The 57,671-nt window shown below is 39.1% G+C and carries 51 protein-coding genes (1 of these 51 running past the window's edge); 38 read left to right on the plus strand and 13 right to left on the minus strand.

From position 1 onward, the window contains the following. Positions 1–573 precede the first annotated feature (573 nt). Positions 574–1,497, plus strand: a complete 924-nt coding sequence (gene glsB / locus DC53_RS06385) for a glutaminase B (RefSeq protein WP_002961081.1) — start codon at positions 574–576, stop codon at positions 1,495–1,497. 37 nt (positions 1,498–1,534) lie between these two features. Here the strand turns inward: glsB and DC53_RS06380 are convergent, their stop codons facing one another. Next, the gene (locus DC53_RS06380) at positions 1,535–2,839 is read right to left on the minus strand and encodes an inosine/guanosine kinase (protein ID WP_033016283.1); all 1,305 of its coding nucleotides are present in this window, start codon (positions 2,837–2,839) and stop codon (positions 1,535–1,537) included. 178 nt (positions 2,840–3,017) lie between these two features. Here DC53_RS06380 and tadA point away from each other — a divergent pair, with 178 nt between their 5' ends. Further along, positions 3,018–3,524: a tRNA adenosine(34) deaminase TadA gene (tadA, locus tag DC53_RS06375; RefSeq protein ID WP_033030871.1), complete on the plus strand. Its 507-nt coding sequence runs from the start codon at positions 3,018–3,020 to the stop codon at positions 3,522–3,524. Here the strand turns inward: tadA and DC53_RS22185 are convergent. Together DC53_RS22185 and mltF are read right to left on the minus strand one after the other, a co-directional pair. Beyond that, positions 3,521–3,688, minus strand: coding sequence for a hypothetical protein (locus DC53_RS22185; protein ID WP_007378795.1), 168 nt, complete (start codon positions 3,686–3,688; stop codon positions 3,521–3,523). The two genes, tadA and DC53_RS22185, sit on opposite strands and share 4 nt — an antisense overlap. A 163-nt stretch (positions 3,689–3,851) precedes the next feature. Further along, on the minus strand, positions 3,852–5,354 hold the full coding sequence (mltF, locus tag DC53_RS06370) for a membrane-bound lytic murein transglycosylase MltF (RefSeq protein ID WP_033030873.1): 1,503 nt from the start codon (positions 5,352–5,354) through the stop codon (positions 3,852–3,854). A gap of 211 nt (positions 5,355–5,565) precedes the next feature. Here mltF and purL point away from each other — a divergent pair, with 211 nt between their 5' ends. The 4 genes from purL (at position 5,566) to DC53_RS06350 (ending at position 12,724) form a co-directional block, all read left to right on the plus strand. Beyond that, positions 5,566–9,456: a phosphoribosylformylglycinamidine synthase gene (gene purL, locus DC53_RS06365; protein WP_033030875.1), complete on the plus strand. Its 3,891-nt coding sequence runs from the start codon at positions 5,566–5,568 to the stop codon at positions 9,454–9,456. A gap of 276 nt (positions 9,457–9,732) precedes the next feature. Further along, a complete protein-coding gene (locus tag DC53_RS06360; protein ID WP_033030877.1) occupies positions 9,733–12,183 on the plus strand; it encodes an intermembrane phospholipid transport YdbH family protein in 2,451 nt (816 codons plus the stop codon). A 2-nt stretch (positions 12,184–12,185) separates the two neighbouring features. Next, entirely contained in the window at positions 12,186–12,383 is a 198-nt protein-coding gene (locus DC53_RS06355; protein WP_007378800.1) for a YnbE family lipoprotein, read from the plus strand. Positions 12,384–12,394: 11 nt separating this feature from the next. After that, positions 12,395–12,724: a YdbL family probable chaperone protein gene (locus DC53_RS06350; RefSeq protein WP_002961068.1), complete on the plus strand. Its 330-nt coding sequence runs from the start codon at positions 12,395–12,397 to the stop codon at positions 12,722–12,724. Positions 12,725–12,772: 48 nt separating this feature from the next. Here DC53_RS06350 and DC53_RS06345 read toward each other — a convergent pair whose 3' ends face one another. Further along, on the minus strand, positions 12,773–13,321 hold the full coding sequence (locus DC53_RS06345; protein ID WP_002961067.1) for a DUF1415 domain-containing protein: 549 nt from the start codon (positions 13,319–13,321) through the stop codon (positions 12,773–12,775). Beyond that, positions 13,318–14,601, minus strand: a complete 1,284-nt coding sequence (waaA, locus tag DC53_RS06340; protein ID WP_033030879.1) for a lipid IV(A) 3-deoxy-D-manno-octulosonic acid transferase — start codon at positions 14,599–14,601, stop codon at positions 13,318–13,320. Before waaA ends, DC53_RS06345 begins: the two co-directional genes overlap by 4 nt. Positions 14,602–14,782: 181 nt before the next feature. Between waaA and DC53_RS06335 the strand changes: the two genes are divergently transcribed. Further along, positions 14,783–15,373, plus strand: coding sequence for an SIS domain-containing protein (locus tag DC53_RS06335; RefSeq protein WP_002961065.1), 591 nt, complete (start codon positions 14,783–14,785; stop codon positions 15,371–15,373). Further along, complete coding sequence (gene hldE, locus DC53_RS06330; RefSeq protein ID WP_033030882.1) at positions 15,373–16,812, plus strand: bifunctional D-glycero-beta-D-manno-heptose-7-phosphate kinase/D-glycero-beta-D-manno-heptose 1-phosphate adenylyltransferase HldE; 1,440 nt, start codon at positions 15,373–15,375, stop codon at positions 16,810–16,812. Before DC53_RS06335 ends, hldE begins: the two co-directional genes overlap by 1 nt. A 263-nt stretch (positions 16,813–17,075) precedes the next feature. On the opposite strand, the gene DC53_RS06325 is transcribed toward hldE, so the two are convergent. Next, the gene (locus DC53_RS06325; protein WP_045984452.1) at positions 17,076–18,581 is read right to left on the minus strand and encodes a capsule assembly Wzi family protein; all 1,506 of its coding nucleotides are present in this window, start codon (positions 18,579–18,581) and stop codon (positions 17,076–17,078) included. A 211-nt stretch (positions 18,582–18,792) separates the two neighbouring features. On the opposite strand from DC53_RS06325, the gene DC53_RS06320 reads away from it, so the two are divergent. Together DC53_RS06320 and DC53_RS06315 are read left to right on the plus strand one after the other, a co-directional pair. Then, complete coding sequence (locus tag DC53_RS06320) at positions 18,793–19,863, plus strand: hypothetical protein (RefSeq protein ID WP_033030887.1); 1,071 nt, start codon at positions 18,793–18,795, stop codon at positions 19,861–19,863. Beyond that, entirely contained in the window at positions 19,863–20,948 is a 1,086-nt protein-coding gene (locus DC53_RS06315; protein WP_033030889.1) for a glycosyltransferase, read from the plus strand. Before DC53_RS06320 ends, DC53_RS06315 begins: the two co-directional genes overlap by 1 nt. A 16-nt stretch (positions 20,949–20,964) precedes the next feature. Here the strand turns inward: DC53_RS06315 and DC53_RS06310 are convergent, their stop codons facing one another. Then, a complete protein-coding gene (locus DC53_RS06310; RefSeq protein WP_033030891.1) occupies positions 20,965–21,693 on the minus strand; it encodes a 3-deoxy-D-manno-octulosonic acid kinase in 729 nt (242 codons plus the stop codon). A gap of 122 nt (positions 21,694–21,815) precedes the next feature. Between DC53_RS06310 and DC53_RS06305 the strand changes: the two genes are divergently transcribed. From DC53_RS06305 to glpG, 6 genes are all read left to right on the plus strand, one after another. Then, positions 21,816–22,874, plus strand: coding sequence for a glycosyltransferase family 9 protein (locus DC53_RS06305; RefSeq protein WP_033030894.1), 1,059 nt, complete (start codon positions 21,816–21,818; stop codon positions 22,872–22,874). Beyond that, positions 22,874–23,437, plus strand: coding sequence for a D-glycero-beta-D-manno-heptose 1,7-bisphosphate 7-phosphatase (gene gmhB, locus DC53_RS06300; RefSeq protein ID WP_033030896.1), 564 nt, complete (start codon positions 22,874–22,876; stop codon positions 23,435–23,437). Before DC53_RS06305 ends, gmhB begins: the two co-directional genes overlap by 1 nt. Positions 23,438–23,596: 159 nt before the next feature. Further along, on the plus strand, positions 23,597–24,790 hold the full coding sequence (locus DC53_RS06295) for a glycine C-acetyltransferase (RefSeq protein ID WP_033030898.1): 1,194 nt from the start codon (positions 23,597–23,599) through the stop codon (positions 24,788–24,790). Positions 24,791–24,840: 50 nt separating this feature from the next. Further along, positions 24,841–25,866, plus strand: coding sequence for an L-threonine 3-dehydrogenase (tdh, locus tag DC53_RS06290; RefSeq protein ID WP_024595694.1), 1,026 nt, complete (start codon positions 24,841–24,843; stop codon positions 25,864–25,866). A gap of 334 nt (positions 25,867–26,200) precedes the next feature. Further along, on the plus strand, positions 26,201–26,518 hold the full coding sequence (glpE, locus tag DC53_RS06285) for a thiosulfate sulfurtransferase GlpE (protein WP_010554397.1): 318 nt from the start codon (positions 26,201–26,203) through the stop codon (positions 26,516–26,518). Beyond that, positions 26,515–27,333 carry a rhomboid family intramembrane serine protease GlpG gene (gene glpG / locus DC53_RS06280; protein WP_033030900.1) on the plus strand — a complete coding sequence of 273 codons (819 nt, stop codon included), beginning with the start codon at positions 26,515–26,517 and terminating at the stop codon, positions 27,331–27,333. The genes glpE and glpG overlap by 4 nt, the downstream gene beginning before the upstream one ends. Before the next feature lie 3 nt (positions 27,334–27,336). Here the strand turns inward: glpG and DC53_RS06275 are convergent, their stop codons facing one another. Beyond that, positions 27,337–27,735 carry a flagellar basal body-associated protein FliL gene (locus DC53_RS06275; protein ID WP_007378947.1) on the minus strand — a complete coding sequence of 133 codons (399 nt, stop codon included), beginning with the start codon at positions 27,733–27,735 and terminating at the stop codon, positions 27,337–27,339. A gap of 206 nt (positions 27,736–27,941) precedes the next feature. Between DC53_RS06275 and DC53_RS22715 the strand changes: the two genes are divergently transcribed. The 11 genes from DC53_RS22715 (at position 27,942) to ubiA (ending at position 44,352) form a co-directional block, all read left to right on the plus strand. Then, complete coding sequence (locus tag DC53_RS22715; RefSeq protein ID WP_420892175.1) at positions 27,942–28,169, plus strand: transposase; 228 nt, start codon at positions 27,942–27,944, stop codon at positions 28,167–28,169. 1,205 nt (positions 28,170–29,374) lie between these two features. Next, the gene (locus DC53_RS06270) at positions 29,375–33,052 is read left to right on the plus strand and encodes a PKD domain-containing protein (protein WP_033030902.1); all 3,678 of its coding nucleotides are present in this window, start codon (positions 29,375–29,377) and stop codon (positions 33,050–33,052) included. A gap of 223 nt (positions 33,053–33,275) precedes the next feature. Further along, complete coding sequence (locus tag DC53_RS06265; protein ID WP_239462857.1) at positions 33,276–35,015, plus strand: Hint domain-containing protein; 1,740 nt, start codon at positions 33,276–33,278, stop codon at positions 35,013–35,015. A gap of 56 nt (positions 35,016–35,071) precedes the next feature. Beyond that, complete coding sequence (locus DC53_RS06260; protein ID WP_033030905.1) at positions 35,072–36,319, plus strand: hypothetical protein; 1,248 nt, start codon at positions 35,072–35,074, stop codon at positions 36,317–36,319. A 23-nt stretch (positions 36,320–36,342) separates the two neighbouring features. Continuing rightward, positions 36,343–37,170, plus strand: coding sequence for a GEVED domain-containing protein (locus tag DC53_RS06255; protein ID WP_239462856.1), 828 nt, complete (start codon positions 36,343–36,345; stop codon positions 37,168–37,170). 11 nt (positions 37,171–37,181) lie between these two features. Beyond that, on the plus strand, positions 37,182–38,690 hold the full coding sequence (locus DC53_RS06250) for a hypothetical protein (protein ID WP_008134907.1): 1,509 nt from the start codon (positions 37,182–37,184) through the stop codon (positions 38,688–38,690). A gap of 124 nt (positions 38,691–38,814) precedes the next feature. Next, positions 38,815–39,951: a hypothetical protein gene (locus DC53_RS06245; protein ID WP_033030909.1), complete on the plus strand. Its 1,137-nt coding sequence runs from the start codon at positions 38,815–38,817 to the stop codon at positions 39,949–39,951. 294 nt (positions 39,952–40,245) lie between these two features. After that, positions 40,246–42,414: a PKD domain-containing protein gene (locus DC53_RS06240; protein ID WP_033030911.1), complete on the plus strand. Its 2,169-nt coding sequence runs from the start codon at positions 40,246–40,248 to the stop codon at positions 42,412–42,414. Between the two features lie 241 nt (positions 42,415–42,655). Then, a complete protein-coding gene (locus DC53_RS22960) occupies positions 42,656–42,760 on the plus strand; it encodes a transposase (protein ID WP_081824579.1) in 105 nt (34 codons plus the stop codon). A gap of 165 nt (positions 42,761–42,925) precedes the next feature. Beyond that, positions 42,926–43,477, plus strand: a complete 552-nt coding sequence (locus tag DC53_RS06235) for a chorismate--pyruvate lyase family protein (RefSeq protein WP_033030935.1) — start codon at positions 42,926–42,928, stop codon at positions 43,475–43,477. After that, positions 43,474–44,352, plus strand: coding sequence for a 4-hydroxybenzoate octaprenyltransferase (gene ubiA / locus DC53_RS06230; protein WP_007377866.1), 879 nt, complete (start codon positions 43,474–43,476; stop codon positions 44,350–44,352). Before DC53_RS06235 ends, ubiA begins: the two co-directional genes overlap by 4 nt. 12 nt (positions 44,353–44,364) lie before the next feature. On the opposite strand, the gene DC53_RS06225 is transcribed toward ubiA, so the two are convergent. The 3 genes from DC53_RS06225 to DC53_RS06215 all read right to left on the minus strand — a co-directional run bounded on the left by DC53_RS06225 (position 44,365) and on the right by DC53_RS06215 (position 46,772). Further along, a complete protein-coding gene (locus DC53_RS06225; RefSeq protein ID WP_007377865.1) occupies positions 44,365–44,985 on the minus strand; it encodes a 2OG-Fe(II) oxygenase in 621 nt (206 codons plus the stop codon). Between the two features lie 94 nt (positions 44,986–45,079). Continuing rightward, complete coding sequence (locus DC53_RS06220; protein WP_033030912.1) at positions 45,080–45,964, minus strand: LysR family transcriptional regulator; 885 nt, start codon at positions 45,962–45,964, stop codon at positions 45,080–45,082. A gap of 385 nt (positions 45,965–46,349) precedes the next feature. Next, positions 46,350–46,772 carry a DUF2721 domain-containing protein gene (locus tag DC53_RS06215; RefSeq protein ID WP_007377863.1) on the minus strand — a complete coding sequence of 141 codons (423 nt, stop codon included), beginning with the start codon at positions 46,770–46,772 and terminating at the stop codon, positions 46,350–46,352. 84 nt (positions 46,773–46,856) lie between these two features. Here DC53_RS06215 and DC53_RS06210 point away from each other — a divergent pair, with 84 nt between their 5' ends. From DC53_RS06210 to tsaD, 3 genes are read left to right on the plus strand one after another with little or no spacing between them, the layout of a single operon-like run. Then, complete coding sequence (locus DC53_RS06210) at positions 46,857–47,210, plus strand: putative signal transducing protein (protein WP_033030914.1); 354 nt, start codon at positions 46,857–46,859, stop codon at positions 47,208–47,210. Continuing rightward, positions 47,203–47,793, plus strand: coding sequence for a YjaG family protein (locus DC53_RS06205; protein ID WP_008134889.1), 591 nt, complete (start codon positions 47,203–47,205; stop codon positions 47,791–47,793). The genes DC53_RS06210 and DC53_RS06205 overlap by 8 nt, the downstream gene beginning before the upstream one ends. Positions 47,794–47,833: 40 nt before the next feature. Continuing rightward, on the plus strand, positions 47,834–48,847 hold the full coding sequence (gene tsaD, locus DC53_RS06200; RefSeq protein WP_033030917.1) for a tRNA (adenosine(37)-N6)-threonylcarbamoyltransferase complex transferase subunit TsaD: 1,014 nt from the start codon (positions 47,834–47,836) through the stop codon (positions 48,845–48,847). An 11-nt stretch (positions 48,848–48,858) separates the two neighbouring features. Here the strand turns inward: tsaD and plsY are convergent, their stop codons facing one another. Next, positions 48,859–49,470 (minus strand): glycerol-3-phosphate 1-O-acyltransferase PlsY, encoded by a 612-nt coding sequence (gene plsY, locus DC53_RS06195; protein ID WP_033030919.1) that lies wholly within the window; start codon positions 49,468–49,470, stop codon positions 48,859–48,861. A gap of 247 nt (positions 49,471–49,717) precedes the next feature. Here plsY and folB point away from each other — a divergent pair, with 247 nt between their 5' ends. From folB to trmB, 8 genes are all read left to right on the plus strand, one after another. Further along, the gene (gene folB / locus DC53_RS06190; RefSeq protein WP_033030921.1) at positions 49,718–50,077 is read left to right on the plus strand and encodes a dihydroneopterin aldolase; all 360 of its coding nucleotides are present in this window, start codon (positions 49,718–49,720) and stop codon (positions 50,075–50,077) included. Then, positions 50,078–50,566 carry a 2-amino-4-hydroxy-6-hydroxymethyldihydropteridine diphosphokinase gene (folK, locus tag DC53_RS06185; RefSeq protein WP_033030922.1) on the plus strand — a complete coding sequence of 163 codons (489 nt, stop codon included), beginning with the start codon at positions 50,078–50,080 and terminating at the stop codon, positions 50,564–50,566. Then, positions 50,563–51,363: an undecaprenyl-diphosphate phosphatase gene (locus tag DC53_RS06180; protein WP_033030924.1), complete on the plus strand. Its 801-nt coding sequence runs from the start codon at positions 50,563–50,565 to the stop codon at positions 51,361–51,363. Before folK ends, DC53_RS06180 begins: the two co-directional genes overlap by 4 nt. Before the next feature lie 179 nt (positions 51,364–51,542). Further along, complete coding sequence (mpl, locus tag DC53_RS06175; RefSeq protein WP_008134879.1) at positions 51,543–52,898, plus strand: UDP-N-acetylmuramate:L-alanyl-gamma-D-glutamyl-meso-diaminopimelate ligase; 1,356 nt, start codon at positions 51,543–51,545, stop codon at positions 52,896–52,898. Position 52,899: 1 nt separating this feature from the next. Continuing rightward, positions 52,900–53,520 (plus strand): flavin prenyltransferase UbiX, encoded by a 621-nt coding sequence (locus tag DC53_RS06170; RefSeq protein ID WP_033030926.1) that lies wholly within the window; start codon positions 52,900–52,902, stop codon positions 53,518–53,520. Further along, a complete protein-coding gene (locus DC53_RS06165) occupies positions 53,520–54,449 on the plus strand; it encodes an ABC transporter ATP-binding protein (protein ID WP_033030928.1) in 930 nt (309 codons plus the stop codon). The genes DC53_RS06170 and DC53_RS06165 overlap by 1 nt, the downstream gene beginning before the upstream one ends. Further along, positions 54,450–55,217, plus strand: coding sequence for an ABC transporter permease (locus DC53_RS06160; protein ID WP_007377852.1), 768 nt, complete (start codon positions 54,450–54,452; stop codon positions 55,215–55,217). Beyond that, positions 55,217–55,885: a tRNA (guanine(46)-N(7))-methyltransferase TrmB gene (gene trmB / locus DC53_RS06155; protein ID WP_007377851.1), complete on the plus strand. Its 669-nt coding sequence runs from the start codon at positions 55,217–55,219 to the stop codon at positions 55,883–55,885. The genes DC53_RS06160 and trmB overlap by 1 nt, the downstream gene beginning before the upstream one ends. A gap of 13 nt (positions 55,886–55,898) precedes the next feature. On the opposite strand, the gene DC53_RS06150 is transcribed toward trmB, so the two are convergent. Beyond that, positions 55,899–57,671, minus strand: the 3' portion of a protein-coding gene (locus DC53_RS06150; RefSeq protein ID WP_007377850.1) for a bifunctional diguanylate cyclase/phosphodiesterase. It continues 111 nt past the right edge of the window; the window shows 1,773 of its 1,884 coding nt (coding positions 112–1,884); its start codon lies beyond the right edge, outside the window; the stop codon is at positions 55,899–55,901.

The raw sequence follows: 57,671 nt of genomic DNA on the forward strand, positions 1-57,671 counted from the left end.
CTATGTGAAAGTAGGACATTACCAGGATTTAATTGAGAGAAACCCGTTACAGTAATGTGACGGGTTTTTTGCTTTTTGTAATTTTGTAAATAGTCCATGCCGAACTCAGTGGCGAAATAAAATAGTTCTAAGGCGAGCCGCGCAGAAGGACGTCCCGACACAAAGATAGTGTAGCATTTGCTATGTGCCTCTCCACCGCTGTGGCACTACGACATTACCAGGATTTAATTAAGAGAAACCCGTTACAGTAATGTGACGGGTTTTTTGCTTTTTTGAAATTTTGTAAATAGTCCATGCCGAACTCAGTGGCGAAATAAAATAGTTCTAAGGCGAGCCCCGCAGAAGGACGCCCCGACACAAAGATAGTGTAGCATTTGCTATGTGCCTCTCCACCGCTGTGGCACTACGACATTACCAATATTTAATTAAGAGAAACCCGTTACAGTAATGTGACGTTTTTTGCTTTTTTAAATTAAGAAAAACATCCCTCTTTAAATTCAACAACAAAACTAGTTGCGTCTATTCGCGCGTGCTAAAATCCAATTTTTATGAATGATGATATAGAGGTCTAGTTTGCCTACAGCTGATTACCAAAAGGTGCTTGATGAAATAGCACATGAAGTACGCCCTTTATTATCACAAGGAAAAGTAGCTGATTATATACCGGCCCTTGCAGAGGTCGATCCTGAGCAATTTTCTATCGCTATTTATACAACTGATGGTAAGACTGTATGTGCGGGGGATTGCTCTCAACGTTTTACCATTCAGTCTGTTTCAAAAGTTATGACACTTACTATGGCACTGCAACGTTATGGTGATGAACTTTGGCATCGAGTTGGAAAGGAGCCTTCAGGTACTGCCTTTAATTCGCTTACACAGCTTGAGTTTGAAAAAGGGATTCCTCGTAACCCTTTCATAAATGCAGGCGCAATTGTAACATGTGATGCGTTATACAGCCGCTTATCTGCACCAATGCACTCTATGCTCGAGACCTTTAGGTTGTTAGCTGGTAATAGAGGGATAGTGATTGATAAAAAAGTCGCTAATTCTGAGTATGAATTTAGGCATCGTAATGCTGCTATGGCACATTTAATGAAGTCGTTTGGTAATTTTGAAAATGAAGTCGATGATGTTTTATGGTCTTACTTTAACTTTTGTTCTATTGAGCTCAACTGTATTGAATTAGCCAAAGCTTATAATTTTTTAGCTAATAAAGGTGTTGATAATCGATCGGGCGATCGTGTTTTAAGTAGTCGTCAAAATAAGCAGCTAAATTCGCTTTTATTTACCAGTGGTTTATATGATGCTGCGGGGGATTTTGGTTACAGAGTAGGTATGCCAGGTAAGTCGGGAGTGTCAGGGACTATTTTAGCCGTGTTACCAAATAAGTTTACGGTAGCTGTTTATTCTCCAGGGCTTAATTCGTTTGGTAATTCGGTAGCAGGAATTGCGGCGCTGGAACTACTATCTAAAAAGCTCGATATTTCTATTTTTTAGGAAATCGAGAGGGAGCAATACTTGCTCCCACCGTTATTTACTGTTCCCAATAAACCTGTTCTAAGCAGTCTTCGCGTTCTGGTAAACCGCGAGATAAGCGAGGAGAGTGCTGAACTAACACTTCATAACTAGCTCGGTTAGCATATTTACTAATTTGCGATAGTGATGAGTAAGTAATAGCTTGTTGCTGATGCTTAGCAGAGTTTGCCACGTTAAGTTTATGATAAACATTTGCTGATAAGTCATGTAGTACAGCCGCTAAAGCACAATCGCCTGCACCATTGGTGTTTTTAATTGAGTCAGGTCCACCCATGAATGGGGCTGTATGGCTATATGCTCTGATAGGCTTATCACACTCGGTTTTACGCATAGCACGTGAAAATTCGTATCGATTAAAATCAGGTATTGCTCCTGGTAATAACGGGTATTCGGTTTCGCGCTTTAAATTTTCGTCAACGTAGCCGGCCATAAATAAACCTTTTTCGCCAGCGGTGCAAATTACCAAATCTACCCAATCAAGTGCTTTATCAGCAGCTAGGAGTGGGTCTTCAAAACCCGTAATAGCTAACCCTTCTTCTTCGTTCATAGCAAGAATATCAACATGCTTTTCAACAAAGTTTGCCCACCAGGTAGGGTCTTGCTCAATTAAGAACTTGGTACCGAGTGTAAGAACAACTGGCACACCTGCATCATTAGCGTATTTTACCGCTTGCATAGTCGCTTCAGTCATCGTTTCACTACCTTGCGTACGCATGAGGTAGGCACTGATCACTAATGCTGATGAATTTTCAATAAGGTTTTTATCGATAGATTCAGGACGTAAGTGATTCATTAGGCCCGCACTTATTGCAAAAGTACGCTCACCGGTTTCATCAATTAATGTAAAACAACGACCTATAGGCCCATCTACTGGTTGAAGATAGTTTAAATCTACGCGGCTTGAGGTGTTGCATAAAAAGCGGTAGGCGTAGCTACCTATTTTTATATTTTCGCTCATTACGCCTAATAAAACTGAGCGATCATCTGCAAGTACAGAGTAGTTGTGCATAGTGTTACCAATGGTCCCACCGGCAAACTCAAAATCAACCATATCGTTTAATTTTAAACGATCGTATAAGGCGTTTGTTATGTCGCTATCAATAACTTGCGACATACCTCTACGTAGTTGAAATTCGTCAAGGAAAGCTTGATCAACTTTTGCCTCTATATCAACAACGATCTGATCGATACCCGTAATATAACTACGTTGTAATCGCTCTGTTGCGTTAAGTTGATTGGTAAGTGGATCTTTGGCTTCCACTGGAAAATAATGTTTATGCCTGCGGCGTCCAGGAAATTTCATTTGCTACCCGTGTTGTGAGCTAAATAAAAAAAGCGTGAGATTATAGCGTAAATCAGCACGAGTGAGCCATTACAAACGGGTAAATATTGTTTTATTTTTGCAATAAAGTAATGAATGACGCACTTTAGAGTGCTAACTAGGTATAATCACAGCATAAAAAGTTATTTAAGTAGAAAGAATGAACGAGCCATTTGATGATTCCTACTGGATGGAGCAAGCGCTTTTGTATGCAAAGCAGGCAGAGTTGCTTGATGAAATCCCTGTAGGAGCGATTGTAGTAAAAGATAACCAGCTAATTTCAGTAGGGTACAACCGTTCAATAACCGATAACGACCCATCTGCCCATGCCGAAATGATCGCAGTACGAGAAGCAGGAAAAGTGCTTAACAACTATCGTTTAATAGATTGTACACTGTACGTAACATTAGAGCCTTGTTCTATGTGTGCAGGAATGTTGGTGCATAGCAGAATAAAGCGTTTAGTATTTGGTGCAGCCGACGAAAAAACAGGGTCTGCTGGTTCAATTATGAACTTATTACAAGAACCGAGGTTAAACCATCAAGTTGAAGTGTGTGGTGGTGTTTTAGCACAGCAGTGTGGCAATACTATTTCAGATTTTTTTAAACGTAGAAGAGCACAAATTAAAGCAACTAAAAAAGCTGCTCGTGATGCGACTAATCTTTAATTAGTCGCAGGGGATATTTCTGACTCTACCATTTGCTGCATAGCAAACATTCGGCGACGCCAGATAATCTTTTTGTGCAATTTGCGCAACATAACACGACGACGTGTGGCCGTTGAATAAATTACATTACGTTTTAATCTTTGTGTGCGTCTACGTTTTAGCATGTTTTCTCCTAATGCAAGAGTGAGAAAGGCACGAGGTATATCTTATAAATTAATGATATACAATTAACACACATTAGTGATCATTTGATGACAAGTAAACAGATATTTAATTTACTTAAATTTCGCTTATAGATATGGTCAAAAATAAACACCTAAATTAATCTTAGTTATTTTTTTCACTTGACTGCTCGGGCTCAATTATAGGTAGTTGCTTTTGTATTTGAGCTTCACTTGCCTCAATTTTTATCTCACTTGTTACGTTTAGCTTTGGCTCGATTACAGTGCTTAGCTCTACGATTGATTCAGGTTTTTCTGCAATAGCATTATTTTCATCTAGCCAAACAAGTGCATCGTAATAGCGACGAATATTATCAACATATTTAACCGCTACATCGCCACGCGCATAACCATAGCGGGTTTTACGGTAATAGCGCTTTTTAATTAACAGTGGTAAGCGTTTTTTTACATCAGCCCATTTATCAGGGCTTGCGCCTTGCTGTTCGGTAATTATACGTGCGTCATTAACGTGTCCCCAACCTACATTGTAGGCCGCTAATGCAAGCCATGTTCTATCGGGTTGCGGGATTCTGTCGGGAATACGCTTAATAAGCTTACTTAAATACTTACCGCCACCGCGAATGTTTTGCTCTGGCTCTAATCGGTTAGTAACACCCACTTGTTTTGCTGTACTGCGGGTTAACATCATAATACCGCGAACGCCTGTTGGCGATTTAGCGCGAGGATTCCACATAGATTCTTGATAACTAAGCGCTGCTAGTAAACGCCAATCAAGACTACCTGCATATTGTTCAAACCACGGTTGGTATGTTGGTAGAGTTTCTTTTATCGCTTCTATATAAGCTAGGGTATTTACATAGTTAAATTGGCGTACATGCCCAAAGTATTTTTCTTCGAGTACGTAAAGTTGATTACTTTGTTTTATATCACCAAAAAAAGGTACAAGTAGAGCATATAAAGAGTCGTCTTTAGATTTGTTGAGTATCCATGCGATTGGGTCGTTATGGGTAACTGAAAAGCCAATACTTAAATTAGGGTGATACCGACGAAACAGCGACAAGGTATGTGTATCGGCAAGGGTGTAATCTATCTCACCATCAATAACTGCTTGAAGTAACTCTTCTTCGTCAAACTCTTCGCTTTCGGTCCAAGTGAGTTCAGGATTGTTTTTTTTCATTTTTTGTAAAGTAAGCGAATGGCTACTTTTAGCTATAACGGTAAAGTTACCATCTAAATCATCAAAATCACGTGGGCGAACGCGCCCTTGTTTATAAACTAACTTTTGGCTAATTGTGCGATAAGTTGGGCCATAGCGATATTGCTCTGCACGGGTTTTATTGTAGGTAAGTCCTGAGGCAATTAAGTCTAAATCCCCCTTTTCAAGGCGTTCAAACATGTCAGATAAGTTAAAGAAAGGGACTATTTCAAGCTCTACACCTAAATAATCAGCAAAGGCTTGAGATAACTCATATTCAAAACCTTGCTCTCCTTGTACTGCTTGATAATAATTACTGGCACTCGCAAGCGTACCCACACGTATTTTGTTTTGCTCTTTTATTTGGGCGAGTTGAGTTGGCTGTTCTTGCATATCACATGCGCACAACAGCATAACTAAAGTAATGATTATTATTAGTTTTTCTTTGAACATTGAGTGCCCCTTAAACTCGCCAGCCACCGTTATAGCAAAACTAAGCCATCACGTCACTTTACCTTTTATTTTATTAACCAAAACAGACTATAAATACAGCTGAAAAGTTAATTTTATGAAAAGCGTAATTTTGAGTTAAATCTGAATGCTAATTGGACTATAATGCGTGCCTAAAATATCGTTCAATCCCTAACCCCGGATGAAATTATCTATGTTGATCCTTCGTGGTGCACCAGCACTTTCAGAGTTCAGAGTTAATAAAATTTTAGCGCGTTGCCAACAATCGCAACTTCCAATCACTAACGTATATGCCGAGTATACTCACTTTGCCGATTTAACATCGCCGTTGAGTAGCGCTGAGCAAACCAAGCTTGAAAAACTATTAACTTACGGTCCAACCATTGCTGAGCATACCCCAGCTGGCAAACTTGTACTTGTTACACCTCGCCCAGGTACCATCTCACCTTGGGCATCTAAGGCTACCGACATCGCCCACAACTGTGGTTTAAAGCAGGTTCACCGTGTTGAACGCGGTATTGCTTATTATGTTGAAGGTAATTTAAACGCAGAACAACTTGCACAAGTAATTGCGTTATTGCACGACCGCATGACTGAAGCCACACATAGTGAGCTTGAAGATGCTGCTCAGCTGTTTCGCAGTGATGCACCGCGCCAAATGTCGTCTGTTGATATTTTAGGTGGCGGACGCGAAGCATTAGCAATAGCCAATGTTGAGCAAGGTTTTGCCCTTGCTGATGACGAAATAGATTACTTGGTAGAAAACTTTATAAAGTTGGGACGTAACCCTAACGACATCGAATTGTTTATGTTTGCACAAGCAAACTCAGAGCATTGTCGCCATAAAATATTTAATGCTGACTGGACAATTGATGGAAAAGAGCAGCCAAAATCGCTGTTTAAAATGATTAAAAATACGTTTGAGTTAAATCCTGAAAATGTATTGTCGGCGTATAAAGATAACGCGGCAGTAATGAAAGGCTCAAAAGCGGGTCGCTTCTTCCCAAATGCGCAAGGTGAATATGCGTACCATCAAGAAGACATTGAAATACTAATGAAAGTTGAAACGCATAACCACCCAACAGCTATCGCGCCATTCTCTGGTGCGGCTACAGGCTCTGGTGGTGAGATTCGCGATGAAGGCGCAACGGGTCGTGGCTCTAAGCCAAAAGCAGGCTTAGTTGGCTTTACTGTATCAAATTTACGTATTCCAGGTTACGAGCAACCGTGGGAAAGCGATTTTGGTAAGCCGGGTCGTATTGTAAACGCACTTGATATAATGACAGAAGGTCCACTAGGTGGCGCTGCATTTAATAATGAGTTTGGTCGTCCTAACTTGTTAGGCTACTTCCGTACTTACGAAGAAAAAGTAACAAGCCATAACGGTGAAGAAGTACGTGGTTACCATAAACCAATTATGCTTGCCGGTGGTTTAGGTAATATTCGCTCTGATCATGTTCAAAAAGGTGATATTCCTGTAGGCGCTAAATTAATTGCGCTAGGCGGACCTGCAATGAACATAGGTTTAGGCGGTGGTGCTGCATCAAGTATGGCCTCTGGTCAGTCAAATGAAGATTTAGACTTTGCTTCAGTACAGCGCGAAAACCCAGAAATGGAACGTCGTTGCCAAGAAGTTATCGATAAATGTTGGCAGCTAGGTGATGAAAACCCAATTGCATTCATCCACGATGTAGGTGCTGGCGGTTTATCAAATGCGTTTCCTGAGCTTGTTAATGATGGCGGACGTGGTGGTAAGTTCCAATTACGTAGCATCCCTAACGATGAGCCAGGCATGGCACCACACGAAATTTGGTGTAATGAATCACAAGAGCGTTATGTACTCGCTGTTGGCGAAGAGGACTTTGACCGCTTTGAAGCAATTTGTAAGCGTGAACGTGCCCAGTACGCTGTTATTGGTGAAGCAACCGCTGAACCTCACTTAACGGTGTCAGACAGCCATTTTGAAAATAACCCTGTTGATTTGCCGCTGGACGTATTATTAGGTAAAGCACCTAAAATGCACCGCGATGTAACGTCAAAGCAAGTTGTTGGCAAAGCGCTTGATATCACATCAATAAATGCAGCAGATGCAGCGCAGCGCTTAATGCGTTTACCTACCATTGCAGAAAAAACATTCTTAATAACAATCGGCGATCGTTCAGTTACGGGTTTAGTAGCGCGCGATCAAATGGTCGGTCCTTGGCAAGTACCTGTTGCTAACTGTGCAGTAACTGCGGCAACGTATGATACTTACCACGGTGAAGCTATGTCACTCGGTGAGCGTACTCCGGCTGCATTACTTAATTACGGTGCATCTGCTCGTTTAGCTGTAGCTGAGTCGTTAACTAATATTGCTTGTGCAAATATTGGTAGCCTTGAAAACATTAAGTTATCGGCAAACTGGATGGCAGCAGCGGGTCACCCAGGTGAAGATGCTGGTTTATATGAAGCTGTTAAAGCCGTAGGCGAAGAGCTTTGTCCTGCGCTTGGTTTAACGATTCCTGTAGGTAAAGATTCTATGTCGATGAAAACGACATGGAAAGATGAAGGTGACTCACAAGAGAAGTCAGTAACATCGCCGCTTTCACTGGTTATAACTGCGTTTGGTCGTGTTGACGACGTACGTAAAACAGTAACACCACAACTGCGCACAGATAAAGGCGATACATCGCTTATATTAATTGATTTAGGTGCGGGCAAAAACCGCATGGGCGCATCAAGCCTTGCGCAAGTTTATAAGCAATTGGGTGATGTAACCCCTGATGTTGATAGCCCAGAGTTATTAAAAGGCTTTTATAACGCAATGCAAGCGCTTGTGGCTGATAGTAAGTTACTTGCTTATCATGACCGCTCAGACGGTGGTTTATTTACCACAGTAGCTGAAATGGCGTTTACGGGTCATACCGGTGTAACGGTTGATTTAGCAGCTTTAACAGGTTCAGACATTGAAGCGCTTTATAACGAAGAGCTAGGTGCCGTAATTCAAGTTGCAAATGCTGATTTAGATGCAGTGAATGCGGTGTTTGAACAACATGGTATAGCAGCAATTAGCCACAACATTGGCACGCTTAACAGTGACGATACGATTATATTTAACCGTGGCGAAAATACGGTACTTAATCATACGCGTACTGAGCTTCGTACTATTTGGGCTGAAACAACGTATCAAATGCAAGCACGCCGTGATAACCCTGAGTGCGCTAAGCAAGAGTTTGATGCTAAATTTGATGCAAAAGATCCAGGCTTAAACGTAAAACTTAACTTTGATTTAAATGAAGATATAGCTGCACCATACATTGCAACCGGTGCTAAACCGCAAATGGCTATTTTACGTGAGCAGGGTGTTAACTCTCATTTAGAAATGGCGGCAGCGTTTAATCGCGCAGGTTTTGCAGCCGTTGATGTGCACATGAGCGACATTTTAGAAGGTCGTTTAACACTAGAGCAATTTAAAGGTTTAGTGGCCTGTGGTGGTTTCTCATACGGTGACGTACTTGGTGCGGGTGAAGGTTGGGCTAAGTCTATTTTGTTTAACGACATGGCACGCGATCAGTTCCAAAACTTCTTCCACCGTGAAGATACTTTCAGCTTAGGTGTATGTAACGGTTGCCAAATGTTATCAACGTTAAAAGAGTTGATCCCTGGCACTGAACATTGGCCGCGCTTTGTAACTAATAAATCAGAGCGTTTTGAAGCACGCTTTAGTTTAGTAGAAATACAAGAGAATCCGTCTGTGTTCTTTAATGGAATGGCTGGCTCGCGTATGCCAATAGCAGTTTCTCATGGTGAAGGCCATGCTGAGTTTGCAAACGATGCAGCCACTAAAGCGGCGCTTGATAGCGGCACTGTAGCGGTTAAGTTTGTAGACAACTACGGTAGCCCTACAACGCAGTACCCAGCTAACCCTAATGGTTCTCCAGAAGGTATTACAGGTATTACGTCAATAGATGGTCGTGCCACTGTAATGATGCCGCATCCAGAACGTGTATTCAGAAGCGTTGCCAACTCTTGGCATCCTGATGAGTGGATCGAGGATAGCCCGTGGATGCGTATGTTCCGTAACGCACGTAAAAACGTAGGTTAATTATATTTACGTTTATACAAGTTAGATTCATAATCTTACTGTAAAATTAAAAAGGCTGCATTGTGCAGCCTTTTTTGATTATACCAATCTGCTTATATATGGGGTCTATTTAACGTTAAGAAAATTACGCTAGAACTAGGCAAAAGTTTTTATATCTATTGTTCTAAATAAAAAACTTTTAACGACGTTATAGTGCAATTTAATTCGTTAAATTGATCAAAGATTTATGCAGGTTGGTATTAGTATAGCTAAAAGCACAAAGCATTTAAGGATAGTATGTTTAAGCGAATTGGTTTAATTGTTGGAGCTGTATTACTAAGTACCTTGCTGCTTGGTTATGTATTTCGTTTACCTTTATTACAGTGGGTTATAGCGCCAGAGCTCGAAAAAGCGGGTGTAACATTAAACTGCCTTGATTTTTCAATCACGTCTAGCTTAAATATTCATGCTGATAGAGTGTGTTTAAATTATCAAAATCAACAATTACAACTTACTGGTATTACTGCAAATACAAAGCGTGTAGATATTGAAAATGCAGTGCTAACAGTTAATCCACTCCCTGAAAGTGATAATGCTAATCAGCTTGCTAAAAATCTCGATTTAGCACTTCCCTTAAATCGCCCATTAATCAATATTAAACAGCTTGTAGTAAAAAGTGATGAGCTCAATAAGCCACTTAAAATAAGCATATTAGAACCCGAACTAAATAAATTTAATGTCTCAGGTGATATAAACGCGAGTGCAATTTTGACTGCTAATAAAGTAAGTGGTCAGTTTGAAATTAATGACACTTTTTTAAAGCAAGTTATAAACACTAAAAATACATTAATAGCAGATTTTAACTTTAATACTCAGCAAGCATTTAGCTTTGATGGTATAGAACTTGAGTTAAATGGCGATATTAGATCCCAGTTTGCTCACACGTATGAGCAGTGCAAAGTTAACGTATTAACCACTGGTAAATTGGCGACGCGTTTTAATTTAAATAGCCAAGCGTTAATATTTAATACCGATTTGCTTAATAACAAAATTAATTTAACACCAAGCTGTACTGAGTTAATTCCACCAAGTGAATATGCAGGCTTTATTAGCAAACAAGTGCCTTTAAATTGGCAACTAAAACTCCCTCAATCAATTAGCTTAGAGGCTAGTGAGTTGAGTGTACCTGTAATTAATTTGGTAAGCGTGGGCGATAAGCAATTTGATATTTTAATAACAGATACAACACTAAATATTAAATCTCCACTTGAGTACCTACATACAACTTTATCAGCTCAAATAAATACACCCAATATAAATAATATTAGCGTTAATGCTCAGTTAGCTGGCACTGCAATTAAAGGCGATTACGTCGTTATGCTTGAAAGCTTGCCTGAGTTTGCACCTGCAACAGCGAATGGGCTTAGCCTTAGTGGTCACTTTAATATAAGTGAGTTTATAGACTCAAAACCAATTGGGCTTATAAACGCTAAATTAACGCTTAATAATGTAGATGCGTTTGATATAAGTGCAGTGCAATATCAAGGTGATTTAACAGCAAAAATGGATAAACAGTTAAACGCAGAGGTAGCGTTAACGCAGCAATTAAAAAGCGCAGAATATAAAGAATTTAAAGCAACGGATATAAGTAACACATTAACAGCAAATGCTAATTTAGGCGTAGGTGAGTTATTTGCTGATCTAACAGCAAAAACCAATATAAAGGCTGTTAATAGCCCTGACATAAAACTTAATAATATAAAAGTAGAGTCTACGGGCTTGCAAAGTCGTGCACTAAAAGCCACGCATCACGCGTTTATAAACGATGTTGAGTTAGTTATAAATCATCATATGTCGTCGCAAGCTCATCCGTTTGAAGTCATTATTCCTGAACAAAGTACGCTGCCGTTAAATGCATTTATTAGGCAATTTGAGCCACTTGCACAGCTAACTAAGGGCGAATTTAATGGCTATATTAGTGGCGATGTAAACTTACAAAGTGCATCGTTCAATATGGGGATTAGTCATGCAAGTGCACTGTATAACGATTACCTTGCGAGTGATTTAAACAGTGTATTTAGCGGGGAGTATAATTCAGGTGAGCTTAATGTAAAACCAACTACCTTTAATTTAAATGAATTTAGAGCAGGTGCTGTAGTTAAAGCGATTGAAGGTCAATGGCAAGTTAATAACAATACCGCGCTTATAAATGATGTAAAAGGAAGTGTGTTTGGTGGCGAGTTTTCATTAGATAGCTACACAGTAGGGAAGCCAAACCAAGTTGCTAATGTTAAGTTTGAAAATATTGATGCAAGCAAACTTGTTACACTCGACGATAAGTCGGGCATTGTATTAACGGGACGCTTGGCGGGGTCTTTACCTGTTCACTTTGATAGTGGAAAAATTGAAATTATTGACGGTAGCTTATTTAGCCAAGGAACAGGTAATTTAAAAATTACCAATAATGCCGCGTTTGATTCAGTAATGCAGCAACAGCAAGAGTTACAACCTGTGTTAGGGCTATTAACTAATTTAGATATTCAAAAACTTAATAGCAGTGTGGCACTAAAAAATGATGGTTGGTTAAAACTAGGGGTTAATTTGCAAGGCTATAATAAAGCAGAGCAGCAGCAGGTTAACTTTAATTATAACCACGAAGAAAACGTATTTACACTTTTACGCGCACTACGTTTAAGTGACGAAATTACACAAAAAGTTGAGCAACAATACTCACAAAAAGGAAACTAATAATGAGACAGTCGTTATTGATAAAAGTACTGCTCGCACTGAGTGCTATTAGTGCACTAAGTGCTTGCACGCATCGTGTTGAGGTGTCTGCTAAAGAGCCCATTACTATTAATTTAAATGTGAAGGTCGATCACGAAATTCGCGTAAAAGTAGATAAAGAACTCGACAATTTATTTAGTGACGACAGTGAGTTATTTTAAGGAGCTAGAACATGAATACGAAGAAAAAATTAAACATTATTACGTTAGTTAGTGCAGTATGTATGTCGTTCTCTGCGTGGGCTATTAGCCTTGATGACGCTAAAAACCAAGGTTTAGTAGGTGAAGATAGCTCTGGTTATTTAGGGCTTGTTGTACAAAACGCAGAAGCAAAAGCCGTTGTTGATGATATAAATGCAAAGCGTAAAGCGCAGTACTTAAAGTTGGCTAAAAAGAATAACTTGTCACTTTCACAAGTAGAAGCGCTTGCTGCTGCTAAAACAATTGAAAAAACCCAAAGTGGTCATTACGTTGAAGTAAATGGTAACTGGGTTAAAAAATAAGCGTTTGTTATTGTCTTGTTTTGCACAAACCAAAATAAAACCGAGCATTTAAGCGCTCGGTTTTTTACAGCCTTCAAGTAACTGCTGCCAAAAATCAATCCCCTTACGCCTTGCTAGATTTATATTATGCTCAGGAATAGATTCAGGCTCGTTATAACTATCAAGTGCTTCGCTCATACTTGCTTCGCGGATTAAGTGCAATGTAGGAAAGGGCGCTCTATTTGTGTAGTTTGCGGCATCGGTTTCATCGCTGTCGGCAAATACATAATCAGGATGAAAGTTAGCAATTTGATACTTCCCTTCAAAGCCTTGCGCGACTAAAAGTGCATTAGCTAAATCGACCAAGTCTAAAAAGTCTTCAAAGTCACTAAAGCCATTGTCAAACATGATAAGGGTTGTTTCGCGCTCTGGTTCACGGTCAAGCTCAACACATTGCTCAAGCATATCCATTACAGCATCATCCATACTCGTTGCTGAGCTTACTATGTAATGAATACAGTTATTTTCTACTTCTTTTCGAGCAAACGGGCAAAAGTTATATTTAACAATAACAGATGACACCCATTCACGGGTTTGGCTTATAGCTATGTTGGTCACGGTTTTGGCTCTAAATATTGATTAATAATGTTAAGTGTTTTTTGTATAGCACCTTGGTTTTTAGTTACGCATTGCGCAGCTTTAATACCTAAGGTTTGGCACGCTTTTGTGTTTTGGCTAAACGTTATAAGCTGCTTTGCGAGTTCGTCGTTACTATCAACCACTACAGCACCTTTGAGCTTTATTAGCTCGGGATAAACATGGTCAAAATTGTATGTGTGTGGACCTGTTATTACACCTACCGAAAACGCTGCTGATTCCAGTGGGTTATGCCCACCTCTGCGAATTAAGCTGCCACCAATAAAGCTCACATTTGCAGCGCCATATAAATACTGTAATTCACCAAGCGTATCAGCAAGAAGTACTTGCTCATTATTATAGTTATTTTGGCTACGACGGCTAAAGCTAAGTGGGCTTTGCGTTAAAAGCTCTGCCACTTTGTCAAATTGCTCTGGATGGCGCGGGGCAATTATAAGTAATGCGTTCGGTTGTTTTTTTAGTAACTCTTGATGGGCTGAAAGTACCAGCTCATGCTCAACAGGATGTGTTGAGCCTGCCACCCACGCAAAGCGTTCATTATTACTATAAAGCTGTTTAAGGTTGAGTACTTTAGCTAGTTGCTCTTCACTTGGTGTTATATCAAATTTTATTGAGCCTGTTACATGGCTTTTTGAAGTCTCAAGACCAAGCTCTATAAAACGTTTAGCATCTGTTTTATTGTGACTCGCAAGTACCGTAATTGAGCGCATAATAATATGCGTTAATTTAGCGACCTTTTGATAGCCCTGCTGCGACTTTTCAGAGAGTCTTGCATTGATGACAAGTACTGGTATGTTTTTTTTGTGGCTTATCGCCATTAAATTTGGCCATAGCTCGGTTTCTAAGATACATAATGCTTGTGGCTTTATACGCTTTAAAAATCGAGCCGTCGCAAACGGAAAATCGATTGGTAAATAGCTACACGCTACAGTATTTTTAAACTGGCTAAGTATTTGCTCTCTGCCTGTTGGAGTATTACAGGTTATAAGTATATTTAAGTTTGGATGCGCTTTTTGCAAAGCTTTAATAAGTGGCGTTGCGGCAAGTACCTCACCAACAGAAGCACAATGAAAAACTAAAGGTTTAGTTTTAACCGTAAATAAAGACTTACTGACAAACCCAAAGCGCTCTTTAAAGTGTGCACGATAGCCTTGGTTTTTTTTACCTCGTAAAATATAGAGATAAAATACAATCAGTGGGCTAATAATAATTAATGCGAATGAGTAAAAAATGCGTGCCATACTGATCTTTCTTAAAGGGAAGTGGCGTTAGTTTACCGTGAAATAGCCGTTTTCTAAACAGACTCGTTATAAAATATGGTCTGGGTTCAGTTATAACCCGATAAAATACACACAATTAAATAAAATTATGGAATAATGAATTTAATTTTTCCTGCCATTTCAGTTCCAAGAGGAATTTTTCATGTCAATTATCGATTCAGTGGCAACTAGCTACGTTGAAACATTAAACCGTCATCAGGCATTATTTGAAACGATGGAGGCTTATCATCAAGAATCTATGCAATTGTTAGAAGCATGCCATAGTGCATTACAAGCTGGTGGCAAGATTGTTTGGTTTGGTAACGGTGGTAGTGCAGCAGATGCACAGCATTTAGCAGCAGAATTTGTAGTGCGTTATAAATTAGAACGTGGTCCGCTTGCTTCAATGGCATTGACTACCGACACCTCTATTTTAACAGCGCACAGCAACGATTATCACTTTGATACGGTGTTTGAACGCCAAGTTCAAGCGTTATGTAAGCCAGAAGATTTAGTTATTGGTTTAACTACATCAGGTACTAGTAACAATATTAATTTAGCATTAGAGGCTGCAAATAAACTAGGCGCTTTTACAGTGGCATTAACTGGGCGTGATGGCGGTAAAGTAAAAGATATTGCTAAGTTACCTATTATTATAAAAAATGACGAAACAGCACGTATTCAAGAAGCTCACATGTTTATAGGTCACTGGTTATGTGAAGCCATGGATATGGTTGTTGCGGAGCAGCAGTAATGGATTTATCGTTATTAAAAAACTTATCAGCGGCACGAATATTAGTTGTTGGCGATGTAATGCTAGACCGCTATTGGTATGGTGATACAGGTCGCATTTCGCCAGAAGCACCAGTACCGGTTGTTAAAGTAAGTAAATTTGAAGACAAAGCCGGTGGCGCAGCTAACGTTGCAAAAAATATAGCGCGGTTAGATGCAAAAGTTGGCTTATTGGGTTTAATTGGTGAAGATGAAAGCGGGCAGATTTTAGAGACCATCCTAAAAGGTGAAAAAATAAGCTCACAATTAGTGAGTGTATGTGATTTACCGACTATTTCAAAAATGCGTGTTATTAGCCGCCATCAACAACTGGTTCGTCTTGATTTAGAAGAAATGTTTACTGAGCAACACAGCCAGCTTTTATTAAACCGCTTAGAGCTTGTACTTGATGAATACGACTTTATTGTGTTTTCTGATTACAGCAAAGGATCTTTGAGTTTAATTAAAGAAATGGTAAGCCTTGCTAAGGGCGCCGGAAAAACGGTTTTAATCGACCCTAAATCGCCAGATTTACATTTATATGAAGGTGCTGATTACATTACACCTAATTTACATGAGTTTAAGTTAGCGGGTGGTCAAACCGATTCAGAAGAGGCTTTAGCAGCAAGTGCGCGTGATTTAATAAGCAAAAATGGCATTAAAGCTATGTTACTTACGCGTTCTGAGCAAGGTATGTCGCTTATTAGTGCAGATGAAAAATTTGATTTTGCAGCGCAAGAGCTTGAAGTAAGCGATGTAACCGGGGCCGGTGATACGGTTATAGCTACACTCGCTGTTATGCTTGGCGCGGGCATGGAACCTAAAGATGCTGTCGAAATTGCTAATTTAGCCGCAGGCATCGTTGTGAGTAAGTTTGGGGCTGCAACTGTCTCGCCAGAAGAGCTAAGCCGCAAGCTTGGTCAGTATTTACATACTACGGGTGAGCATTACCAAACACCATTTGATGATGTACTTCAGCATATTGAATTTGCAAAACAAAACGGCGAAACCATTGTATTCACTAATGGCTGTTTTGATATTTTACATGCTGGGCATGTACGTTATTTAGCGCAAGCTAAAGCACGAGGCGATAGACTCGTTGTTGGATTAAATAATGATGAATCAATTACGCGTTTAAAAGGGGCAGAACGCCCTATTAACCCGCTAGATGAGCGTGCAATGGTACTTAGTGCACTTTCATCAGTTGATTGGGTTATTCCGTTTGGTAGCTTAGATGAAAACGATACTCCCGCTAAATTAATTGAGCAGATAAGCCCGGATATTTTAGTTAAAGGTGGAGATTACACTGTAGATCAAATAGCGGGTGCTGAGCATGTACTTCGCCATGGCGGAAAAGTTGAAGTGCTTGAATTTTTAGATGGGTGCTCAACATCAAAAGTAATTAGTAAAATTAAACAGTAATACCAATTTTATTAAAAACATGAGCATTCTAGCGTATTAAATAACTCACTAACTACGTTAAAAATTATTTATATAGAACAACTATGTATCATAATTTTAGCCTTGTTATTGAGCTATTTTCTTATCGCTATAATAGAACAATAATTTAATGCAATTGGTATAATCACTGATTTAAGTTTACTTAACAAATACAAAAAAGGGATGAAAACACTGTTTTCATCCCTTTTTTACATTTAATACGTTACTTTATTAATAGTAACGTATTAAAAGTTATATTCGTACTTGGCAAATGCTGATGTATCGTTTTCAGCACCGTCGTTGTTAGATGCAAAAGCACCTAAAGTGACGCGGCCGCCCATAGAAAGCATTCTGTAACGCATTTCTAGCTGCTTAGAGTTAAACCCTATTTTAGTAATGGTGTTACCTAAGTCAGGATTATTTGGGTAACTATCTCGGTTATCGCTATTGTAATCAACACTGCGCAATTTTACCTGCCAATCGTCTCCATTAGATAACTGACCTAATAGGGTTAAAACAACTGACTGTGCATCGTTATCATAAGTAGAGCCAATAGTGCGACCGTGGTAACGGTAACCCGATTTATAATCTGAATGCTCATAGTAGCAATTTTCAACTATTGATTCAGCTGAACATGAAACACCTGTATCTATGTACTCTACATTTATTAATAAGTTTTGATCGTATATTCGTTGTGTTGTTTGTACACCAAATAAGTAGGCTCTATCGGCTGGCTTAAACTGTGAACTGGCATCTTCTCCAATCGTACTGGCATATACAGCATAAGGTTGGTTGAAAAGTGTATCTGACCAGCGAATATCTATGCCAGCTAATTGATTACCTATTTTTGACTCTAATTGGCTATCGCAACTAACATTGCCATCAATACATGCTGTTTGCCCAGTTATGACATCAATAAAATCACCCGCAGAGCCCGGTTGTCCGTCACCTGCCCATTGCGCAGACCAGCTAACAGCAATTTCTAATTGTTGTATTGGGCGTATATTTAATCTACTGCTCCAAAGTAAAGCATCAGGAATTACACGTGTAGACTCAAGTTTAGCCATTTGTGCGGTAAAGCCCCATTGACCAATCCAGCTTAACCATGGTGTTTCAAAAGCAGTACTTTTTTCTCTGGTTACACTTAGTGCAGGTAAAGGTTTCGCATTACCAGACATAATTAAGCTGTTATCAACACCAGGTCCCCAAAATTGCTCAACAGCACCGGCTCTAAAAATCCAGTTACCCAAACGGTAAGCTAAGTAACTATCGTCAAGTGAGGTATCGTTACAATCGGTTAAAGCTTGCTCATCGGTAACTATATCGTCAGTCGTTTTTCCATCAACTAAACATTTTTTACCGTCTTTTCTGTAATTTATAGCTACTTTAGCTGCAAAGTTATCGCCTAAATAAGCGTAAGCTGCTGAAAGCTCTGTTTCTTGTGTATTTGTTGCACCAAAGCTTGTTGCTATGATCGGATCTGTGGCTGCAAAAGCTGATAATTGAAGACTATGCGAGCTGCTATTTTCTGATTTATATCGATGCTTAACGCGAAGTAAAGCATCTTGCAAGCTTGGAGATAATTGCTCAAGCGGCATGCTTTGCACATCACTTATAAAACTTTTCCACATAAGCGGATAGGTAGTTACAGGAGCTAAAATAACACCGGCATCAGCTAATTGTTGAATATCAGCTCTAAGACCGTAATCATCGGGTTTTACCCATGGCTCAGCATTAACTGACGCGCTCATAGCGCAAAAAAGAGTAGAAAGGAGAAAAATTCTGTTTCGCAAAGTTCAGATCCTTGTGATTTAGATTGCGGCTAAGTTTATCAACCTAAGCTTGTTATTGCAGTAAATAATCAAATTTATAGGGCTAATTTAATATATAAAAATGTAACCTAGCTATCGTAATAAGTATCTGATTGGTATACTGGAGTTCAAATAGGAAATTGAGAATGTAATGAGCAACAAACGACTTTTATTTATTCCCGTATCATCACCAGAAGGCATTGGTGAATATATGCGCTCGTTGTTGTTGGCTCAAAGTTTAAAGGCAGAACTTACTGATTCTCTCGATATTCACTTCATACTAAACAAGCATACAAGCTACGCAAAAAAGTGTCCTTTTGAAGCCACATTGCTTGAACACTCAGCGACTAAAGAGCTTGATTCTGTTTGCGACTTTATAGAGCAATTTAAACCTGACGTCGTTGTTTTTGATTGTGCAGGACGTGCAGGGCATATGAAAGCGGCTAAAAAAGTAGGCGCTAAAGTTGTATTTATTTCTCAGCATGCAAAAAAACGCGCTAAGGGATTGAAGCTAAACAGGATTAATTTAATTGATACACATTGGGTTGTACAGCCTGATTATTGTATTGAGCCACTTACGTGGGCTGAAAGTGCGAAGTTAGACATGTTTCCCTTGGCACACCCTCGTAATGTAGGCCCTTTTGTTCCATTTGCTTCTTGTGAGCAAAAACGTGATGTTTTAAATCGCTATAACTTAGTATCGGAAGGCTATTTTATTGTAAATGCTGGCTCAGGCGGACATGTATTAAATAACCTTAATTGCGCTGATGTTTACTTTAAAGCCGCGCTTAAAATTACTAAGCACACTGGTTTAAAAGCAGTTGTTGTGTTTGGTCCCAATTATAAGAAAGCCATTCCTGAAAGTGATGAGGTTACTTGTTTAGCAAGTTTGCAGAGTACTGATTTTTTGGCATTAATGAGCCAAGCTAAAATCGCATTACTTAGCGGTGGAGATACTTTACTGCAAGCAATTGCAGTTCAAACCCCTGTTGTGGCATGTGCTATCTCAAAAGATCAAAATACACGTTTGGATCATTGTGTTAATGCAGGTGTTGTCATAAAAGCAAATCTTGATATTGATGAAATCACTACGAAAATAGCTCAGGTTATTAGCGAGCCTTTCTATAATGAATTCGTTGCTAAATATAGCCAACTTGATAATACACATAGCTTCGATGTGATCACTAATGGCATAAAAAATATGCTTATAGGGGATCGCTAATGAATATAGTGATTGTAATTGATTCACTAGTAGGTGGTGGTGCTGAAAAAGTAATGCTTACTTTGGCTGAAAAAATGGCGAAACTACAGCACAATGTCACTATATTATCTCTTGCGAGCAACGCTGAGTATGACATTCCTGATATAGTTAAAGTTGATAGTTTATTTACTGATAGAGCATCTAAAGTAGATAGATTCTGGCAGCGAAAAAATAGTATTTTGCGATTAGAAGCGTGGTTTGAAAAAAAACAAAGCGAGCTGGGCAATATTGATTTAGTGCTTTCTAATCTTGATAGAAGTAATAACTTGCTCGCGCGTAGTAATATCAAAAATGTTCATTTTGTTATTCACAACTCAGTTAATGCAGAACTTGCACGTCAAAAAAAGTTAGGTCCATTTTCATATTTATATCTTAAAAAAAGTAAGCAAAATTTAAATGGTAAATCACTTATTTGCGTATCAAAGGGTGTTGAAAAAGAAATAATACAAGGGGATTTAATTAACCCAAGTGCAATTGCGACTATTTACAACCCGTTCGATTTTGAAAAAATAAGACAGCAAGCAAATGAGCAAAATAACAATATCCCAAATGAGCCCTACTTAATTCATGTAGGAAGACTCGCCAAACAAAAACGCCACGATATATTATTTGCAGCATTTGCAAAGCTTGATAAAAAATACAAGTTAGTACTTTTATGTAATAAACCGGCTAAAGCGCTAAAGCTTGCACAGGAATACGGCATAGAAAAACAGTTAGTAGTGCCTGGATTTCAACAAAACCCGTACAACTGGATTAAGCATGCCAAAGCTTTAGTGTTGAGTTCTGATTTTGAAGGACTTCCAACGGTATTAATTGAGGCTTTAGCGGTGGGTACTCCGGTAGTCAGCACTAATTGTACATTTGGACCAAGCGAGATATTAACAGGCGAGCTAAGTAAATATTTAGTACCCGTTCAGCAAAGTGAGGCATTAGCCAATGCCGTTAAGCAGGTGCTAGCAGATAAGCTAAATGTAGAAAACGCAGATATTCTAAAACAAGTACAGGCAGAGCAGGTTGCTCTGCAGTATTTAGCATTGGCTAACTAAGTTAACTTATATTAGGTTAACTTATATTAGCGAGTGCTTTGAGGTAGTTGCTATGCAGAGTTTGCCAGTTAGTCGCTTGCCAATTAAATGACTCGTTTCGACCTTGTTCTTTTAAAAATGAGCGCTCAAGACGTGCCATATTACTTTGTTGCCACTGCACATTAGGTGTTTTTATTTCACCTCTATCAAAGTCGATAATATACACATCACCAGTATCATCAAACAAAATGTTATTAATGTTTAAATCGGCGTGATACACACCTTTTGAATGAAATAGCGCGATTGTTTTAGCTATGCCCTCTAACTCATCTTCGGTCAATGGGCGTTCAATTAATACATCGAGTACACTTTTAGCGCCTTTAACAGCCTCGGTAATAATATCCCCACGATAAATTAATCCGCTGCGGGTTACTTTAGCTGCAATAGGGGTTGGTACGTTTAAACCAAGCTCTATAAGTTTACTCATTAAGCTAAACTCTTTATACACACGGGTTTGTTCAAGCCCTGGATATAAATATTGATCGCTTAGCAATTTACCCACTAAGCCACCGCGCCAATAATGCCTAAGTACGGCTGTTAATTCGTCTTGTTTAAAAAACCACGCAGTTGCTCGGCCTTTTTTAGCGCCCACAATTTTATTTCGTTGTTGCCAATAATTTGCATCAAACCAATCGAGGGTAATTTGGCTTGAGTATTTAGGGTGGCTTAATACAGTGTGGTTGCCTTGCACGTGTTGTTTAAACATAGCTCTGTGTAATTGCTAAATAATGTGTCTATATTAGCGCGTTTTAAAGCGCAGGATAAGTGCTTGCAATAGCGTGATTATAATTTAAGATCGGCTTTTGTATTTAATACCTAAGGGAATGTGTGACTCAAGCTCCTAATTATTCATCTATTTGTATATTAAGACTCTCAGCCATTGGTGACGTATGTCATGGTGTGAGTGCTGTACAAGCTATTCAAAAAGCACACCCTAATGCAAAAATTACGTGGGTTATTGGCAAAGTAGAAGCCATGCTACTTGCCGACTTACCGGGTGTTGAGCTGGTGGTATTTGATAAAAAGCAAGGCAAAGCAGCGCTGAAAAGCTTAAAGCAACGCTTCAAAAACCAAAAATTTGATGTGTTACTTAACATGCAAGTTGCATTAAGGGCTGGGTTTGTAGCGCGCAGTATTCCTGCAAAAGTAAAAATAGGGTTCGATTGGGCACGTTCAAAAGAATTGCACAGCTTATTTATTAATAAACGAATAGACCCACAAGCCCAGGCGCATGTGCTTGAAGGCTTTAAAGGTTTTGCAAAAGCCATTGGTGTAGCTGATTATAAACCGAGTTGGGACATGCCATATACCGAGCAAGACCAAGCGGTTGCAGATGAGTTATTAACATCAGAATACCTAACTAATAAACTATTAGTAATATCGCCCGCAGCTAGTAAAGCGCAGCGTAATTGGCTCGCTGATCGTTATGCCACATTGGCTGATTATGCAAGCGAGCAAGGCTTTAAGGTGGTATTGACGGGTGGCCCAACAGAGCTTGAGATTAACTTAGCAAATAGCATTATTGAGCACAGCAACACGCCTATTTTAAATTTAGTCGGTAAAACAAAACTCAAAGAGTTGTTGTGCGTGTTAAAGCGTGGCAGCTTAGTGCTCGCGCCCGATACGGGTCCTGCGCATATGGCAGTAACAGTTGGTACGCCGGTTATTGGTTTATATGCACATTCAAATCCAGCACGCACAGCTCCTTATTTATATCAAGACTACGTGGTAGAGGTTTATCATCAAAATTTGTTTAAGCAAACAGGTAAAACGGCTGAGCAAGTCTCGTGGGGTACACGCGTAAAAGGCGATGATTTAATGAGCCAAATTACAGTTGATGATGTAAAAGCGATGTTTGACCATGTTGTACAAAAAGAGTCTTTGTAATGAATGCACAACAAAAAAATAAAGCGCTTTTTTTAGACCGAGATGGCGTGGTAAATGTTGATCATGGTTATGTGTATCAAAGCGATAAATTTGAATTTATTGACGATGTTTTTAGCACTTGTAAAACATTTTATGATGCAGGCTATAAAATCATAATCGTCACTAATCAATCTGGAATTGGTCGAGGTTATTATACCGAAGCTGATTTTTTAGCACTGACCGACTGGATGAAAGACCAGTTTAGTGCCCACAGCATTGAAGTTACCGATGTGTATTTTTGCCCGCATCACCCTAAAAAAGCGCACCCTGAATATTTGAAAGAGTGCAGTTGCAGAAAGCCTGCGCCAGGTATGTTATTACAAGGCATACAAGAGCATAACATCGACCCTGCTTGCAGTATTATGGTGGGCGATAAACTCAGTGATATGCAGGCTGCGAAAAAAGCGGGCATCACTACCCGTGTTTTAGTGCGTTCAGGGCAAAGCTTTGACGAAAGCGCTAAGCAAGAAGCTGATTTAATTATCGATTCTATAAGTAGTTTACCTGCACTTTTAAACACATAAATAAACAGCCTGTAAACTGGCAGGAATTCCTTCCAACTTAGGGCGTTTGCGACGAACTGCAAACCGTGCATTTTACCCATTAAACTTTTACAATACCCTGCATAATAAACAGCCGCGAAAGTGCGGTTGTTTACCCGTTCAAATAGATGGAGAACCTAGATGAGAGCATCTGCTTTTTTTAGCCAGTTACAACAGCAAATTGAAGACGTAAAAACCGAAGGTTTGTATAAAAACGAACGTATTATTAAGTCCCAGCAGCAAGCTCAAATTGAAGTTGCATCAGGTAAAGTAATCAACTTTTGTGCTAATAACTATTTAGGTTTAGCTAATAGTCCAGAGTTAATTGAAGCGGCGCAAAATGGTTTAAATAATCATGGTTTTGGTGTGGCTTCAGTACGTTTTATTTGTGGCACTCAAGATATCCATAAAACACTAGAGCAAAAAATCAGTGCGTTTTTAGAAACAGAGGATACTATTTTATATTCTTCATGTTTTGATGCAAACACAGGTTTGTTTGAAACTATTTTAGGCGCAGAAGACGCTATTATTTCTGATTCATTAAATCATGCATCAATTATTGATGGTGTACGTTTATGTAAAGCTAAACGTTTTCGTTATGCAAATAACGACATGGCTGATCTTGAGAAGCAACTTATTGCAGCAGACGAAGCCGGTGCTAAAACTAAACTAATTGCTACCGATGGCGTGTTTTCTATGGACGGCGTTATTTGTAATTTAGAAGCTGTGTGCGACTTAGCCGATAAATATGATGCGCTTGTGATGGTTGATGACTCTCACGCAGTTGGCTTTGTTGGCGAAAACGGTAAGGGTACACCTGAGTACTGTAATGTATTAGACCGTGTAGATATTATCACCGGTACATTAGGTAAGGCGCTGGGCGGTGCTTCAGGTGGTTATACAGCAGGTAAAAAAGAAATTGTTGAATGGTTACGTCAGCGTTCACGCCCATACTTGTTCTCAAACTCATTAGCGCCTTCAATTGTTACTGCATCAATTAAAGTACTTGAAATGCTTGAAAATGGCGGCGAGCTTCGCGCTAAACTTTGGTCAAATGCTAAATATTTCCGTGAGCAAATGGAAGCTGCTGGTTTTACGTGTGCAGGTAAAGATCATGCAATTATCCCTGTAATGCTAGGAGATGCTAAAGTAGCCTCGTTAATGGCTGATAAATTACTTGCTGAAGGCATTTACGTAACCGGTTTTTCATTCCCTGTAGTACCAAAAGGGCAAGCGCGTATTCGTACACAAATTTCAGCGGCACATAGTATTGAGCAACTCGATACAGCTATCGATGCATTTACCCGTATTGGTAAAGAAATGGGCGTTATTTAATTTTATTTTAAACCGAAGCCTCGCTTCGGTTTTTTAGTTGAGTGTGGATTATGAAAGCATTATCTAAATTAAAAGCAGAACCGGGCATTTGGATGACAGATGCACCAAAGCCAGAAGTAGGTCATAACGACTTACTGATTAAAATTCGCAAAACAGCTATTTGTGGTACCGATGTACATATTTACAAGTGGGACGAATGGGCAAGTAAAACCATTCCAACGCCTATGGTTGTTGGCCATGAATATGTTGGTGAAGTTGTTGATATGGGTCAAGAAGTTCGTGGCTTTCAGGTTGGCGACCGCGTATCTGGCGAAGGGCATATTACGTGTGGGCATTGTCGAAATTGTCGTGCTGGGCGTGTACATTTATGCCGTAATACAACAGGCGTAGGTGTAAATCGTGAAGGTGCATTTGCAGAGTATTTAGTTATTCCTGCGTTTAATGCATTTAAAATTCCAGATAATATTTCTGACGAACTCGCTTCTATTTTCGACCCATTTGGTAACGCAGTTCATACCGCATTATCGTTCGACTTAGTTGGCGAAGATGTACTTATTACTGGTGCAGGCCCAATTGGTATTATGGCAGCAGCTGTTGCAAAACATGTTGGTGCTCGCCACGTTGTAATTACCGACGTAAACGAATACCGCCTAGATTTAGCACGTAAAATGGGGGCTTCACGCGCTGTAAACGTTGCCAATGAAAAGCTTGAAGATGTAATGAAAGAGCTAGGTATGACAGAGGGCTTTGATATTGGTCTTGAAATGTCAGGTGTGCCAAGCGCTTTTAATTCAATGCTTAATAACATGAACCACGGCGGTAAAATTGCCATGCTAGGTATTCCACCATCTGATATGGCAGTTGATTGGAACCAAGTTATTTTTAAAGGTTTAGTGATTAAAGGTATTTACGGTCGCGAAATGTTCGAAACGTGGTACAAAATGGCAAGCTTGATTCAATCTGGTCTTGATTTGAACCCAATCATTACACATCAGTATTCTGTGGATGACTTCCAAGCTGGCTTTGATATGATGATTTCAGGTCAGTCAGGTAAAGTAATTTTAAACTGGGATTAGTTCCTCACTAAATTACAAGAAGGGCGGCTCTAGGGCCTGTTGACCTTTCAGGATTAAAATTTGTTCAATTTAGGGGCTATTTAATCGCGGCGCGAGGTTTGTGACCTAGTGGGCTAAGTAAAAACCGAGCAACAAAGAGTAAATTGCCCCTAGGCAGAACCCTTCGGGCAGCGTATGTTTGGCATTTGTGCTACGTTATCGCCTATTTATGGGGAATAACCACACTACATAGGCTCAGCCTTGCCTAAATACCAAACATACTGCTGCAAATTTAACCTCGAAAGATAAACAGGCCCTAGCCGCCTTTTTTATACTATTAATTAAAGAGACTTCAATGGCATTTAAACATATTTCTATAGCGCAAACGTTAGAGCTTTTAGATAAAGAAGACGTGGTAATTGCAGATATTCGCGATCCTAATTCGTATCAAGCCGGTCGCATTCCAGGCTCAGAAGCACTTTCTAACGGTAATATCGCACAATTTATGATGGAAAAAGAATTCGATCAGCCAATTATTATTGTCTGCTACCACGGTATGAGCTCACAAGGCGCAGCTAGCTACTTAGTTGAGCAAGGTTTTGAAGACGTTTACAGTATGGATGGCGGCTTTACAGCTTGGGAAGCTGCTTACAGCGAGAAAGTAGAGCGATGATAGAGCTTGGCAGTTTAAATAACCCGCGCGCCGCACAGGGCTTTATAGATTATTTAAAAAGCCAAGGTTTACAAGGACAATTAAGCTCCTCAGATGGTAGCAATGTCATTATTAGTGTTGCGCCTGAGCATTTTCATCAAATACAACCTTTATGGGCTGAATTTACGCAAAACCCTAACCATGAACGCTATCAACAAGCTTCATGGGATGTAGGTAGCACACAATCGCCGCTTAAATATCAAGGGCAATCACTTAATCTAATGGCGCGATTTAAAGCGCTAAGCTGGCTTAATCAAACGGTTAGCATATTGAGTCTTGTTATTTATGTTGCTTTTTTATTAGGTGGATTTAATGAAATTTATACCGCTCTGCAATTTAACCCATCACAACCACTTAGTTGGCTAACCCCCGCGCTCGTTCACTTTAGCGCGATGCATATAGTGTTTAACTTAATTTGGTGGATGTCGCTTGGTGACAATATCGAAAAGCAATGCGGAAAACTAAGCCTAATAGGTTTGTTTTTAGTGACTGCACTTATAAGTAATTGGGCACAGTACTTAATGGTTGGCCCGAATTTTGGTGGGCTAAGCGGCGTGGTGTATGGATTGCTCGGTTTTTGCTGGATCCATAGTTTTTTAAATCCTAATAAGCCAGCGCTAGTCAGTACGGCAATTGTTGGTTTTATGTTGATTTGGTTAGTACTTGGCTTTGCAGATGTTTTGTTTGTAGGTATGGCTAATTGGGCGCATTTAGGTGGGTTAGTTAGCGGTATGGCTTTTGCCTACACCGCCAAAATATTTAACGCAAAACGTTAAACACTAATGATATAAATATTTAGTGAACAAGACTTCACGGATGATCTCTTGTCCTGTTTCTTCTTTTAAAAGGCTTTTTAGTTTTTCTACACACTTTGCGCGTATTTCTTCACGACCAGTGAGGGATTTTACTTTTTCTTCTGGCTCTTTAGATAAAATCTCTACTAAAGCGTCACGCAGTAATGGTGTGTGGTGTTCGACTACGGCAATATCTGAAGTATCATTAAGCATTAAATCGACAGTGACACGCACATAGCCCATTTTTTTACTTGATGCACCTATATAATTAGTGATTATATCTGGCTCAAAGCCAAAATAACCGACGGTTGATTCCGCACGTGCCGTAAAGCTTATTACGCTTACCAAGAATGTAAAAAGACCTGCGTATACTATTTTTTTCATATTTTAAGCGTTTCCTAAAACCTGTTGTAAATAGTTTATACTTAATAATAGGTAATAAACAGCGCCAAACAATTATTTATATTAGGGTATGTTGATTTTTGCGGTATGAAAAATAAATAGCATGAAGGAAAGGCATAATTGAACTCGCTAAAAAACGATACACCGAATCCTCATACCAAGATTAATGTTTATGGGCGTCATGGAATATCTTATCAAAAGTAATGTGCTTAAGCGGTCGAATTTATAATCAGCTTGATCATAGAAAAACGCTTGAAAGCAAATTATATAATATGTGCACAGGTATTCAATGGCGAGATCTGACTTCTTATTTTAGTGCATGGAGTGCCATATGGAGTCGGTTTAGCTTATGGTCTAAAAAAGATATTTTGAACGAATTGTTTCGCATGTTATCTCGCGATACTGGTATGGATTAGGTCTTTATTTATGGCAGTATTGTTATGGCTCAGCAGTATAATTGCGGTGTAAGAATCGCAGAGAATGAATCAATCGGAAAAGTCGAGGTGGGTCTACAAAAAATTCACCTTGCAGTAGATAGCAGAGAGTTACCTGTTTACTATGAATTATCCTGTGTAAATATGCAGATACCTTCCATGCAGAGTCACTCGAAGCTAACTTCCCAGTAAACAGTGCAATACCAATCTGCTTATATATGGGGTCTATTTAACGTTAAGAAAATTACGCTAGAACTAGGCAAAAATTTTTGTATCTAGTTGTTCTAAATAAAAAATTTTTAACGACGTTATAGTGCAATTTAATTCGTTAAATTGATCAAAGATTTATGCAGGTTGGTATAAAGGCTACGATAGTGAAAAACTGAGAGCGTTCGTTTGTAATAACAGCGCTACACCTTTTATTCCACGTAAGTGTAACAGCTTGGTCGGTAATGAAAAGATTGACTGGTGTACGTAAAAATATAGGCACTTGGTTGGCAATGCATTTGATCGAATTAAGCAATATAGAGAAATAGCTACGAAGGTATGCCTTTGCTGTACTTACTTATATGGGTTGTTATGTATTACAAAGATAACCCGTATGTTGGTTTTTAGGTAAAGCTGCATGTGGTTATTCCCCATAAATAGGCGATAAAATAGTATAAATGCCAAATATATGCCGCCTGAAGGGTTTCGTCTGGGTTAAGTAAACCTTAATCCTGAAAGATTAAATGGCTCTAGTCTTTTTACCAGAGTAATTATTTTACAATCATCCAATCTAGAACGACGTTTATTACTCATTTTACTTCCTCAATATTGCGTCAATGATCCCAATACAAAAATGGCTAGCTAACGCTTCCGTTTTCAAATTCACTGTAAATTACAAAATGATGACTGTGCTTCGCATCGTACAGACCTTTTCACATCTTTATTAGTTCTCAAAAAAATTTAGATTTATTCAACAATAATAACAGGTTAAATAAACAGAACAAAAAAAGTGAAATTAATCTCTAATTTTATTTGTGAACTTTGTGTTAAGTTTTTATTTATTTTATGTTATTCACTTGTTTTAAATTGGTTACTGGGCTAGGGTTTTATTCTTAACAGCACTTATTCGCTCGACTGTTTTAATTATTGAGTCATTGCGTTCAAGTGGAAAGGTATCTTCAAATACTTATGGAGTTAATATGAAAGGATTAAAGTCTCTTTGCGTTTTAGCATTAGCGATAAGTACGCATTGCCATGCAACAGAACGTGTATCTTTATTCAACGACACGCAAAAAATAGCGCCTTCTTTACAAAAAAAACAATCCATATTTAGTAATGCTTCAGATCAAAACTATCTACTCGCGCTAAAAGTATTTGCAGCGCAATACTCAGGTCACACGCTTACATTTCACCAAAGCCAAATTAGTCAAACCAAGCAAAGCCATACAATTACCCAAAAGTACCAAAATATTCCTATTTGGAATCAAGACCTTGTTGTACTGACTGACGAGAGTGGTGTAGTTGAACAAGTTTATGGCGATCTCATTGTTAATGTTGCTAAAGATATATCAACTCTAACTCCCGCGTCAGAAGAACAGCTAAGCGTAGCTCTAGATTCAATAATTTCTCAGTTTAATAATGAACGCCCCAGAGTGTATAGACGTAAATCAGCAGAGGAAGTCATTTATATAGATACTCAAGGAAAAGCACGGCACGCTGCTAAAATTGCCTTTTTCACCGATTTCGAGTCAGGGCCCTTTAAACCACAAAGAATCATCTCTTTTATAGACTTAACGACAAACGAACTCATCAGCCAATCCGATGTATTACAGCGGATCGTTTATGAGGGAGGAAGCGGCCCATCAGGCAATGACAAGGTTTCACGTCCAGATTATAAGCAAGTAGATTATGTTTCTTATCCACCAAAGACTTTTGTTGTTGCAATGGAAACTGACAATCAGCAAACCACCTGTTTATTCGATGCAAAAAACGTTGAGACTAGAAACTATAATCACGGCACAGCGCAAGTTAATAACCCTTATAGCTACAACTGCTCAGATTCAACTCGTAACAATTATAAAGAATATCACGGTGCTCGCTCTGCCTTGAATGATGCCCATCATCATGGACAAACAGCGAATTTAATGTTTGAAGCTTACCTTGGGCATAAGCCTTACTTTAATAAAAAGATAACTCAAAATGTCCATTATGGTCTTAATATGGATCAGGCATTTTACGAAAACGGCGAGGTATATTTTGGTGATGGTGACTACCTCTTCTATCCTATGGTTTCCTTAGATGTAGTTGCGCATGAAATCGCTCATGGTTTTACTGAGGAATTTGGCTCAAATACGCCAAAGTCAATGCTGACAGGACAGGCTCGTGCTATTAATGAAGCGTTTTCTGATATGGCGGGTGAAGCAGCTAAATATTTTTACTTGGGAACCAATGATTGGAAAAGCAATCACGAAACATTTCGCCTCGATGATGCACTGCGTTATTTCAAAACACCTACACTCGATGGAAATTCAATTGATCATGTTGATGACTATGATGACTCAGTAACTTCTCATCATGGCGCAGGGGTATTTAACAAAGCTTTTTACTACCTCACTACAACTGATTTAGATAATGAATCCTCACCTTGGAATACAAAATATTCCTTTATCCTGTTTGCTAACGCAAATAAAAACTGCTGGACCAGCAATAGTAATTATCTTACTGGCGCAGATTGTGTAATGCGACAAACCCACACGGTACGTGATCAGTTGACTCAAGATGGGATTAAAAAGCAAGATGGTAGCCAATGGCAAATCATTGAATTACAAAACCATGTACGTAAGGCGTTTGCGCAAGTAGGTATTGGCCTGAAAGTTGACCATGGGCTCGAAAGCGAACTTGGTTATGACCGCCAATTTTTGGTCTTTGATTTTAAAAATTTGACCCGTAAAGATGGTCAGCAAGTTACGGCTGCCAACAGCGAGGGCTGGCAATGGCAGTGGAATTTTGGTGATGGCAGTTTGCAAAGTAGCGTCTTTGAGCCTAAACATAACTTTGCTATTGCAGGCGAATACAACATTGAACTTACGGCTATCGACCCTTCTGGTCAATCAGATACTTTCATGTTGCCTATTGACGTTTTTGACGACTATTGTCTAGCGCAAGGCATTAATCATAGTAAGTATTACTTATCGTCAGTTTCGTTAAATAACTACAAAAATGACTCTACTTCAAGCAATTACAGTGACTACTCATATAATATCGTCGACGTGGAGGACGGTAAAGCACTCAATGTAACGCTAACCGCAGCACCACATCCAGATACTCAAGACAAAACAAAGAACTTTTATGTCTGGTTAGACAAAGACAATGATGGTTTATTCCACAAGACTGAAGAGCTCGTGCTCTATGGAAGCACTAAGACGCAATTGACTGGCGAGATATCATTGAGTGGCGAGTTAAACCAAACTTACCGCATTCGTACTATGGTGTCATTTGGTTTAGTAAAATCAGCGTGTGGGGATATGTCTTGGGGTGAAGTTGAAGATTACACCGTTAAACTAATCGAAAACAATGACCCTGCTGATTTGAGAGTTACCGCTAATCAAGGCGTTAATCAAATGAGTTTTGATAACAGCACGGTAGATGCGCGTGTTAAGCGTTGGCAGTGGAAATTTGGCGACGGCACCACTAGTAGCGAAAAATCTCCTGTTTACAGATATGCGCAGTCTGGAAACTATGAGGTAGAACTAAAAGCGTATGATAGATTCAGCAAAGAGATAGGAAGTTGGAACAAACAAGTTCAGTTTGATACGACAATCACAGCAAAATTTACACCACAAAGATCTGGTAACACTATTTCTGTAAATACAGATCAAAGTATTATACCCCAAAACAGTACGATACAGTGGCAATTTGGTGATGGCGATAACTCTTCGGTTAGAGATACTCAGCACACCTACCAAGCCGATGGTGAGTACACTATTACACTCACAATTGAACATGTCGATGGTACGCAATCGGCCAGTGAAACGGTAAAAATTGGCGAGAGCAATTTTACTCCTGAAGTGAGCTATACGGTAAACGAACAAGCAGATGGTACGTTTAAGGTAAGCTTTAATAACACTACCACAAAACCTGAAAATGCAGCTTGGGATCCCGATGTTACTCTAGTTTGGGATTTTGGAGACGGCACAACACTTACACAAAACAGTAATTTTGGCCAAGACACAGAGCATACATATCAAGTCGCTGGAACCTATACCGCTAGCTTAACTATTAGTTACGACAAACCTTTGTGGGATGATTGGGGAAGCCGAGCTACTGGCACCAAAAATATGCTGCTAGAGCTTAAATCAGCACAATCTGTTGAATATTGCACGGCGGTGGATCTCACAGACTATGAACACATTAGTAAAGTGACTTTCAATCAAGATGGTCCGTTTAGCAATGCGCAGCAATCTGGCGTCGTTAACCCGAATAATCCAATCAAACTATATGCCACACAGAGTAATACCTATCGTATTGAAGCCGGTTATGCAGGCAGTGAAACATTCGCTGAGAATTACCATGTCTGGATTGATTTAAATAGTGATGGCCAATTTGGTAATGGTGACTGGAGAAACGACAAATCAGAGCTTTTAATAATGGACTTCGACCAGACTAACCAAGACTACGGTAAAGGTTATGTTGAAGGGGAATTTAGCATTTTAAGCAATAAGTTGTCACAGCCTATCACGACGACTCGTATGAGAATTTTGCAGTATTACGGATTTAGCAGAGTAAATAGTATTAATCCTTGCTCTGACTATAGCAGTGCCGCAACCTCGGGGAGCGGAGAAATTGAAGACTACCTTGTCGAAATCTATAAAAATTAAGGAAAATAACATGAAAAAACTAAATAAAAAGGTGCTCATGCCGCTTGCAATCGCTTTAGCAATCAGTAACGCGGTAGCTGCTAGCAACTATATTAATGAACAACAAGTTACCACCGCGTCAAAACAGAAGTCTGGGCCTGCAGCAACGAGGGGCACAGCGGTAACACAGCCGGATCAATTTGGGATCCGCAAGCTAGATATGTCAAATCCACAGCACTATCAATTGGCAAAGTCACGATTGATAAAAGCAAATCGTATTGAGAGTGATTATCCGCAACTACATAAAACGCTAGATGTAGCTAAAGGACAGCATTTATCAGCAAAAATGAACATGACAACGTCTGAAGTGCCACCGGTTAGTGAAGCTGAAGTCGATATCATCAAAGAAGCGCATTTCTTCTTGGATATGAACTTAGCCATTTCATCAGATACAAACGAGCCATATATTATTGTACGTGCAAAAAGCTCACGTTTTGGCGGTACAAAAGCGACTTACATCGACTTATTATTAGAAGATGCAAACGGCAATCAGCTTGCTCCTTTGGGCTCTACATTTAATGTGTTGTATGGCAAAGACACGCTTGCAACTTCGACTATTTCACTGAAATCATTGAAGGCAAACTTCCCAAATTTAGATACCATTTATGCCAGTTCATATGTGGAACTTGAGCAAGAAGATGGCACCATCAGTACAACGATGAAGTATACTGAATACCCCTTCTCATGGGAGCATTTTGAAGCACTTTATGGCTCAGCTTCACCAGCTGCAAAGGGCGACGCTCCGGTATCTGCACTTAACGTTGGGATCAGTTCATCATTGGACACACGTCCAAAATACAATGCAACTGCACCTATCGATAAAAATAATGATGCTGTTATTAAAATCTGTCTAAACCGTAGTCATGCAGACTGTGACTACGCAGCAGATCAAATTGGAGATCCTAACGAGATTACGGATGTAAACATCCCATTCAACGGTGAATTACGCATTCCTCACGAGATCACTGATATTTATCCAACTATAGGTGATTTACCAAACGGTATAGATGAGCCAACAAATATCTATTTACAAGAAGGTATCTATGGTGGCGCGACAAAGCAAAGCTACAAAGGACTCGAAAATGCAGTTAAACAATTTTCTGACTATTTAGAATTTGAAGTTGATAGTGCAAACCAAGAGTCGATCATCCGCTGGAACATCCCGCGTTCAGAAGGTCGTTTTGGCAATGCCAAACTTTTCTCGAATATCGCCCAAGCAAACTGGTATATGACATTTGCTGTTAAAGGTTATCCGTACTTTAAAAAGGGACGTGGTGGCGCGAATGCATTCCAAGTATCGTTAACGTCAGAGACATCAGCGCGTTTTGGTAACTTTTATAGTGAAGTGTTGCCTATGATGAAGCTTGGTTACAGTTGTTTAGCAACCGGCACAATGATCACTATGGCCGATGGCAAGCAACGCGCTATTGAAGATATTGCGAAAGGCGATTTGGTGTTAGGTGCACTAGCTTCGAATACTCAAGTTAAAGAACCTATGCAAGTTGTTGATGTGTCAGTAGGAATTGAAGCGATTAAGATGTATCGCATAAAAGGCGCTGATGGCTCTGATATCTTAACAACTGAAACCCACCCAATTTCTACCTCTAATAAAGGTCTTATTTGGGCGAAAGAACTGCAAATAGGTGATCGTATTCTTACGGAAACAGGTTCCGTGCTTGTTACTAATGTAACAAAAGAGAAGTACAAAGACAAAATCTACAATTTGAAACTGGCGCCTACAGAAAATTCGAAATTCGCTGAGTCTCGTAATTTTGCAATGTTTGCAAACGGCATGGCGGTAGGGGATTTGGCTACTCAAGACGAATTGAACTACAAAGATCAGAATATTCGCATGTCAGAAGAAGAGATTCTTCAACGCCTTCCTGAAAAGTGGAAAACTGACTATATCAACAGTTTGGATTAATCAGGCCACTAGGCCTTTCTATTCGAAAGGCCATACTTCTCTGTAAGGAATTAAATATGAAATTTACATATTCTCCATTGGCACGTGCCATGGGGGTAGCGGTTTTTTTTGCCTGTAGTTTTTCAACCGCAGCTGAGCAAATAGGCAATTTTAACTTTGCTACTCAAGCAAGTAACTCTGACTTAGATTCAGTCACGCTAGGTACCGCTTACCACAGTGAAAAAGAAGGTTTTTATGCACTGCAAAGTGTACTTGGTCAAGTAGATGAAACCTATGGTAATACTGAAATGGATTTTGTTGTCGGTGTTGACATGAGTTATAGCCAACTATCGAGTATGCTTGATGGTAACTTAGGAGCGGCCCTTGATGTTCCCGTAATAAAAGTGGGGGTTGGCGCAAGCTACGCAAAACAAAATACTGCAGATAACTACACCGGTACTTACACACTATTTCTCTCCTTAAAGCCAAAAAAACGGCTGTTAGTTGCAGATCCTCAAACAGGGTTTAAACCTACACAAGCCGCGCTTGATTTGGCCAATGCTAATCCAGGAGACAAATTCAATAATATTGGTAATGAGTTCGTGTCAGCGATTGAATATGGATCTCAAGTGATGATCAACCTCAAGTTCCAATATAAAAATGACGAAGACAAAGTAAAATGGGGGGGACAGCTTGGTGTCGATTGGGCTGGTAAAGTCAATGTCAGTGGTAAATTGCAAAAAGTAGACGAAGACGTGAAACGTAATATCAAAATTACGGTTTCAGCATTACAGTTTGGTGGCGACCCGATAGAGCTTTTGAAGGTGATCCCAAATCAACTCGTCAACTGTACGATGGAAAACCCGACACCATGCTTTGATGTTTTTAAAAACAGCATCGATTACATCAAAACCAACTACGTTGCTCAGTTTGATACCTTGGATAAATATAACGTCGGTAGAGTATTGACACAAAGTTACACCGATTCAGGGCCAAGTCTATCTCCTTTAGTACCTGATGACGTGTACCCAGCTAAAAGCATCTTGACTAAATTGGCGCTCAAAAACATGAGTGATGATTGGGTGCAGGCAATTCTCGATAATCGTCGTGCGGATAACGTACTCAATTACTACGCCAGTGAGTTGAATAACTCACATCGAACTGCATTAGAAACCATTCGCGATAATTCACTCTTTAACTCTTTTATTTTGGCGGACGCCGTTGATTTTTGTAAGCGTAATCCAATAGGTAATTATTGCCGCGATAGAGAGCTACAGACTCGTGGCCGCGTTCATCAATATGACCGTAAATGGCTAGAATTATAAGGAATAAGACTATGTTAAAAGTCATGCTAACCAGCACATTAATTACCTCGTTTGCTGCCATAATAGTGCCATCAGTACAAGCGAATACGACTTTATTTGAATCTCGAGATTTACTCACACCACAGCAAGCGTTAGGTCGCTTTCAATGGTTGGAAAAGTGCTATTCAGGATTATTGGTTGAGGTCTCTGATAATATTTTCGACCCCACAACCCCCATTCCAAACGATGAGAAAATAGCGGATCTTAAAAAAGTGATGTTATACGAAAATAATACCCTTAGGGGAGATGCTAAATACCTCACCTTTGGTGACGAAGATAATGCGAATCCTAAGAACTGGTTTGCGGGTAAATTACCAACTACCTCTTGTTTTCAGATCCCGTCTGACTATCGGATCAGTGCTGTTATGGTCACCCCTACAATGCCAAACTATTGTACGACAAAGTCTCGTGAGCGAACCTACGAATTCATCCAATCGGTGAAGTTTTCCAATATTGAGAACACCAGCAGCAACACCTTTTACAGTAACTATGTTGGCGATACCGCGAAAATATATACAGATAAAAGCTACCAGTTAACATTAACCCCAGGATTTAGTAGTGCAGAAGCATACCCTGAAACTTGGCATGTGTTTATTGATTGGAACCAAGACGGTGATTTCAACGATACAAAAGAAACCTTGTTTGCTGGTGTTTCTGAGCAAGCAACTCAGGTCGAAATTACCCCACCAACAGGTGCAAAAAAGGGCATGACGAAAATGCGCGTTACCATGGATTACTTGGGTGGCAGCAATGATGCATGTAAAGAAGTAGACTCCGGAGAGGTAGAAGATTACCTCCTTTACGTGAAGTAATAGGTGGCAACATGAACTTATACAAACAGACTATCGCGGCACTTATTGCCTGCACTACACCTTTCGCATTCGCAGATTCAAATTTTGTGAATGAAGCACAGCTAATGCAAAAAGCACTCAATGTGAATACCTTCCAAAGTGAAATACCTGGATTGGTGAACGATCACATTGTGTTGGGTACAGCCTATAACAGCGATCAAAAACGCTTTTTGAATGTTCAAACTGTCGCAGGTGAAACCATTGAAACCCTTGGTAATACTCGTGTGCAATTTGAGTTAGTAAATAATGGCAGCTACGACGCAGTTCTTCGTCAGCTAAATGGTAATGTTGATGTAGATGTTGGCTTTCCTGTTATTCGTATTAAAGCGGGTGGTCATTTAGCCAAGGAAATGTCCTCTACTGAGTTTTCGAATACTTATACCTTCCAAGCATCGTTGACACCCAAAAAACGTGTTCTTATGCCAACAGATGCCAATATTGGTTATACATTGACACCTTCAGGTAATACGCTAGCAAATGAGTATCAAAGTAAACTAATGAGCATGGCTGGTGATGCCTTTATTAGTGAGATTGAATACGGTGCTCAGTTACTTATTAACATGAAAATTGAGTACTTAAGTGAGCAGCACAAAAGTGAAATTGGCGGTTATTTAGGCGTTAGCTATGGCGCAGGAAATATTGGTATTAGCGTCGATGGTAAGCTTAATTATATTGACGAAGATCTTAAGAAAAGTGTGCGTATCACCGTCAGAGCATTGCAAAAAGGGGGGGATCCTAAGCAGCTGCTAAGTATAATTCCTAACAATATTATCACTTGTTCACTTGATAACTATGAGCCTTGCTTTACCTTATTTGAGCAAGCGGTGAACTATGCGAAGAACGACTTTGGCAATCAGTTTAATGCACTCTCTGATTATAATGTTGTGCGTTACAAAGCAACTCCTTACGAGATCAGTTCACAGGATTTACGTCGCTTAGACTCCGGTAATAAAGATATTCGCTTTGAAACTACCTACCGTACTTTATGGCTTGAAGATCAATTCAAAAAGTCGGTTAATCATGAGCACCGTGCTCGTGGTGTGCTTGCACAATACGCTAGCTGGATGACTGATGTACAGCGTCAAAAAGCAGAAAGTGTGCAGGAAGCCGCTTACAATAACGCTTGGATTTATGAGCAATATGCCCGAGTTTGTCGCGATAACCCTTACGGGGCAGCATGTTCAGATGCATGGAATGATTACCTCAACACCTGTGGTGGTAGCGGTGTCGGCTGCATACAAAGCTACACGCTTGCTGATCTGAATATACCAGCGGATAACATGAGCCAATATTTCAAATGCGAAAATGCTCGAGAGGCAACCGCGAACTTTGGTATTGAAGAAAACCATGTATCGCTTGGGTTTAGACAATTAGGTTGGGCACCATCATTCGTTGATGCTAATGACCCCGCTGTGGGTGTGATGGCATGGCTACCATGTAAATCAGCCCTTCCAACCTATGGAGCTGCTTTTGAAAATTAGCGAGTAATAAAAAATGCTAAGATTCAATTAGTAAAATTGGGACGTGGTAAGTAATAAACAATCGAATATTGAGTTATTGCTTCCTCGCCCTTTGCCTCTGCAAACCATTTACAGGAATTTATGTATGCACTTAATAACCATATTAATAGTGCTCTGTGGCCTGTTAAGCTTTTACGCAAATGGACATACCTATTACTCTTTAAATACCGAACAAGAACAGCTTGGACACGGGTTTGAGCAGAAATTAGGCATACCGCTTGAACCATGCCTCGATGGTCAGTGGCAATTTCAAGGCGGTAGTATGGGCGATTTGGCTTATCGTGGCGACTTTGACTCAGATACCATGATCAATACCATCACAGGCAGCGTAAAGGCTGGTATCAACTTGGTTATTTTTGGAGGTTCAGCCAAATTTTCCATGCGCAGGAAAGTAACAAAAAATAGAAATTCTGCCGCCTCGGCAGTAGAATTAACCTATGAAAAAGGAAGTTATAACTTTGAAAATAGAACGACTAAAATGGCTATTCAAGGGCTACTAAATACAGATCCAAATCAAGTAAGAAGTCGCTGTGGTGACAGCTTTATCCACAATATCAAACTCGGCTCGCGTATCTATGTAACAGCCAAACTCCATTTTAAAGATCGCGCTAAATACGAATGGTTTCAGACTAAAATCAAAGTGAAGTTTCTTTTTTTTAGTAAGACTTTTACTAAAACTAAAGTATTTCAAGAAGCTACCAAAGATGCTGTATATACTATTCAGGTGAACACCGATGGTGGTATGACGCCAGAACTAGCAGGGCTAAGTAAAAATGGCACTATGCATTGTAAAACCGATAATCTAACTCCTTGTATAACGTATGCCGATAATTTGTTTAGCTATTTATTTGATGGTGGTGACTATGTTGATGATCTTAAAGACGAACATTTAAATATTTTAAAGTATGAAGTCGAAAGTTACGAGGATTCTGGCCATTATGACTTAGCCTATGCTGGTCAAGCTGCAATATCTGAGCGCTATATTGCGCTGTCCGCAAGGCTCAGAAGCTATCAAGATTTAGTTTATGACGAGATAGAGAGGTTGAGTGCGTTTAAAGCGGTATCTGAAGAGCCGCTTGAAATCGAGCAACTAGCAGCGCGTATTACTGCACGTAATACTCAACGTATCGGACTTGAGCAAGCTGGCGAGTATTGTGCAATTTTGCCCGGAACAACTCTTTGCGAAAGCCGTATTGAATCTGCGATAGCGAACGTTGACTAGTTGAACAAATATTTGGAAGAATATCTGCGATACTGCACGGTCTTAACCCGTTGTCTAGCCACATTAGTTAGATTGCTCTTTAACTAATGGGGTTATTTAACCTGAATTTGGATGAAAAATAGGCTAATTGAAACCTCAAGTTACTTACACACTACAGTCTATAATTTAGCCTAATAAATTGAAAAAATAGCGTATTTGTTCTAGAGTGTAAACTTAATGATAAAAAGCTAAAGTTAACTCATATTTCATTGATTTATAATGTCTTTTTATATGCCCATCGACTAAGGATAGCCAATGACTTTTTTTAAATCACTTTTATTGCCGACAAATCTCATCCAATTAAATCTTATTCGATTTAAACAATTCACCTCTATATTTATTACTTTATTCCTCGTTTCGTGTGGGGGCGGCAGCTCTGGCTCTCCTGAGATAAAACTACCGCCAATTGAAGAACCGCTAAACTCTGTTACTGAAGTACCAACAAATCAAATATTACATGCGTTTTTTCGTGATCAAGATAGTTCTATTGGCAAACTATCTGGCAGCGTAACTATTGTCGCGCCTGAAGTTATTGATAGTGACCCCGCTAGAGTTGAGTCTGTATGGGCTTATTGGGTAGATGAGCAAGGAAATAAACAGGGTGATGCTTGGTTAAAAACTATGAAAAAATCGGTTTACGATCTTGATATTCCAGAGGATACAAGTATACCTGAAAATACCAATGCGTTACTTCTTTTGCCGGTAAACACCATTGGACAGGCCACGAAAGGTACCCTTATTCCCTTTCATGATTTCATCGGTAATGCTGAATTATCGGGGCCTGGTGGAAATAAAGTTCACACTTGGGATTATGGCGTTGGTCGCAAGAAAATTTCAATTCAACGCACAGAAGAGCAAGGTGGATTATGTATTTTTGATAATGGTTTAGTTAGTATTACGCATATGAATAATACTAAGGATGAAGTTGGGGAGAGTTATAATCGTAACGAACTCCCTAACGATATTAATGAGAATGCCTTCCCTCCTTATTCCTTTTTATGTGGTACGCAGCCAACACATTCCGAAGATATGATTTCTGATGAGACTGGGGTTTGGACGTATTCAACGCTAAATGACGCCATGTTTTACGGCACACTAGTTTACAATAGCTTTGTTAAATACCTAGGGGAGCCGCCACTGGAGGACAAAATTAGAATCCGTGTCCACTATGGTCAACAATATGAACAAAGCGCCTTTTGGGATGGCGCATATGCCAACTTTGGTGATGCGTATCCATTATTTTACTCTATGGCTTCACTTGACATCATTGCGCACGAAGTAGGCCATGGAGTTTTAAATAGAATATCTGATTTAAATCGATTCGATCATGAAATTAGTACTGATGCTCGTACCTTGCATGAAGCCTTTGGCGATATCTCAGGTGTAATGGCAAAATACGAGTTTACGGGACATTCAGATAATTGGATTCACGGCCAAGAGAATGGCGGCTTTATTCGTCATCTCGATCAGATAAAAACTGAAAATGGTGCAATTGATAGCTTTCTTGATTATGAAGAGGCTGGTGATAATTTCTATTTACGCATTGGTATGATCACCTACCCATTTTATTTACTATCAAATCAATGGGGAATAGAGCCTACCTATAAAGTGTATTTAAATTCAGCGAAGGTCTGTTGGAGTGCGTTGACCACACTAACTGAAGCTGCAGAATGTATTAAACAGCAAGCAGGTGTAGCTGGCTTATCTGAAGAAGATGTTGTTGAAGCTTTTAAGGTGGTAAAAATAAAACTTTTTGACCAAGGCGTGCTTAGCTATTTTAATGCAGAGAAAATTAAATTACGCACTCAGTTTACCGATGATAGCCGCTCAACGAGTCAAGTAGTTCAATGGTTATGGGATTTTGGAGACGGCCAAACTTCAACAGAAGCAAGCCCCGAGCATATATTCGCAGAATCTGGAAGCTACCCAGTTAAGTTAACAGTAACTGATCAATCCGATGATCAGGATACCTTTGAACGGCTTATTCAGGTAACAGATGAGTATTGTTCAATAAACTCAGCTAGCGTCGATAAGCACATCACTCATGTTTTAATTGGTGATAACAACATTAATTATAGTTCAACAGCATGGGACTATACCCAAATGCCTATAGAGCTAATAGATCCCAGCAATACTATCATTAATATTCAAGGAGATACTGAAGTAACAGAGCGATCTACCTCATGGAAAGTCTGGATTGACCTCAACGATAATGGAATTTATGGCGATGAGGTTAATGAGCTTGTCGTAGATGAATTTGTCGAAGAGGGGCAACCTTATGGCCTTAATACTATACTCGATTTATCAACGCTGCCAAGGAGCCGTCAGGCTAAATTTATGAGAATTATTGGTGACTATGCCGTTTTTGGTCCTTGTTCTTCGAGTATAGGGGAAGCACTAGATTTAAGAGTGAGTTGGCAGTAAATTCGGTTAATACACCCTATTGAGTCGAGCTATTTATACTAGAGCGCGCTGAACTTTGAGGTATGAAAATAAATAGCATGAAAGAAAGGCATAATTGAACTCGCTAAAAAACGATACACCAAATCTTAATACCAAGATTAATGTTCACAGGCGTCATGGATATCTTATCAAAAGTAATGTGCTTAAGTGGTCGAATTTATAATCAGCTTGATCATAGAAAAACGCTTGAAAGCATTATAATCTGTGCACAGATATTCCATGGCGAGATCTGACTTTTTACTTTGGTGCATGGAGTGCCATATGGAGGCGGTTTAACTTATGGACTAAAAAAGATATTTTGAACTAATTGTTTCGCTTATTATCTCGCGCTGCGATTAAATCGTCCCTAAGTTGAACAATTTTCCATCTTGAAAGGTCAACACGCCCTCGTTATTTACGATAATGAATGATCACTTTTTCAAATGCTTTGGCAATGTTATTATCGCGTTGGATTTTATTTAATAGAGTTATCGTGATTACTTTCCCTATTTCGTTATTAGTCAATTGGCAATGCACATCACAAGTAAGTGATTTATCATCCTCTGAACGTGAGTGGCTTTTTGAGCCACATTCCTTAACAGTTAAATTAAAAAGCAGGGCGCAAGTATTTAGCGTAAAAGTGCTCAGTGAAAAAATTTTTGATTTAACACTTGAGCAAAAAGCATTGCTTGGCTGCGAAGCCTCAACGGCATTAAACCGAGAAGTACTTTTATTGTGCGATAATATTCCCATGGTATATGCACAAAGCTGGCTGCCAGATAATCAATTATCAAATCAACCAAAAAACCCTCTGCATAATATGGGGGATCGCCCATTAGGCGATGTTATTTTTCAAAATCCAGAGCTCGTGCGCAAAGAGATAGAAGTCGCTCGTTTTGATACAGAGCACCCGATACAGCAATTAGCATTACAACTAAACTTACCAATACAAAAGTTGTTAGGCCGACGTAGCGTATTTTCGCTTAAAGATTACAATTTTTTGGTCTGTGAAGTGTTTTTACCTGGAGCGTACCTTTACTCATGAAGCTAGCAACCTTAAAGTCACAGCATCTCCCTTACTACATACAACTTATGCGTGTAGATAAACCAATTGGTACACTATTGTTACTTTGGCCAACCTATTGGGCTTTATGGCTTGCTAATGATGGAATGCCTAGCTTAGTCAACTTTGTTGTATTTACGCTTGGCGTTATCGTTATGCGAAGTGCAGGTTGCGTAATAAATGATTTTGCTGATAGAGAGATAGATGGCTCAGTAAAGCGGACCGCCCAGCGTCCATTGGCTTCGGGGCTGGTTAGCAGTGGTGAAGCACTTAGTTTGTTTTTACTATTAATAGTCATAGCATTTATTTTAGTGTTGATACTCAGTTTTAATACTATTTTACTTTCTTTTGGTGCGTTGGCATTAGCCTTTTGTTATCCGTTTATGAAGCGCTACACACAGTTACCTCAAGTTGTACTCGGGGCAGCATTTGGCTGGGCAATACCGATGGCTTATATGGCTTCGATAAATGCACTTCCTTTACAGGCTTGGTTATTATTTATTGCTAATATTTGCTGGACGGTAGCCTACGACACAATGTATGCAATGGTAGACAGAGATGATGATTTAAAAATAGGCGTTAAATCGACGGCTATTTTGTTTGGTGAATACGATCGTCACATCATTTTTTTCCTTAATATGACCTTTGTAGTTATAGTGGCTTTTATAGGTTTTATTAATGAACTATCAACTGCATTTGGAGTTGGATTAAGTGTCGCTGCTGGTTTGTTGTTTTATCAGCAAACACTTATCCACAAACGTGAGCGCGGGGCATGTTTTAAAGCATTTTTAAATAATCACTATGTTGGATTAGCTATTTTTATAGGTTTATTGTTTTCGTATCCAATGGCTATTTAGTTTGAGTCATTTTTAGCGAGGCGGATCAATAATGCCGCTGATAGATGCGTTTTTTCTAAACCACCCAGCAATTGAATAACGATTATCTATGGCTGGCAATACCTCATGTACAAAACGCTCACTTTCAAATAAAACCAATGTACCGGCTTGAGGTTTTATTATTATTTCAATTTCTTTGCTTTTGGTTTTGTAGACAACAAGCTCACCACCTTGTGCTGGAGTATTTAGGTAAAGCACACTGGTAAAAACTCTGTTTGAGCGGCCTTTAAAAGCATCAACGTGTTTTTTATAAAAATCACCTTCAGTATATTTTGCATAGTGGCATTCATAGTCAAATAAGCCCATGAAAAAAGTACGGTTAAGCGTTGTACGAATACTTTCCATAGTCGCTTGATAAGTTAATTGCGCTTGTGAGGTACCATCAAACCAAAAGGTCTTATCTTTGCGGATAGTATCGTCAATTTGTAAATTATTTAAACGGCCAATACCAGCGAGGCTAAATTGAGGATTTATACGATAACAGTCAGCCATTAAATCAATAATAAGCTCTTCATTTATAGCATTAGGTATAACAGTGTAGCCAAGCTCTTCGATATCATTTAAATAAGTATCGTCGGCTGAAAAGTTAATCATTCAAGTGGGTCATTTTTTGAAGGTGCGACAGTGTAGCTCAAAAGAAGTTAAAAGCTATCACTTTGTGTCGCACTTATCTCAAGACAAAACGAGGTTAGTTGATTGTCGTTGCGGCTTTTTTAATGAGAGATAACAGTTGATCTATATGTTCATTAACAGCTGTCTGTTTGTTTGTTTGTACGACTAACTGTTCGTGGCTTAAACTCTTATTTGTTTTTAGCTGAATTAACTCAGAGTGCTCTGCTACAGCATTCGTATGCTCTATGCTAGCAATAGCAAAGTGGTCTGACTTTTCTAAACCAGCTATGACCTGTTCAATACTACCCACTTTAATGCTTGATGACTTATTTAAAGAGTCAATTGCTTCATTTAGCATTGTTTGAACTTGTTTTGATTGCGAAAAGCAACCATACATCGGGAAGCTATCAAGGTCGTGCTTACTAATGTCATTTTTTTGAGCTAATGGGTGATTTTTAGATACGAATAAAATGAGTTGATCTGGTAAATGTATATCACTGCCAATACTATTAATCGCTTGTGAATATACGCTAATATCAATTTCACCTAGTTGAAGCTTTCGGCTCAGTTCGTGTTCTTCTTGCAGTTGCATTTCTATTTTTACATGTGGGTACTGTGCTAAAAATTGCCCGCAAGAAATAGGTACAACATTACTTGCTTTATTGGTGTAACCAATAATTAATTTCTCACCTGTTTTTCCACTTACGGATTGAAAAATAAGCTTTTTAGTAAGCTCTAGCTCAGATAAAGTGTTTTTTGCGTAATCAAGGAATAGCTCACCTTGCTGAGTTAGCTTTACAGAACGAGTTGAACGTTTAACTAGTTCGTATCCCATTTCATCCTCAAGTGTTTGAATACTTCGCGTAAGTGCGGAGGTGCTGATTTGGGTTTGTTCTGCTGCTTGTCTGAAATGGCGTAGTATGCCGAGTGCTACAAATTGTTCTAATTGTTCAAATCTCACTTTATAGTCCCTTTTTATAAGTAAGTCGCGGATGCCGCGAACATCAATTATATTAATTTTTAGCTAAACAAAATAGTAAAATTTAATATCTAAATGCGTTTGCAAATTTATGACAAATTTTGGTCAGGATATCCCCCTTTTAATATTTATCAAAGAGGTAAATTGTTAAAAAGTATTATCCTTTAGCCTTGAAACTCATGATTTATTACTTACCTAGTATCCTTTTTAGGGATAAGTAAATCATAAAAAAGGCTTTGTAATCAATTTTTTATATATTCTAGTAAAGACGAACATTCTAAATTAAGAAAAAAGTATGCCACATAATAGGGTATTGATTAAGCACAATTTACGAATAGTTGAATGAACATTGACACATATCAGCTTTTTATTTAACAAAGTTACGATTAACACGGTTGCTTAATGGTTTGTTTTCTATGCTTTGGAGTTCTATTTCAATAGCATCACATGATATGTGGATTTCAAATAAAGAGGTTAATAACGATAAACTTAAGCAAGTTAAGCTAACACCAAATAAAATAATGCCCGCTGTATTAAATTCAATAAATAGTGCAAACATGGATAAAGTGCATAATAAAAATGATGCCACACCATATACTTGCATAGTTCTAATTAGCTTAATACGCTTTCTCAAGTTTGTTATTTGCGCGACGACAACGGGACGAATTGACTCTCCTTCTCGTGCATTTAGTTCCCGAATTAATTGTGCTAATACTAAAAATCGGTTTGTGTAGGCAAGTAATAACAATGATATTGCAGGAAAAAGTAAACCTGGAGTGGTGAGTGTCATAATGTATCCTTAAGTGGTATTACTAGCTTTAATTTGTACAGCGTAACGCAAGATATTGTATACATAAAATAAACGAGGTGGAAATTGCAAAATACTAATAATACAAACGAAACAGTAGGCTCTTTTCAATGGGTAACAATTTATAAAGCCGAAAATACCCTTGAAGCTAATATTCTTAAAGGTTTAATACAAACAAGTGGTATTGAATGCCAAATTAAAGGAGAGATGTTGCAAGGCGCAATGGGAGAAATCCCATTTGATCAAACCCAAGTTAGCGTGCAGGTTTATGCGATAAAAGAGCGCCATGCGCGACAAATATTGGTAAACTATCAACAAGTAAAACAATCCGCTCCAGATTGGGTATGCCCTAACTGTAATGAGCATAATGGATCAACATTTGATTTTTGTTGGTCATGTGAGACATTAAAGAATGACTAAAGCAAATAATTTTCAGCGTATTAGAGAGCTAAACTATTTACAAAAAGCCGTTTTAGCGAGTGCTTTAATTGAGCGAATGCTGCCAAATTACGGTTTATTTAGCGAAGCAACAGGGTTTGGTGACGAAACCTTATTACGAAATTCGCTTAATGTTTGTTGGGAAAAAATATTACTACCTAAAAGTAAAATAGATCTCGAGAAACAAGTTGAAAAAATAGAGCCAAATGTTCCTGAACTTGCTGATTTTGATATGTTTGGTACGTATCCAGCTATTGATGCAGCAACGTCGTTACTTAGCTTAATGCACGGTTTAATGGCGCAAGACGAGCAAGAGTTCATTAGTGTAAGTAAAATATCGCAAGCGACCGTTGCGCGTTTTATTGAATACCAAATGACAGTTGAAGGTGAAATCGCAGATAATACCGCCGTTAGAGAGCACCCATTAATGCAGTACGAGATTGAAGTATTGGGTGAGCTAATTGATTTTGTAGAGAATATGGGGCGTATTACCTCCGATAGCGTAAAGGCACTTAAAAAGTTTGCCCTTGAAGATGGCCAAACAAATATTGGTCTTTCGTTATAAAAATAGTTTAGTAATAATTTAAAAAGGCTGGAGAAATACTGTGCGAATTTTAGGCATTGAATCGTCGTGTGATGAAACGGGTATAGCAATATACGATGATGAAAAAGGCTTGTTAGCTCATCAATTATATAGCCAAGTAAAAGTACACGCTGATTATGGCGGTGTAGTGCCGGAGCTTGCATCACGCGATCATGTTCGTAAAACGCTACCGCTTATAGATGCTGCTTTTGCGCAAGCTGGTTGTGGCCCTGAAGATTTAGATGGTATTGCTTATACTGCTGGACCTGGCTTGGTTGGCGCACTACTTGTAGGTACCTCCATTGGCCGCTCTCTAGCATACGGGTGGGATATTCCTGCGGTAGCGGTTCATCACATGGAAGGGCATTTACTTGCCCCTATGCTTGAGGAAAATATCCCTAAGTTTCCGTTTATTGCTTTATTAGTATCTGGCGGTCATACCATGATGGTTAAAGTAGCAGGTATTGGACAATACGAAGTACTAGGTGAGTCGGTTGATGATGCTGCAGGTGAGGCTTTTGATAAAACGGCTAAGTTGCTTGGTCTTGATTACCCCGGTGGTCCGCGCTTAGCTAAAATGGCTGAACAAGGTGTTGCTAAACGCTTTGTATTTCCTCGTCCGATGACCGATAAGCCAGGCCTTGATTTTAGTTTTAGTGGTTTAAAAACAGCTGCATCAATCACTATTCGTGAAAATGATGATGACGAACAAACTAAAGCCGATATAGCGCATGCATTTCAAACTGCAGTTATTGATACGCTTGTTATTAAATGTAAGCGAGCACTTAAACAAACAGGTATTAAACGTTTAGTCATTGCAGGCGGAGTAAGTGCAAATACACAGCTTCGTTTACAGCTTGAGCGCGTTATGAAGGGCATGAAAGGCGAGGTTTTTTATCCTCGCACTGAGTTTTGTACCGATAATGGGGCAATGATTGCTTGTGCGGGTATGCAGCGTTTAAAAGCAGGGCAATTTGCCACGCTTGATATGAAAACAAAACCGCGTTGGCCAATAGATAGTTTGGAAGCTATTTGATACTCGATATATTAAATGTTTTTATTTTCATCTGTGGGTGCTTTTTTAGTGCCCACTTTTGGTTCATCGCCACTAAATAACCTAATAATATTAGTGCGATGACGAAAAATAATTAAGATCGTAATAAAAGCGACTGGTAACGTATAAAGTGGTTTTATTAGCCAAGTATACAAAGGTGCTAAAGAGACCGTAACCAATGCTGCAAGTGATGAATAACGTGTAACTGCAATAATAACTAACCACGTAAAAATAAGTAAACCCGCCAGCGATAAACCAATAGGTAACAATGACCCAAATGCTGTAGCGACTGCTTTACCGCCTCTGAAACTAAAAAACAGTGGATACATATGTCCTAAACACGCAGCAACTGCAATCAAACCTAACTCAAATGGCTCAAACTTTAAAAAATAAGCGCCCCAGACCGGAATCGTTCCTTTTAAAATATCAAAAATTAACACTAAGCAAGCAGGTAATGCACCTCCCAATCTATAAACATTAGTTGCGCCAGGGTTGTTAGAACCATGGCTTCGAGGATCTGGAAGGGAGAATAGTCGTGACACCAATATGGCCGATGAAATTGACCCGAGTAAATAAGCTAAAACAAATATCAAAATGGCTAACACACGCTTCCTTACTTTTTTATTGTTATACCAACCACATTTAATGCAATTGGTATTGCTTTTGGGCTATTATTGGCGGCAAAATTTATCGTAAAAATTATTATGCTTCTTTCATTACTAGCTAACCTAGCTATTTTGCTATTGTAGAAGGATTTTTTACATATTTAAACACTGATTAAAGCATATACAGCATTAATTTTTTTGATGCTTTATATAACAAGTTCAGTCGTTTTGGTTATTTGGAGTATCAATGGACAAGGTATTTATATCTCAATTGCACGTCGACACTATTATTGGAGTGTACGACTTTGAAAAAGAAAGTAAACAGAGCCTTTATTTTGATATTGAAATGCTGAGTGATATTAAACCCGCAGCTGCGAATGACGATATTAATTTAGCACTTGATTACTCAAAAGTAAGTGAGCGAGTTATTGAGCACTGCACTGCTAAACCAGTTGAATTACTCGAAACATTAGTAGAACAATTAGCGCAAATTATTTTGACTGAATTTAATACTCCACAAGTAACAATTAAAGTAAGTAAACCCGCAGCAGTGGCGCAAGCGCAAACTGTAGGTGTTGAAATTACACGCGCTAAGGTAAGTAACTAAATGGCGCAGATTTATATCAGCCTTGGGTCAAATATAAATAAAGTACATTACATGCAATCTGCATTAATCGCACTTGAGAGCCACTTTAAAAAAATTATTCACTCGTCTGTTTTTGAGAGTGAAGCGGTGGGGTTTGCTGGTAATAATTTTTATAACTCAGTGGTTGCAGCGACAACAAATATGGCATTGGCTGATGTATGCGCTCTACTAAAGCAAATAGAACGTGATAATGGCCGTACTGCCAGCGACAAAAAATTTAGCCCTCGGACACTGGATTTAGATTTACTGTTTTACGACGATGTAATTTGCCAAAGCCCTGCACAACTGCCCCGTGACGAAATAACTAAAAATGCATTTGTATTACAGCCTCTGAGCGAGGTTGCTCCTGATTTTTATCACCCTGTAGCTAAACAAACAATTGCCCAGTTATGGAGTGCGTATAATAACCCTCAACAAAAATTATGGAAGGTGGAGTTTTCTAACCCATGAGTATTATTGAAATAATTATTTTAGCCCTCATTCAGGGGTTTACTGAGTTTCTACCTATATCGAGTTCAGCGCATTTAATTCTACCATCGCAAGTTTTAGGCTGGGAAGATCAGGGGCTTGCATTTGATGTCGCTGTTCACGTTGGGACTTTAATTGCGGTCGTTATTTATTTTCGTAAAGAGGTGGCCGATATACTTACTGGGTGGTTTAAATCATTTGGCGCACAAGGTACTACAGATGATAGTAAGTTAGGCTGGTGGATTATTTTAGGCACTGTTCCAGCGGCTATTTTAGGCTTACTGCTAAAAGACTTAGTTGAATTGTATTTACGCAGTGCATGGGTTATTGCCACAACGACCATTGTATTTGGTTTACTCCTTTGGTACGCCGATGCAAAAGGTAAGCAAATTAAAACTATTTACCAACTTAATTGGAAAACAGCGCTTCTCATCGGTTTTGCACAAGCTGTTGCAATGATCCCGGGAACTTCTCGCTCAGGTATTACCATGACTGCTGGTTTAATGCTTGGAATGAATAAGCAAAGCGCAGCGCGTTTTTCGTTTTTACTGGCAATTCCTATTATTTCTATGATGGGGCTATATTACACAATAGAGCTTGCGCTAGGCGATCATGTTGTAGATTGGAACACGTTATTACTAGGTGTGGGGTTATCGTTCCTATCAGCTTATGCATGTATATTTATGTTTTTGAAAGTGATAGAGCGAATGGGTATGCTGCCGTTTGTAATATACCGCTTATTACTAGGTGTTGGCTTGATTGTATTTTTGACAATGTAGTTAACCACCGACGAACAAAAAAGCCTTCTAACTTAAGAAGGCTTTTTTGTTATTAAAGTGTTGTTTTTTGGCATGAGTGAAATGCTTACTCGCAATGGTAACTCAGCACTAATTTTGGCATTATAGCGCCATTAAACTTTACATTACTGTAAAGTGGTCACGCGATTTAAGGAAAGTATATGCATATACATATTTTGGGCATTTGTGGCACGTTTATGGGTGGTATTGCAGCCATAGCTAAATCGTTGGGTCATAAAGTAACCGGCTCTGATCAAAACGTTTACCCGCCAATGAGTACGCAACTTGAAGATCTTGGTATTGAATTAACCCAAGGCTATGACGTATCTCAATTAGATCCAAAGCCTGATATGGTGGTTATTGGTAATGCAATGAGCCGTGGTAACCCGTGTGTTGAATATGTCCTTGATAAAGGTCTGCCTTATACTTCAGGTCCTGAATGGCTTAAACATAATTTATTGCAAAACTCATGGGTGCTTGCTGTAGCAGGGACCCATGGAAAAACAACCACAGCGAGTATGTTGGCATGGGTATTAGAATACGCTGGCTTAAAGCCTGGGTTTTTAATTGGCGGCATAGTACAAAACTTTGGTATATCAGCGAAAGTGGGCGAAACGCCATTTTTTGTTATTGAAGCCGATGAATACGACACTGCTTTTTTTGATAAGCGCAGTAAGTTTGTGCATTACCTCCCACGTACGCTTATTTTAAATAACCTTGAATTTGATCATGCTGATATTTTTGAAGATTTAAACGCAATAAAAAAACAATTTCATCACTTAATGCGTACATTACCCCAAAGCGGCAAGGTAATTTGGCCAAAGCAAGACGTAGCGCTTAATGACGTAATAGCACAAGGGCTTTGGAGCGAAAGCGAAACGCTCGGTGTTGATTGGAATTATGAGCTAATAAAAGCCGATGGTAGTGAGTTTAATGTATTACTTAATGGCGAAAAGCAGGGAGTTGTTCGCTGGCAAGCAATAGGCGAGCATAATGTTAAAAATGCGATAATGGCTATAGCTGCTGCGCGCCATGTGGGTATAGCCATTGATCATAGTATTGATGCGTTAGGAGAATTTATTAGCCCTAAAAGGCGTATGGAGCTTAAGGCTGATATAAATAATATTAAAGTGTATGACGACTTTGCGCATCACCCAACGGCAATTAAAACAACGCTTGCGGGCTTGCGCGCAAAAGTAGGCGATGAAAAAATTATCGCTATTTTAGAGCCGCGCTCAAACACCATGAAAATGGGCGTACACCAACATACATTATTAGATTCACTGCGTGATGCTGACGAGGTACTACTTTTTGAACCAGAGAATCTAAATTGGTCGCTAAAAGAACAAGCAGATAAAGCGGGTATGCAGTGCTTTAACAGTACACAAACAATTATTGATGCAGTGCTTGAAAATATTGAGCCTAATCAACACATTTTAATTATGAGCAATGGCGGTTTTAATGGCCTTCATCAACACCTTGTTAATGGTTTAGCAGCTAAATACAGCGGAGAATAACGTGCAATTTAAAGATAAAATTACGCTCGCTTTTAGTGGTGCATCGGGTGCGCCTTATGGGCTTAGGTTACTTGAAGTATTGCTTGAGCAGCAATTTCAAGTTTACGTACTTATCTCAAGTGCTGCGCGAGTGGTGCTTGATACAGAATCAAACATCAAGCTCTCTGGTAATGAAGATAAAGCCACTGAGCAGTTAAGTACGCTGTTTAATGCCAAACCTGAGCAGCTAAAAGTATACGGTAAAGATAACTGGTTTAGCCCTGTGGCTTCGGGCTCAGCTGCACCTAAAAAAATGGTGGTATGTCCGTGTAGTGCTGGGTCGGTTTCTGCAATTGCAGTGGGGGCGTCAGATAATTTATTAGAACGCGCCGCTGATGTGGTAATTAAAGAACGCGGACAGCTCATTTTAGTGCCTCGCGAAACACCATTCAACGAAATTCATTTAGAAAACATGCTTAAGTTATCTCGTTTAGGGGTGACAATTATGCCAGCAGCGCCTGGTTTTTATCATAAGCCACAAAGTATTGAAGACTTAGTTGATTTTATGGTGGCGAGAATTTTAGATCATTTAAACATTGAACATAACCTAACAAAACGTTGGGGTTATGGTGAGGGTAAATAATGAATAAGCAAAATATTGCTTTAAATATAAAAGGCCTTACCAAGGTTTATAAAAATGGTGTTGAGGCTATTAAAGGCGTTGATTTACAAGTTGAAGAGGGCGATTTTTTCGCTTTACTTGGTCCAAACGGAGCAGGTAAATCAACTACTATTGGTGTTATTTCGTCACTTGTTAATAAAACAAAAGGCAAAGTAGAGGTATTCGGTTGTGATATTGATACCGAGCTAGAAGCTGCAAAAGCGCATTTAGGACTCGTGCCGCAAGAGTTTAACTTCAGCCAGTTTGAAACGCTTAGCCAAATACTGGTTAACCAAGCCGGTTATTATGGTGTGCCACGCGGCGAAGCCCACAAGCGCGCCGATAAATACCTAGCGCAGCTTGGTTTGTTAGAGAAAAAAGACAAACAAGCGCGTACGCTTTCAGGCGGTATGAAACGCCGTTTAATGATTGCCCGCGCACTTATGCACGAGCCAAAACTGCTTATACTTGATGAACCAACAGCAGGTGTAGACATAGAACTTCGCCGTTCAATGTGGGATTTTTTACGCCAAATAAATGAGCAAGGCGTAACGATTATTTTAACCACACACTACCTTGAAGAAGCTGAGTTACTGTGTAAAAACATCGCCATAATCGATAATGGCCGAATTGTTGAAAACACCACAATTAAAGCGTTGCTTGCAAAGCTTGATAAAGAAACCTTTATTTTAGATTTAAAAATGCCTGCAAACCCTGTCACGCTTGAAGGCTATAAATTTACCATGACGGACGATCACACTGTTGAAGTTGAAGTCGCTAAATCTCAGGGGTTAAATGCGGTATTTAGTGCATTAACAACTCAAGGTAATACTGTTTTGAGTATGCGAAATAAAGCGAACAGACTAGAAGAATTATTTGTAGGATTATTAGAGCAAGGGCGGGGCGAATAAATGTTTAAATATGGCGTAGCCTTAAAGAGTTTATGGATTAAAGAGTGCATTCGTTTTTTACGTATTTGGGTGCAAACCTTAGTACCACCGGCAATTACGATGAGCTTATATTTTGTTATTTTTGGTAACTTGATTGGTTCACGGATTGGCGATATGGGTGGCTTTAGCTACATGGAGTTTATTGTACCTGGTCTTATAATGATGTCGGTTATTACTAATTCCTATTCCAATGTAGCCTCTAGTTTTTATTCAACAAAGTTTCAAAAAAGCATTGAAGAGCTTTTAGTTGCACCTGTGCCTAACTACATTATCGTGCTTGGTTATATGGGCGGTGGTATGACGCGCGGTATTATGGTGGGCTTTATAGTTACCTGTGTGTCGTTGTTATTTGTTGATATTCAAATTCATAATATTTTTGTAATTATGGCGACCGTTATTTTAACCTCGGCTGTATTTGCTTTAGGTGGTTTAATTAATGCAATTTATGCAAATAGCTTTGACGATATAAGCATTATCCCCACCTTCATACTAACGCCATTAACCTACTTAGGAGGGGTGTTTTATTCTATATCGTTATTGCCTGAATTTTGGCAAAATGTATCACAAATCAATCCTATAATTTACATGGTTAACGCATTTCGTTATGGCTTTTTAGGCGTGTCGGATGTCGATTTAAGCGTGGCGCTTGGGGTTATTTTAGTATTTATAACAGCGTTATTTACATTAGCGCTTACATTAATTAAAAAAGGTGTGGGGCTAAGACACTAATGAGTGATGCAAATTCACGTAGTATTGTATCTAATCAAGCGGGTATTCACGAAAAGCTTGATGAAATAGTAAATAAGCACTTAGAGGCTGAGTTTAAAAAACCGATTGCAGCGCATACTCAGGCCGCATTTGATGAAGTAAACGCTAAAGTACAGGCCTTTAATGGCCCGCTTATTTTAGACTCGTGCTGTGGCGTGGGTGAAAGCTCAGCTAACTTAGCTAAGCGCCATCCTGATGCACTTGTCATTGGTATTGATAAGTCATCACACCGATTAGATAAGCACGATGTTGAGTACAAGCAAACCGACAGCGGGCAATATATTTTAGTTCAAGCTGATTTAAATGATTTTTGGCGTTTAGCGGTTGCTGCTAATTGGCAACCTACGCACCATTACTTGTTGTATCCAAATCCATGGCCTAAGTCTAAGCATATTCGTAGACGCTGGCATGGCGCGGCTATTTTTCCATTTATTGTTAAGTTAGGTGGTCAATTAGAAGTGCGCAGCAATTGGGATATTTACGTTAAGGAGTTTGCTAGGGCACTTGAATTAACAGGCAACCCTTGCGAAGTAACGCTTTATGAGTCAGACGATGCAATTACGCCTTTTGAGCGTAAATATTGGGCCAGTGGCCAGCAAAGCCACCGACTCATTATTAATTTAACCTAATGTGATGACCAATTTAGCTCATTAATTCTTCATCACTTTGAGAATTAACATGTGGCGCTGGGGGAGCAAAATAAATACCTTGCATCAGCGTCACATTCGCTTTTTTCAGTGCGGTCACTATGGTTGTATTTTCTACTGAACCGGCTGTGAGTTGTAAGCCAAGTTGGTTTGCAAAGCTTGCTATGTGTTCAATAAACAAATAGATATCTTTATCGTTAACAATTTGTTTTATTAAGGCCCCATCTAACTTAATACCATCAACTTCAAGTTTTAGTACGTTAGAAATATTTGAATAACCACTGCCAAAATCATCAATGATTACTTTTACACCCTTTGTTTTAACCATTCCTATGAATGCTTTTACCTCTGAAAAATTAGCTATAGCTTGTGTTTCTAATAATTCTAAGGTGATGTTACTCGGGTGTGGATAACGTTTTAATTCGTCGGCTATAAATTCGCTCAAACTAGGATCAAGCATATCTTGCGCGGTTATATTTAAGCTCCAGCAAATATCTGTTTTTCTAAAGCGGCTAATACATTGTGAGAATATAGTACGGGTCAACAAGCCATCCATTCTTGAACGGGTAACTACATTTAAAAAAGCCTCTGGCTTGAGTATTTCACCACTTGCTGTAACCATGCGCGCTAAACATTCATACTGCACTACGCGTTTAGTGTTTATATCAATAATAGGTTGAAAGTAAGGGACAATACGATTGTTATCAAATGCTTCGCGAACCTCTTTAGCCATTTCTACATTGTATTGATATTGCACTTTTACATCGTGAAGTGCTTTTGAGTAATTAACAACGGTATGACGACCTTGTTTGGCTTGCAGTGCCGCAATATGGGCATTTTCTAATAACAAAGATTTGTTACCGCTGGCTATACCGGCACACAACGTAATATAAATAAACGGGTCGGTTAATAGTGGGGTATTAAAGTTGTAGGTTTCGATTAAGTCGTTAAACTCATCGTACGGAATTTCTTTTGGTGCAAGTAATACCAGTTTATTGGTCGCTAAGCGATAAATATGACAACGAGCAGAGCAGCGACTTTTAAAATGCATGAGCAAGTTTTTCATTACTTTATCGCCCACCTCAGTGCCATAAAAGCTATTTATGTCTTCAATTTCGTTAATCCAAATAACAGCTAATTGCATATGGTGCGCATTACTTTGCTTTAGGAAGTATTCAAGCGCTATATGATTTGCAAAGCCCGTACTGGAGTCTGTTGCTAAAGATCGTTTGAGTAAGTAAATATAAATAGTTGCAACAAGTATAGCGATAAAGAAAAAGAAGCTCGCCATAGCGGCCGCCTTTGATACACTTTCTTTAAGTTTTTGGTTTAAATCATAAATGGTGATATCAGCACCTGTTATGTAGGTTTTACCATTAGTGCTATCAACATAAGGGATAAAAATAGTTTTAAAATGTCCCCATTGATCTGCTGATATTTCAAATACAGGCTCTGTCGAATAAAAAGCACTAATGTTCGCCTTAGTGGCTTCAGGGTAAAGATCTAAAAACTGGGTTACTTTGCCATTGCTTTGGTCTTCTTTTGTATAACTCGATGCACTAAAGTAGACTTTGTTATCTTGAAGTACCATCGCGTATACATAAGCAATGTTGAGTGCTTGGGCAAAGTCAGAAAGTTGCTTACTCTTTTTTTGATAATCAGAAAAACTAATCGTTTTTCCCTGATTAACTTTATTTAGGTATGTATCGCCGAGTATATGCTTAACACTGGTGGCTGCGTTAAGTAAGCGCGTATCAACAGAGTGCAT

The sequence above is a fragment of the Pseudoalteromonas fuliginea genome, assembly GCF_000690055.1.
GTDB classification, from domain to species: domain Bacteria; phylum Pseudomonadota; class Gammaproteobacteria; order Enterobacterales; family Alteromonadaceae; genus Pseudoalteromonas; species Pseudoalteromonas fuliginea.

Coding starts and splice junctions, on each gene's coding strand:
- folB (WP_033030921.1), top strand. CDS start 49,718: ATGGACAAGGTATTTATATCTCAATTGCACGTCGACACTATTATTGGA.
- DC53_RS06355 (WP_007378800.1), top strand. CDS start 12,186: ATGAGACAGTCGTTATTGATAAAAGTACTGCTCGCACTGAGTGCTATT.
- DC53_RS06240 (WP_033030911.1), top strand. CDS start 40,246: ATGACTTTTTTTAAATCACTTTTATTGCCGACAAATCTCATCCAATTA.
- DC53_RS06320 (WP_033030887.1), top strand. CDS start 18,793: ATGAGCAACAAACGACTTTTATTTATTCCCGTATCATCACCAGAAGGC.
- mpl (WP_008134879.1), top strand. CDS start 51,543: ATGCATATACATATTTTGGGCATTTGTGGCACGTTTATGGGTGGTATT.
- hldE (WP_033030882.1), top strand. CDS start 15,373: ATGGATTTATCGTTATTAAAAAACTTATCAGCGGCACGAATATTAGTT.
- purL (WP_033030875.1), top strand. CDS start 5,566: ATGTTGATCCTTCGTGGTGCACCAGCACTTTCAGAGTTCAGAGTTAAT.
- DC53_RS06180 (WP_033030924.1), top strand. CDS start 50,563: ATGAGTATTATTGAAATAATTATTTTAGCCCTCATTCAGGGGTTTACT.
- gmhB (WP_033030896.1), top strand. CDS start 22,874: ATGAATGCACAACAAAAAAATAAAGCGCTTTTTTTAGACCGAGATGGC.
- DC53_RS06315 (WP_033030889.1), top strand. CDS start 19,863: ATGAATATAGTGATTGTAATTGATTCACTAGTAGGTGGTGGTGCTGAA.
- tadA (WP_033030871.1), top strand. CDS start 3,018: ATGAACGAGCCATTTGATGATTCCTACTGGATGGAGCAAGCGCTTTTG.
- DC53_RS06255 (WP_239462856.1), top strand. CDS start 36,343: ATGCTAACCAGCACATTAATTACCTCGTTTGCTGCCATAATAGTGCCA.
- DC53_RS06380 (WP_033016283.1), bottom strand. CDS start 2,839: ATGAAATTTCCTGGACGCCGCAGGCATAAACATTATTTTCCAGTGGAA.
- DC53_RS06350 (WP_002961068.1), top strand. CDS start 12,395: ATGAATACGAAGAAAAAATTAAACATTATTACGTTAGTTAGTGCAGTA.
- folK (WP_033030922.1), top strand. CDS start 50,078: ATGGCGCAGATTTATATCAGCCTTGGGTCAAATATAAATAAAGTACAT.
- DC53_RS06160 (WP_007377852.1), top strand. CDS start 54,450: ATGTTTAAATATGGCGTAGCCTTAAAGAGTTTATGGATTAAAGAGTGC.
- trmB (WP_007377851.1), top strand. CDS start 55,217: ATGAGTGATGCAAATTCACGTAGTATTGTATCTAATCAAGCGGGTATT.
- DC53_RS06250 (WP_008134907.1), top strand. CDS start 37,182: ATGAACTTATACAAACAGACTATCGCGGCACTTATTGCCTGCACTACA.
- DC53_RS22185 (WP_007378795.1), bottom strand. CDS start 3,688: ATGCTAAAACGTAGACGCACACAAAGATTAAAACGTAATGTAATTTAT.
- DC53_RS06295 (WP_033030898.1), top strand. CDS start 23,597: ATGAGAGCATCTGCTTTTTTTAGCCAGTTACAACAGCAAATTGAAGAC.
- glpE (WP_010554397.1), top strand. CDS start 26,201: ATGGCATTTAAACATATTTCTATAGCGCAAACGTTAGAGCTTTTAGAT.
- DC53_RS06275 (WP_007378947.1), bottom strand. CDS start 27,735: ATGAAAAAAATAGTATACGCAGGTCTTTTTACATTCTTGGTAAGCGTA.
- DC53_RS06325 (WP_045984452.1), bottom strand. CDS start 18,581: ATGAGCGCGTCAGTTAATGCTGAGCCATGGGTAAAACCCGATGATTAC.
- DC53_RS06310 (WP_033030891.1), bottom strand. CDS start 21,693: ATGTTTAAACAACACGTGCAAGGCAACCACACTGTATTAAGCCACCCT.
- ubiA (WP_007377866.1), top strand. CDS start 43,474: ATGAAGCTAGCAACCTTAAAGTCACAGCATCTCCCTTACTACATACAA.
- waaA (WP_033030879.1), bottom strand. CDS start 14,601: ATGGCACGCATTTTTTACTCATTCGCATTAATTATTATTAGCCCACTG.
- DC53_RS06215 (WP_007377863.1), bottom strand. CDS start 46,772: ATGACACTCACCACTCCAGGTTTACTTTTTCCTGCAATATCATTGTTA.
- glpG (WP_033030900.1), top strand. CDS start 26,515: ATGATAGAGCTTGGCAGTTTAAATAACCCGCGCGCCGCACAGGGCTTT.
- DC53_RS06335 (WP_002961065.1), top strand. CDS start 14,783: ATGTCAATTATCGATTCAGTGGCAACTAGCTACGTTGAAACATTAAAC.
- DC53_RS06225 (WP_007377865.1), bottom strand. CDS start 44,985: ATGATTAACTTTTCAGCCGACGATACTTATTTAAATGATATCGAAGAG.
- DC53_RS06245 (WP_033030909.1), top strand. CDS start 38,815: ATGCACTTAATAACCATATTAATAGTGCTCTGTGGCCTGTTAAGCTTT.
- mltF (WP_033030873.1), bottom strand. CDS start 5,354: ATGTTCAAAGAAAAACTAATAATAATCATTACTTTAGTTATGCTGTTG.
- DC53_RS06270 (WP_033030902.1), top strand. CDS start 29,375: ATGAAAGGATTAAAGTCTCTTTGCGTTTTAGCATTAGCGATAAGTACG.
- DC53_RS06260 (WP_033030905.1), top strand. CDS start 35,072: ATGAAATTTACATATTCTCCATTGGCACGTGCCATGGGGGTAGCGGTT.
- DC53_RS06165 (WP_033030928.1), top strand. CDS start 53,520: ATGAATAAGCAAAATATTGCTTTAAATATAAAAGGCCTTACCAAGGTT.
- tdh (WP_024595694.1), top strand. CDS start 24,841: ATGAAAGCATTATCTAAATTAAAAGCAGAACCGGGCATTTGGATGACA.
- DC53_RS06360 (WP_033030877.1), top strand. CDS start 9,733: ATGTTTAAGCGAATTGGTTTAATTGTTGGAGCTGTATTACTAAGTACC.
- DC53_RS06205 (WP_008134889.1), top strand. CDS start 47,203: ATGACTAAAGCAAATAATTTTCAGCGTATTAGAGAGCTAAACTATTTA.